This window comes from Azospirillum largimobile (genome assembly GCF_977007025.2).
The window spans coordinates 118,704-174,887 of sequence record NZ_CDRMUA020000003.1 but is presented as its reverse complement, the minus strand read 5'-3'; the positions used below and the strand labels follow the sequence as shown (position 1 = coordinate 174,887).

Below are 56,184 nucleotides of genomic sequence, written 5' to 3'. Positions count from 1 at the left end.
CATTGCGGGCAGCGCCTCGAGGATCTGGGTCTCGGAACTGTATGCGTCCTGAAGCTCCTCGATGAGGAGATCCTTCAATGCTTCCTTGGACATGCTGGTGCTCCTGACTGCTGATTCCGGTGAGTGCGGTTGGCAAGGGCGCCATAGCCTCAACAGGGGTGCGGCACATTCAATGCGGCCCCCCCTCGAATTGGCTGTCGGCAGGGCTAGGTTGCGGCACGCCCGCTCGCCCCACCGCCCTCAATCCGGCGGGTCCAGCCGTCGTAACGCAGGGTCTCACCCGGCAGTTTTCCGCAATTTACCGCCAAGGCCGGCGGATTGCCGGATACCGCCCGTCGCTCAGCCGGTACAGGCTGATGGACGGACTGTGGGTGAAACGCACGGAAGGGAAAGACGCAGGCATGTACCATGACCATGTGCGCCGGGACAGATTGACGAACAAGGCGTGGTTCCTGGGCGTGCTGGCGCTCGCCATCACAGCGGCCGGCATCCTTGGCGGTATCGGGCACACCGGCCTTGCCGCCGCCTTCGCGCCGGTCACCGCGGCCCTGCCGGGCGGCGAAGCGCTGGTGACCGTCTGGGCCGCTCTCGGCCTTGCGCTGATCCTCACGCTGAACGTCCATCTTCTCGGCCGGCTCAGCCTTCGGCTGCAGGTCGCCGCCGTCTGGCTGGAAGTGCTCAGCCTGTTCCTGGTCTTCTTCTACAGTTTCGACCTGTCCTACAGCTTCATCCTGGGCAAGCTGTCGTTCCTGATCACCCAGGGCGTCGCCACGACGCTGTACATCTCGGCGATTTCCATCGCCATCGCCTTCGTCCTGGCCATGATCGGCGCCATCGCGAGGCTGTCGAACAATGGCTTCGCCATCGCCATCTCGTCCTTCTACACGTCCTTCTTCCGCGGCGTGCCGCTGCTGATCCAGATCTACCTGATCTATCTCGGCATTCCGCAGCTGGGCTACGTCATCGGGGCTATTCCGGCCGGCGTGGCGGCGCTGTCGCTGTGCTACGGCGCCTATATGACGGAGATCTTCCGCGCCGGAATCATGAGCATCCCCAAAGGCCAGTGGGAGGCCGCGCGCGCGCTGGGCTTCGGGCCGATGCACACGCTGGTGCTGATCATCCTGCCGCAATCCCTGCGCCTGATCATCCCGCCGACCGGCAACCAGTTCATCGCCATGCTGAAGGACAGCTCGCTCGTCTCGGTGATCGGCGTGTGGGAATTGATGTTCCTCGCCCGCACCCAGGGCCGCGACGAGTTCCGCCACCTGGAAATGCTGATCACCGCCGCCGCCCTCTATTGGCTGATCTCCATCGTCCTGGAGCAGTTGCAGGCCCGGCTGGAGCGCCGACTGGCGCGCGGCCACCGCCACTGAGCCGGTCCGCTCTTGTCCCGAGAATTCAAATCGTCCGAACGCCAAGGCTTCCCCTCACGTCAGGAGACCGTCCATGAGCCTGCTCAAATCCCTGTGCCTCGGCGCTGCCGCCATCGGTGCGCTCGCGATTTCCACCGGTGCCGCCAATGCGGGCGCCACGCTGGACCGCATCACGCAGAAAAAGGAAATGGTTGTGGCGACCGCCGCCAACTGGCCGCCGCAATCCTTCATGAACAAGGACAACCAGCTTGACGGTTTCGACGTCGAGGTGGCCAAGGAGATCGCTAGGCGGCTGGGCGCGACGGCCCGCTTCATCACGCCGGAATGGGGCATCATCACCGCCGGCAACTGGAACGGCCGCTGGGACGTCTCCGTCGGCTCGATGACGCCGACGACCGGGCGGACCCGTGTTCTCGACTTTCCGGCGATCTATTACTACACGCCCTATGTCTTCGCCGTTCACAAGACATCGAAGCTGGACAGCCGCGCGGCGCTGAACGGCAAGACCGTCGGGGTCGAAGGCGGCACGACCTCCGAGGATTACATCGGCGGGAAGCTGAAGATCGACGCCGTCGGCGTCCCCGACTTCACGGCCGACGTGAAGCCCGGCACCGTCAAGACCTACGGCGACAGCGTCGGCCCGCTGGACGACCTGCGGCTCGGCGACGGCGTGCGGGTGGACGCCATCGTCTCCGCCCTGCCGACCATCGAGGCGGCGGTGAAGCGCGGCTACCCGATCCGCGCCATCAACGACAAGCCGGCCTATCACGAGCCGCTGGCTATTGCCATCGACAAGGGCGATGCCGAGTTGAACGCCAAGCTGACGGAGATCGTGGCCGCCCTGAAAGCGGACGGCACGCTGAAGTCGCTGTCGGAGAAGTGGTACGGCATGGACTACACCGTCGCCAAATGAGGCAGCCGGAGGTCGGCCGCACCGCTCCCCCGGCGGCCGGCCTCCGCCCGCTTCCCGAAAACTGACACCAATCCGGCAAACGGAACCCAACCGGCATGCGTGACTACCCGAACACCTATTACAGCGCCACCCGCCGACCGGCGAGCGACCACGCCCCTCTGCGCGGTACGGTGACGGCCGACGTCTGCGTGATCGGCGGCGGCTTGGCCGGCCTGTCCACGGCCTGGGAACTGATCCGGCGCGGCCGTTCGGTCGCGCTGCTGGAGGCGCAGCGGATCGGTTGGGGAGCATCCGGCCGCAACGGCGGCTTCGTCCTGCAGGGCTGGTCGGAGGGGCTGCGGACCATCGAGGCCCGCTGCGGCCGGGATCATGCCCGCGCGCTGTTCGGCCTTTCGGTGGAGGGCGTCGAGATCGTCCGCGACACCATCGCCGGCTATTCCTTGCCCGGCTGCAATCCGACCACGGGGAAGCTCGGCGTCACCCGCTATGAGGCGGCGGACCAGTTGCAGCGCCACCGCGACCACATGGCGCGGACCTACGGCTATGAGTTCGCCTACATCGACCGCCCGACGCTGCGCGGCCTGCTGAAAAGCGACATCTATTTCCAGGCCCTGCGCGACCCGGTCGGCTTCCATTTCCACCCGCTGAACTACTGCCTCGGCCTTGCCGACCTGATCGCCGGCGCCGGCGGGCGGCTGTTCGAGGGCACCGCCATGATCGGCATGAGCCGCACCGACACGCCCGGCCCCGGCGGCCGCTGGCGGGTGGATACGGTGGACGGTTCGGTCATGTGCCACGACGTGGTGATGTGCGGCGGCGGCTACGGCGGTCCGGAGTTCGGTCCCTTGCGCCGGGCCTTCCTGCCGATCGCCACCTATGTCGTGCTGACCGAGCGGCTGGGCGACCGACTGGCGGATTTCGTCGCGACCACCGACGCTGTCGGTGATGACCGTCGTTCCTCCGACTATTACCGCATCGTCGACGGCGACCGCCTGCTGTGGGGCGGACGGATCACCACCCGCTATGAACAGGACGAAAAGCGCCTCGCCGCCCTGCTGCGCCGGGATATCAGCGGGGTCTTCCCCGGGCTTGCCGATGTGCGGATCGAAAAGGCATGGTCGGGCTTGATGGGATACGCGCGCCACAAAATGCCGCATATCGCCAAAGTTGAAGAAGGGTTGTGGAGCTGTTCGTCCTTCGGCGGGCATGGCATGAACACGGCGCCGATCGGCGGGCGCGTCGTTGCCGAGGCGATCACCGGCGAAAGCGACCGGATTCGGTTTTTCGCCCCTTACGGTTTGACCTGGAATGGCGGTATCTTCGGCCCCCCTGCCGCGGAAATGGTCTATGCGGGACTGCGCCTGATGGACTTCTGGCAGGAGTCGCGATCCCGGCGCCAGGGTTCTTAAGGGATCGGCCACCGATGCGAGGGGATGAGGGTATGTCTGGGCCGGGCAACGAACAGGGTTTCCGCCTGACGGACAAGGACAAGCAACTCCTCGCCCTGTTGCAGAAGAACGCGCGGGAACCGACCTCCGCGCTCGCCCGCAAGATCGGCGTGTCGCGGACGGCCCTGCAGGAGCGTATCCAGCGGCTGGAAAGCGCCGGCGTGATCGAGGGCTATTCGGTCCGCATCAACCACAGCAAGCTGATCTACACGGTGAACTGCTTCACCATGGCGGTCTGCAACAACAAGACCTATTCCGACGTCATCGCCCAGATGCGGACGATGGAGGCGGTGCAGGCGGTGTACGCCATTTCCGGTGACTGGGATTTCGTCATCCATGTCGCCACGGAAACACTGGAGAAGCTGAACACCGAACTGACGCGGATCAACATGATCAAGGGCGTCGTCCGCACCACGTCGTGCATCGTCATGGAGACGAAATTCGACCGCCGGCTCGCCTTCATGGGCAGGATGGGAGCCAATCTGCTCGAGAATGCCGGCGATCTGCCGGCATCGGGACATGACGCCGACGCGGTGGGTGCATCGCCGGGCGGAAGCGGGGATGACCGGGCCGCGGATTGACGCGCCGTTTCGATGCCTGCGCTGTTCACACAGCAGACGCGTCGGAGGTTTCTCTTGTCCACCAAGCCCAGCCCGCTCACCACCCCCGACGGCCGCTACATCGTGGTGCGCGGACGTCTGTGGCGTGCGGCCAACCCGGCCTTGTCCGATGAGGCTCGCGCCGGCCTGATCGCCGATCTGATGCGGGCCCGCCGGGCCGTGGCGGCCGCACGGCGTTCTGCCGACCGCAGCGCGGAAGCGGCGGCCCACGCCGCCGTCGATCAGGCCAAACAGGCTCTCGGCGAGCGGGGACCTGTCTGGTGGTCCGATGGTGCGCCGGATCTGAACCGGCACATGATCCGGACCACACCCTATGCCGCCTGGTTCCGTATCGTCAGCGCAGGCGACCTCTGAATCCCGGCTGCGCGGCGTCGCCAACCGTATTGCTCCCAAAGAGCATATCCAGGGCTTGAGAAACGTCTGCCTCGGCCGTATCGTCAGTGTGCCGCAGATAGACTGCGGCGTTCTTTCAGCAAGGAGCTTGCTGAGCATGCCACCCATCACCATCACCGGACGCGAGTCCGGAGCCCTGAAGTTTGATTTCCTGGTCTTCGTCGGCCGCTTCCGTCCCTTCCATCTCGGCCATCTCGCCGTCATGCAGCAGGCCCTGTCGCTGGGGCGGCATCTGATCGTGCTGGTCGGATCCTCGCGTCAGGCGCGCAGCCACCGCAATCCCTTCCGCTTCGAAGAGGTTCGCTCCTGCATAGCGGGAGCCTTCACACCGGAAGAGTGCGAGCGCATCACGGTGCTTCCCCTGATCGACCGCTACAACGACCTGGAATGGATCCGCGATGTTCAGGCCGCGGTGCACGGCGTCGTCGTGCAGCACCACCGGCCTGCCGACGGCTCGGCCCCCGGGGTCGGCCTGATCGGCCATTCGAAGGACCACAGCAGCTACTATCTGCGCATGTTCCCGCAATGGGGCGCCGTGGAATGCATGAACTGCCGGGGGATTTCGGCCACACCCATCCGCGATGCCTATTTCATCGACGCGCCGGCGGCGCTGGAGACGTGGAAGGAGGCGCTGCCCGCGAATGTCGCCGCCTTCATGGCGGAGTTCGCGCACACCGACGAGTACAAGCGGCTGGCAGAGGAAAGCGCCTACATCGCCAAATACAAGTCCGGGTGGGCCAACGCTCCCTACCCTCCGACCTTTCTGACCGCCGATGCCGTGGTGGTCCTGTCCGGGCATGTCCTGCTGGTCGAACGCCGGGGCCTGCCCGGACGCGGCCTGCTGGCCCTCCCCGGCGGCTTCGTCGGTCAGCATGAGCGGATCAAGGACGCCATGATCCGGGAGTTGCGGGAAGAGACGAAGCTCAAGATTCCGGCGGGCTTCCTGGAGGGCGGCATCCGCGCCAGCCAGATCTTCGATCACCCCTACCGCTCGTCGCGCGGGCGCACGGTGACCCAGGCCTTCCTCATCCAACTCAAGGCCACCGACGAAGGCTTCCCCAAGGTGCGTGGTGGTGACGACGCCAAATCGGCGCGCTGGATGCCGATCGCGGAAATCGATCCCGAACGGATGTTCGAAGATCACTTCCACATCATTCAAACCTTGATCGCCTCGTCCAACGCCTGAACGCGCTGTCCGTCAGCCGCCGGGCGTCGTCATCGCCGCGCGGACCCACGGGCCGGGCCGGCGCCCGCCGGCCACCAAACAGTACGGGCTGTGCCCCGGTCAGCCGAGAACAGGAGGTTTCAGCCATGCTCGTCAATTTCAGCAGCCGCGCCCACAACCACAATTTCGCCACCGACTTCATCGTCCGCTCGCTGCTCGACACCGACTGGTACAAGCTGGCGATGCTGCAGTTCATCTGGCGGCATTTCCGCGACGTGAAGGTCCGCTTCAGCCTGATCAACCGCACCCGGTCGGTGAAGCTCGCCCGGATCATCGACGAGGCCGAGCTGCGCCGCCAGCTCGACAATGTGCGCTCGCTGCGCCTGAAGCGGTCCGAAGCGGTCTGGCTCCAGGGCAACACCTTCTACGGCCAGCGCGGGATCTTCCGGCCCGAGTTCGTAGCCTGGCTCGCCGATGGATTCGCCCTGCCCGACTACCGGCTGTCGGAGGAGGACGGCCAATGGCGCCTGGATTTCGAGGGGTCGTGGGCAATGACGACGATGTGGGAAATCTACGCGCTCAGCATCATCAACGAACTGAAGACGCGCGCCGCGCTGGCGAGCATGACGGAAACCGAACTCGACATCCTCTACGCCCGCGCCAAGGTCCGCCTCTGGGACAAGATCGAACGGTTGCGCCCGCTCGAACACCTCAGCCTCTCGGATTTCGGCACGCGGCGGCGGCACAGCTTCCTCTGGCAGGAATATGTCGTGGAGACGATGGCGGCCGAACTCGGCCCGCGCTTCATCGGCACCTCCAACACCCACCTCGCCATGAAGCACGATCTGGAGGCCATCGGCACCAACGCGCACGAGCTGCCGACGACGGTCGCAGCGCTGGCGCGGACCGAAGACGACCTGCGCGCCGCACAGTACGAAGTCCTGCGGCTGTGGCAGGAGACCTATGGCGGCGCGATGCTGGTGTTCCTGCCCGACACCTTCGGATCGACCCAGTTCCTGAGGAACGCGCCGGACCTGGTGGCGGACTGGACCGGCATGCGGGTGGACAGCAAGGAACCGGTGGCCGCGGGCGAGGAATACATCGCCTGGCTGGAGCGGCATGGCCGCGATCCGCGGGAGAAGCGCGTTCTGTTCAGCGACGGGCTGGACGTCGAGGACATCCTGCGGCTCCACCGGACCTTCGGCGGCCGCATCCGCGACGGCTACGGCTGGGGCACCCTGCTGACCTCGGACTTCCGGGGCTGCCATCCGCGCAACGGCCAAGGGCTCGATCCGCTGAGCCTCGTCTGCAAGGTGACGGCGGTCGAGGTGGACGGCGCCTGGAAGGGAGCGGTCAAGCTCAGCGACAATTACGAGAAGGCCACCGGGCCGGCCTCCGAGGTCGCCCGCTACCGCGCCATCTTCGGCACCGAGGGCGTCGCGAACGTGCCCGTACTGGTCTGAACCTGAGGAGACGCATCATGACCGAACCGATCATCAGCCCGGCCGCCGCGCTGGAGGCCGTCGCGGCCACACTGCCGGTGCGCAGGACCACCGTGGCCCTGGCCGGAAAGCGGGTTGGAAAGCTCGACGTCGATCCGGTGAAGGGCTTCGCCGCCATCGGCGGCGGCAATCTGGCGCCGCCATCGGCCAACGCCCAGGTCACCCGCATGATCGCCGAGATCGACCGCACCAACCGGCTGTTCATCGAGGCCGGCCACCCCATCGCGGTGTTCCTGGACACCCATGAACCGGGCAAGCCCGAGCATCCCTACCCGCCCCACTGCGAAGCCGGCACCGGCGAAGAGGATCTGGTCGAGGAATTGTCGTGGCTGGACGGCGCCCCCGGCGTCACGCTGATGCGCAAGGACTGCATCAACGGCGTGGTCGGGACGACCGACCTCGCGACCGGCCGGAACCGGCTGTTCGACTGGATCGCGGGAAACGGCATCGAAACGCTGGTGGTGGACGGCATCTGCACCGACATCTGCGTGCTCCAGGCGGTGCAGGCCCTGCTGTCGGCGCGCAACCACGGCATGACCGGGCCGCTGCGCGAGATCGTCGTGTATGAGCCGGGATGCGCCACCTACGACCTGCCGCTCGCCACGGCCCGCGTCCTCGGCCTGCCCGACACCGCGGCCCACCCGCAGATGGTCGCCCACCACATCGGGCTTTATCTGATGCAGGCGAGCGGCGCGGTCATCGCCGACGAGCTTCTCCTTAAAACCCCGTAAGACGGACGAGCCGGCTCTTTCCGCATATTGGCCTTCTTCAAGGCCTGAGGATGCACCGCTCAGGGCTTGGTCAGGCTGGTGCATGCCGCCTCCAGGATCTCGTCCGACAGGTTGGGGTCATCGACGGCACGGGCGAGGATCAGGGCGCCGACCATGCCGGACAGGGTGGCGAGCGCCGCCTTGCGCTTCGCCTCCTCCGAGCTGCCCGGCACCAGCCGCTGCAGCAGGTCGATGAAGGGGCGCAATCCCCGTGTGAAGGCGCTGCGCGCGACGCCTCCCTGTCTGGCCACATCGACGCCCAGCGCCGCGATGGGGCAGCCGGCAGCACTGTGATCGCGGTGCAGCGGGGACAGATAGCTTTCAAGCATCGCCGTCAGGGCATCTTCGCCCTTCGTCTCCGACGTCCTGGTCCAGCGCCGTGCCGTGACCTCCATCGCGCTGGCGCAGGCCTCCGCAGCCAAATCCTCCTTGGACGCGAACTGCCCATAGAAACCGCCATGGGTCAGTCCAGCCTCCTTCATCAGGTCGGCGACGCCGATGCCGTTGAAGCCGCGTTCGCGGAACAGGGCGCTTGCCACCTCCACGACCCGGCGCCGGTTTTCCGCCGCCTGTTCCTTGCTCACCCGCATGATGCACCTTCCGTAGCCGGAGCCCGACCGGCGTCTCTCGCCGAAAACTCCGCGGGAACCATTGACAAATTATATGACGGCCATCATCAATTATGCAAACATGACGATTATCATTTAACCGTTTCCCCACGGGACATGACCAATCCGGAGACCGCGACCATGCAGAACGACCTCAGCCGAGCCCCATCCAGCCAGGACCCCGTCGTCATCGTGTCCGCCGTTCGTACGCCGCTCGGGCGTTTCCAGGGGGACTTGGCGGCGCTGCCGGCAACAGAACTCGGCGCCCGCGCCATTGCCGCGGCGGTGCAGCGCGCAGGGCTACCGTCCGCCGGCATCGACGAGGTGCTGATGGGCTGCGTGCTGCCCGCCGGACAGGGGCAGGCGCCGGCCCGGCAAGCGGCCCATGGAGCCAGATTGCCCGATGCGACGGGCGCCACGACGATCAACAAGGTCTGCGGGTCCGGCATGAAGGCCACCATGCTGGCCCATGACCTGATCCGTGCCGGATCGGCCGACATCGTGGTGGCCGGCGGCATGGAGTCGATGTCCAACGCCCCCTATCTGCTGGCGAAGGCGCGCGGCGGCTACCGCATCGGTCACGACCGGCTGCTGGACCACATGATGCTGGACGGGCTGGAGGACGCCTATGAGGGCGGCCGCGCCATGGGTGATTTCGGCGAGGCGACGGCCGATGCCTACGGATTCACCCGCGCCGAACAGGACGCCTATGCGGCCGAGACGCTGACCCGCGCCCGCAAAGCAGTGGAGAGCGGAGCCTTCGCTGCCGAGATCGTGCCGGTCGCCGTCCCGGCCAAGGGCGGGGAGCGGTTGGTCGGGCAGGACGAGAACCCGCTGAAGGTCTCGCCCGACAAGATCCCGGCGCTGAAGCCGGCCTTCCGCCGCGATGGAACGATCACCGCCGCCAGTTCGTCCGCCAATGCCGACGGCGCCGCCGCGCTGGTGCTGACCCGGCAATCGGTCGCCGAGGCGGCCGGACTGCCGATCCTGGCGGAAATCCGCGGCCATGCCACCCACAGCCAGGATCCGGCCTGGTTCACCACCGCCCCGATCCCGGCGATCCGCAAATTGCTGGACAAGGTCGGCTGGTCGGTGGGCGATGTCGACCTGTTCGAGATCAACGAAGCCTTCGCCGTTGTCGCCATGGCGGCCCGGCGTGACCTGGGCATCGCGCCCGACCGCCTGAACGTCAATGGTGGCGCATGTGCGCTCGGCCATCCGATCGGTGCCACCGGGGCACGGCTGGTCGTGACTCTGCTGCACGCGCTGGCAGCGCGCGGGTTGACCCGGGGTGTCGCGTCGCTGTGCATCGGCGGCGGAGAAGCCACGGCCATCGCCATCGAAAGGGTCGGATGAGGCGCCCGGAACAGCGTCCAGATGGCGGGCGCATCCTTCCATATCGCGCCTGCCATATCCCGGGAATTGATCGCGCTGGCGGTCGCCGTCAGCATCCGCTGCGACGGCTGTATCGCCGTTCATACCGAAGCGGCGATCAAGTACGGCGCCCCCCGGGAGGAGATATCAGCACTCCGGCAGATTCACCGCAAGCCCGCCCAGACTGGTCTCTTTGAACTTGGTGCTCATTTCCTCGCCGGTCTGCCGCATCGCCTGAATGCAGTTGTCGAGCGGCATGAAGTGCTGACCATCTCCGCGCAATGCCAGGGAAGCGGCGGCCACGGCCTTGGTCGCGCCGATGGCGTTGCGTTCGATGCAAGGCACCTGGACCAGACCGGCGACGGGATCGCAGGTCATGCCGAGGTGGTGCTCCAGTGCGATTTCCGCCGCATTCTCCACCTGTTCCGGCGTTCCGCCCAGCACGGCGCACAGGCCCGCCGCGGCCATGGCCGCGGCCGACCCGACCTCGCCCTGGCAACCAGCCTCCGCCCCGGAAATCGACGCGTTGTGCTTGATCAGGCCACCGATCGCCGCGGCGGTCAGCAGGAAATCGGCAACCTTCGCCGGTTCCGCTCCGGAACAATGATCGAGATAATAGCGGATCACCGCCGGCACCACACCCGCCGCTCCGTTGGTGGGCGCGGTCACCACCTTGCCACCGGCCGCATTCTCCTCGTTGACCGCCATCGCATAGACGGCGAGCCAGTCCGACGCGACATGCGGCTGGCTGGAATTCGCCCCGCGTTCGCGTAAAAGCTGCTGGTGGATGGCCTTGGCCCGCCGTTTCACCTTCAGGCTGCCGGGCAGCTGGCCGTCCAGGCTGAGGCCACGCTCGATGCAGCCGTTCATCGCCGCCCAGATGTCGCCAAGCTTCTCCTCCACCTCGGCGGCGGAGCGGACGACGACCTCATTGGCGCGCTTCATCTCGGCGATCGACGCACCGCTTTCCCGCGACATCCGCAGCATCGCTGCGGCGTTGTGGAAGGGATAGGGCCAGCCTGCGGACTCGTTTTCGAACGCCGCCGGCGGGGACTCCCGCTCCACCGCCGTGACGACGAAGCCACCGCCGATGGAATAGAAGATTTCCGACAGCACCACCCTGCCGGCCCGGTCCAGCGCCTGGAAGACCAATCCGTTGGCATGGCCCGGCAACGGCGGCCCGAAGTCGAAGATCAGGTCGGCTTCCGGATCGAAGCCCAGCTCCGGCAGGCCGCCGGGGTGGACCCTCCGCGTCCGCCAAAGCTCGGCAATGCGTTCTTCGGCTTCGTCAACGTCGAGGTTGTCCGGCCGGTAATCGAGAAGTCCCAGCAGCACGGCACGGTCCGTCGCATGCCCCTTGCCGGTGAAGGCAAGCGAGCCGTGGAGCCGCACCCGGATCGCCGCCGGGATCGCCGCCGGGATCGCCGCGGGCACCGCATCCGCCTGCGCCCGCAACATGTCGAGGAACCGCACCGCCGCGGTCATCGGGCCCATCGTGTGCGACGACGACGGGCCAATGCCGATCTTGAACACATCGAAAACGCTGAGAAACATCGCGCGCCTCGTCAGGTCAAGTCCGTTGGCACAAGCAGGGTTGCCCAACAGGAGAAGGACGGGTCAGCCGTAGATCGGGAAACGTTCGCACAATTCGCGAACCTCGCCATGCACGCGCTTCTCGACCTCGGCATTGCCGTCCGGTCCGGCGGTGGCGAGGGCGTCGACGACGGTCAGGATCAGCTCACCGATGCGCGTGAACTCCGCCTCGCCGAAGCCGCGGGTGGTGCCCGCCGCGGTGCCCAGCCGGATGCCGGAGGTAACCGCCGGCTTTTCCGGATCGAAGGGGATCGCGTTCTTGTTGCAGGTCAGGCCGGCCCGCTCCAGCGCGCGTTCCGCATCGCGGCCCTTGACGCCCTTCGGCCGCAGGTCGACCAGCACCATATGGCAGTCGGTGCCGCCGGACACGATGTCCAGCCCGCCCTTCACCAGCGCGTCGGACAGCACCCTGGCGTTGGCGACCACCTGGGCGGCATAGGCCTTGAACTCCGGGGTCAGCGCTTCGCCGAAGGCGACCGCCTTTGCGGCGATCACATGCATCAGCGGGCCGCCCTGGTTGCCCGGGAACACCGCCGAATTGAACTTCTTGGCCAGCGCCTCGTCATTGGTCAGGATCATGCCGCCGCGAGGGCCCCGCAGGGTCTTGTGCGTGGTGGTGGTGACCACATGGGCATGCGGCATCGGGTCCGGATATTGGCCGGTGGCGACCAGCCCGGCGTAATGGGCCATGTCCACCATCAGATAGGCGCCGACCTCGTCGGCGATGCGGCGGAACTCGGCAAAATCGATCACCCGCGGATAGGCCGACGCACCGGCGACGATCAGTTTCGGCCTGGTTTCCAGCGCCTTGGCGCGCAGAGCGTCATAATCGATCAGTTGGTCGCTTTCGCGCACCTCGTAGCTGACGATGTCGAACCACTTGCCCGACATCGTCACCGGCGAGCCATGGGTCAGATGGCCGCCATGGGCCAGCGACATGCCCATCACGCGGTCGCCCGGCTGCAGCAGGGCCAGGAACACCGCCTGGTTGGCCTGGGCGCCCGAATGGGGCTGGACGTTGACGAAGCCGGCGCCGAACAGCTGCTTGGCGCGGTCGATGGCGATGGTCTCCACCTCGTCAACGAACTGGCAGCCGCCGTAATAGCGGCGGCCCGGATAGCCTTCGGCATACTTGTTGGTGAGGACCGAGCCCTGGGCGGCCAGCACGTCCGCCGAGACGATGTTTTCCGAGGCGATCAGCTCGATCTCGTATTTCTGGCGGTTCAGTTCGCGGTCGATCGCCGCGGCGATGGCAGTGTCGGCGAGGTCGGGCTTCGGCAAAGACTGATGACGGTTCATGTGCAATCCTCTCGATCGGATGCCGAGCGCGATTTCGCGGCTGACGGCGTGCAGGAGTTCCCATTGGAGCGGATGATGGTGGTGTTGCGGCCGGTGTTGCCGCCGCCGAGCCAGCCCTTCTCCACCACCGCGACGTTGGTGATGCCGTGTTCCTTGGCGAGATGATAGGCGGCACCCAGGCCATGCCCGCGCGCACCGACGATCACGGCGTCATATTCGGATTTCGGTTCCGCGTCGGGTCATTGCGGCTGCCGGTTCCTGTTGCCGGTCAGCGCGTTGGTCACAGCGAGGAAAACGGGAAGCGGGTCATGGCAGCCCCGCGAAGTTCGATGTGCTGACAGTATCGCGACGCGTCCCTTTGTTGGACAGAATGGATGCGTCAGTTTGATGTCACCGGTGCGACGGTGCGTCCGCCGGGGGGTATCATTCAACGCCGGTGACGCACCCGTACAATCGGCGGGTGGATCCTTCCGCCATGCTGCGGTCAACGAAACGGTCAGGAACGCGGCTCCCGGCGCAACGCCGCCGCCAATGGCGCTCTTGAGATGGCGCTCGTGAGCCCAGAGCCTCCACCGTGACCGCGACCCGCCCTTCGGCAATCCCCTTCCGCGGCTTGCCGGACAGACAAGGATGGCAAAAATGCTCGACGACAACGACACCATGCAGCTGCACTGGCGTGAAGCCGGCATTCCCGAGGAACTGTGCCGGGAACTCGCCCTCGCGTCGACGCCGATGCGGCTGCATGCCCATCCCCCGGTGCGCACCGTCGCCGACGCCGAGGAACACTGGCGCAGCGTTCCCGGCGTGCACACCAAGAACCTGCTCTTGAAGGATGCCAAGGGCGTTCTGTGGCTGGTCGTGCTGCCGCACGATCAGTCGGTGAACATGAAGGAGCTGGCGCCGGTCATCGGCTCGGCCAAGCTGTCCTTCGCTTCGCCGGTCACGCTGGAGCAGGTCCTGTCGATCGAGCCGGGCGGGGTGAGCCCGCTGGCCCTGGTGGCGGACACGGAACGCCGCGTCCGTCTGGTGCTGGAGCGCCGCGTTCTCGCCGGCGAAGTCGTCAATTTCCACCCGATGACGAACCGCGCGACGCTATCGATGCATCCCCACGAATTGTCGGCGTTCCTGCGCCGGCTGGGGTATGAGCCGACGATCGTCGATCTCGCCTGACCTTCATCCCCGGCCATCTCCTTCGGCGCGAGACCTGCGATGCGTTCCAATCAAAACCACTTCTACATGACCGTCAGTTGCCTGAGCCGGCCTGGGATCATCTCCGCCATTTCGACCTGCCTGTCGGACCGCAACTGCGACATCATCGAAAGTGCGCAGTTCGTCGATCACGACGGGGAGCATTTCTTCCTGCGGATGGCCTTCGACGCGCCGGAAACGATCCGGAGCGAAGCCGTTCTTCTTGAAGACCTGCAGCCGATCGTGAACCGCTTCGCCATGAACCTGACGGTGCGGGATGCCCGGCGGCGGCCGAAGATCCTCATCATGGTGTCGAAGTTCGGCCATTGCCTGAACGACCTTCTGTACCGGCACAGCATCGGAGCGCTGCCCATCGACATCGTCGGCGTCGTTTCCAACCACGACGCCTTCCGGTCCCAGGTCGAATCGCACGGCATTCCCTACCACCACCTTCCTGTCTCGCCCGGCAACAAGCTGGAGCAGGAAATCCGCCTGATGGAGATCGTGGAAACGCTGGGCGTCGAACTGATCGTGCTCGCCCGCTACATGCAGGTCCTCTCGCAGGATCTCTGCACGCGGATGGCAGGGCGGGTCATCAACATCCATCACAGCTTCCTGCCCAGCTTCAAAGGCGCAAAACCCTATCATCAGGCCTACAAGCGTGGCGTGAAGCTGATCGGCGCCACCGCCCATTACGTCACCGACGATCTCGACGAAGGACCGATCATCGAGCAGGAGGTGGCGCGCGTCGATCACTCCATGTCGCCCGACGATCTGGTCGCCATCGGCCGCGACGTCGAAAGCGTCGTCCTGGCCCGCGCCATCCGGCTGCACATCGAGGCGCGCGTCATGCTCCACGACCATCGGGCAATCGTCCTGCGGTAACCCCATGGCCCGCTCGCAGCGTCGCGCGGGGGCACGCGACCGGGCCGGGCCTCTTGCCAAGGAGTCCACCGATCTTGCAGCTCATCGACGATAAAGCCACCCAGGCGGTCCGCCGCGCCTTCGCGTCGGGCGGCCTCGCCGCGGCTGTGCAGGAATTGCGCCGCCATGTCGTCATCGAGGATGACCGCATGGCGCTCGCCACCGTCGAAGCCTTCCTCGCCAGCACCCGCAACGGCGACGACCGCCGATAAGGACGCCGTTCCCGCCCGATCGGGAATGCCGGCCCCGACATGTGGTCAACTCCCTCCCCCGGGCGCCGATCCCGGGGCCTTTGGACGGCGTGCCGGCCAGTGGGAAGACGCTCGGGAGCGAAATCGGCAAGAGCGACATGGGCGAAGCAGCGCCTGAAATCAGCCCTTCGAGATCTTGAGAACCTGTCGGCACGGCACTGACGACAGAAAAGAGCCCGCACTCCTTCTTGGAGGCGGGCTCTTCTTCGTTCGGTTGCGGAAGGATAGGATGTGCTCCGAACAACAAGCGTTCGCTGCGTTGCGCCGATGAGTCACTCCTGCGGATCGAGCATGAAGTGCCGGACCTTGTGCCGGTTCTCGATCAACTCATCGAGGGTGGGTTCGTTGCGCATCGCCCGGCCGATGGCGATCTTGGTCGCCTCGTAGTTGGTGCGATAGAGATCGGCGCGATCGAGGTTCGGATCGGTGGGGCAGCGGGGATCGATCCAGACCATCACCAGAATGCAGAGGTCATTGATCCCGTCGCGTGGCAGAACGCCTTCGATGACGCAGTCCAGCACCGCGTCGGCGGTGGCGGCCTGGACGACGCCGCCGAACAAATCGACATAGGCGCTGGACTTCATCGTCACCTTGGACACCATCATGGTGGCCGGACGAACCATCTGGTTGCAGTCCCGCACCGCGAACATGCGGGTATGGCCGGCGGTTTGCCCCATCATGGTGGCGAATGCGTGCCCGGCCGGCCCATCGACCGTCCCGATCACGATCTCGGGCATCGCGTCGGTGAACTGGCCTTCCTTGGCGAATACGGTTGCCTCGCCGACACGGAACAGCGGATTGCTCATGGCTTCATCGCTCTCTTGCAAATTGGTTGGGTCGCCGGTCAACGCGGTGCCCTGCCTATGAGCTGACGAGTTCATCGACGATCCCGATCATGGCCCGATCACGGAAGGACCGAAAGCGGGAATGACTGGAGACGGCCGTCCGTCACGCGACTGCGCTTGAAACGGACCGCCTCCATGGACAGGTGCGGGAAAGGGTGCGCGGCCACCGCTCTTGCGGCGGTGGCGCGGCTGCAGGTCAGAGCTTGCCGGTGACCCAGTAATCGATCCGGGTCCTGTTGTTCTTGATGTAGTTGTCCACCGCCTGCTCATAGCTGGTCTGGCGGGCTTCCTGCATCATCGCCTCAAGGTCGCCGATCGGCAGGACCATCCGGTTCAGGAACTCGTAAATCTCCGGATGATCCTGGTAGAAGCCCTTGCGGACGATGGCGTTCACGCTCTCCAACCCACCCAGCGCACCCTTCGGATCCTCCAAATAGCGCAGCTTCCAGTTGGCGAACATCCAGTGCGGGCTCCAGCTCGTCACGGCGACCCACTCGTTGCGCTTCATGGCGCGTTCCAGGGCGGCGAGCATCGCGGCGTCGCTGGCCGACACCAGCTGCATTCCCTTCAGGTCATAGGTCTTCAGCGCCTTTTCCGACGCCTGCATCAACCCCGACCCCGGATCGATGCCCTGGATCTTGCCGCCCAGCTGCTTCTGCACCTCCGGCTTCTTCAGGTCTTCGATGGATTTGACCTGGTCGACGGGGATGTAGTCCGGCACCACCCAGCCCAGACGGGCACGGGTGTAGAGCGGGCCGAGATCGACCAGATCCTTGCCGACTTTGTCGAGATAGGGCTTGTGGGTCAGCGGCTGCCACGACATCAGCATGGCGTCCAACTTGCCGCTGGCGATGCCCTGATACTGGATGCCGATGTCGGCCATGGTCAGTTCGACCTTGTAGCCGAACCGCTCTTCGATCACGGCTTTGGCGAGTTTCGTCACCGCCTCTGCATCCGACCAGGCGGTCCAGCCGATGTTGACCGATTTCTCGGCGGCCAGCGCCGGGGTGGCGATCACACCGGCCCCCAGACCGACCGTCATGGCCGCCGACAGCAGCATGCCCAAGGCTTTACCGAAGATTTTCATCAAGAAGCCTCCTCTTATCGTTTGTTTGTTTGGACTTGTCTGTATGGGCGCTCCGCCGTGCCGGGACTTGGAACGGACGCGTGCATGCGGCCCGGTGGATCACCTCCGTGTTACCGGTGAAGGCGATCGCGCGATGGATCCACATCCGCTGCTCGGATGATCGACCCCCCTTCAGGGAAAGGCGGGAAACTGGTTCCAACCGATGCGAACCGTTGCTGGCATCAGTGTTGATTGAGGAAGAATGCGGGCCCTGAAAGCAAAAAACTTTCATCAGAGCGGCACTTCGTATCGCATTTGCGACAGCGCTGCGTGAACCCCATCCCGGCGGCGAATGCGGTCCGTTTTACAGGTGGATATTTGAAATCTGCCAGGGAAATAGAGAAACGGCGCCGCAGATCTGCCGCCCTTGAGCTTGAACGGAGCGGCCGTCGTTCTTGAATGATCGCGGCATGTCGCAAACCGACTATTGGCGACGTCCGCCTTGCGCAAAAAGACAGGAGTGACTGTCGGCCTTTTTAAAGTTGATGTCGCAATCCAGAACGCGAGGAGCCGCGGCGGGCGGCAGGCTGTGTGTCGTGGAATCGCGAAAAGCACAGCCCGGTCAAGGTTGAAGCGGTTCCGCGAATACAGTGCCCAATTCCCGCTGGCCCCACTCCCGCAAGAGGTCAACCGCCATGTCGTCCGAGATTTCCATAGAAACCCTGCTGACGCGCCGCAAGAAAGGGTACAGCCTGGAAGCCCCGTTCTACACCAGCGAAGAGATCTTCAAGCTGGACATGGAGATCATCTTCGGCCGCCACTGGCTGCATGTGGGTGTGGAACCGGACGTGCCTGAACCGGGCGACGTGATGGTGGTGGATATCGGAAAGACGTCCGTCATCGTCATGCGCGACGACGACATGGAACTGCGCGCCTTTCACAATGTCTGCCGCCATCGCGGTGCGCGCATCATCCTCCAGGAGAAGACCTCGGTCGGAAATCTGGTGTGCAGCTATCACCAGTGGACCTATGGCCAGGACGGCGAGCTTCTGTTCGCCGAACACATGGGCAAGGACTTCGACCGCAAGTGCCGAAACCTGAAGAAGGTCCATATCCGCTCGGTCGGCGGCCTGATCTTCATCTGCCTGGCGGAGGAGGCCCCGGACGACATCGACCGCATGGCGGCGATGATCGAGCCCTACATCCTCCCGCACGACATCAGGAACTGCAAGGTCGCCAAGACCGTGGACCTGATCGAAAAGGGCAACTGGAAACTCACGATGGAGAACAATCGTGAATGCTACCACTGCGTCGGCAACCATCCGGAACTGACCGTTCCGCTGTTCGAATACGGCTTCGGCTTCGCTCCCGACGGCACCAACCCGAAGCGGATGGAGCATGTCGCCAAATACGAGGCGCTGCTGCAAAGCTGCCACGTCGGCTGGGAAGCGGCGGGATTCCCCAGCCGCGAGATCGAGCATCTGACCGACACCACAGGCTTCCGCGCCGAGCGCCTGCCGCTCGACGGCGCCGGCGAGGCCCACACCAAGGACACCCGCTGCGCCTCCAACAAGCTTCTGGGCTCGATCACCGAGCGCAAGCTGGGCGCCCTGTCCTTCTGGACCCAGCCGAATTCCTGGAACCACTTCATGAGTGACCACATCGTCACCTTCTCGGTGTTCCCGCTCGGACCCGACCGCAACCTGCTACGCACCCGCTGGCTGGTCCATAAGGACGCGGTGGAAGGCGTCGATTACGACCTGGACCGCCTGACGGAGGTGTGGGAGGCGACCAACCAGCAGGATGCCGATCTGGTCGAGATTTCGCACAACGGCGCCCTCAGCCCCGCCTACGAGCCGGGTCCCTATTCGCCCTACACCGAGCCGCTCGTCGAGAAGTTCGCGGAATGGTACGTCGGCCGCATGGCCGAGCATCTGCTGGGCAAGCAGGCCGCAGTGGGGGTCGCCGCCGAATGACGCGGCGCCAGGGCATCCTGGCCGGAAGCGAACCGGGACCACCCCCCGGTCACGGCCATGGGTTCACCGCGCAGGGAGAGAGATGACGATGCAGCAGGATGCGGCTCCGCCTTCGGTCAGAAATTGGGATCCGGAAATCGACGACACGCTGGTATGCCGGGCGGTTCGGGATGAAACGCACGACGTGAAGACCTTCATCTTCGCGCCAAGGCACCCTTGCCTGTTCCGGTTCAAGCCGGGTCAGTTCATCACGCTGGAACTGCCCATCGGCGGCGAAACAATTCACCGCAGCTACACCGTCTCCTCTTCCGCCGCGCGGCCGCACCGCCTCTCGATCACCGTCAAGCGCGTGCCCGGCGGCCCAGTGTCGAACTGGCTGCACGACACTCTGAAGCCGGGCGACACCATCCGCGCGGTCGGCCCGCTCGGCGAGTTCACCCCCGGGGATTGCCCTGGGGAGTCCGGGGCTCCGCGCAAGTTCCTGTTCCTGTCCGGCGGCAGCGGCGTCACGCCGCTGATGTCGATGACCCGGACCTTCGACGATCTGGGCGAGGATCACGACATCGTCTTCGTGCATGCCGCCCGGACCCCGGCCGACATCGTCTTCCGTCGCGAACTGGACGCGCTGACCGGCCCCGGCCGCCGCCTGCGCGTCGCCCATGTCTGCGAGGGCATCGGCACCGAGGCCCATTGGGCAGGCTTTACCGGCCGGCTGTCGCTGCCGATGCTGGGGCTGATCGCGCCGGACTTCATGGAGCGGGAGGTCTATGTCTGCGGCCCCGGCCCCTTCATGAAAGCGGTGCGTGCCTTCCTGGAGGAGGGCGGCTTCGACATGAGCCGCTACCATCAGGAAAGCTTCAACTTCGAGGAACTGTCGGCCGAGCTTGCCACCGGAGAACCGACGGCCCAGGCCGCACCGCCCCCGGAGGCGCCTCCTTCGGATGGATTCCGCGTCGAGTTCGCCAAGACCGGCAAAGTCTTCGCATGCCCGCCGGACATGGCACTGGCGGATGCGGCGGCGTCGGCCGACATCCGGGTTCCGACCTCCTGCTCGCGCGGGCTGTGCGGAACCTGCAAGACGAAGTTGATCTCCGGCACTGTGGAAATGAACCATACGGGCGGCATCCGCAAACGGGAAATCGATCAAGGGTTGATTCTGCTCTGTTGCAGCCGCCCGACCAGCGATCTGGTAATAGAGCGTTAGAAGCATCGCCGATTATTTGTCTTCCGGGGGCAAGCCGCTGACGCTAGCATTCCGAAGGACGGAACAGGGCCGTCAGGATCATATCCGTCAGACTGGGAGGATGTCCTGGTGGGGAAGACAGTGGAATATCGCCGTTTCGGCGGTAGCGGTCCCGCACCCCGGCAGGAGGAACGCGCGCTCTTGTCGGTCGGGTTCATCCTGACCAACAATTTCACCCTGACGGCACTCGCCCCTTTCATCGACGCCCTGCGGCTGGCGGCCGACGAGGGCGACCGGTCACGCCAGATCCGCTGCCGCTGGACCATCCTGGGGTCGCGGGCGGAGCCGGTGATGTCCAGCTGCGGCATCGGTGTCGCCCGTTGGGAACCGCTGACCGATCCCCGCCGCTTCGACTATGTGGTCGTGGTGGGCGGGCTGCTGCATGGCGGCCCTCAGTTGGACGACGAAACGTTGGCGTATCTGCGCGCCGCGGCATCTTATGGCGTGACCCTGGTCGGCGTGTGCACCGGCAGCTTCGTGCTGAGCCGCATCGGCCTGATGAAGAACCGGCGCTGCTGCGTCAGCTGGTACCATCACCGCGATTTCCTGGACGAATTCCCCGATCTGGTGCCGGTGTCCGACCAGCTGTATGTGGTGGACCGCGACCGCATCACCTGCTCGGGCGGCGCCGGGGTGGCGGATTTGGCCGCCTTCCTGATCGAACGCCATCTGGGCCGCGCCACCGCCCAGAAAACCATGCACATCCTGCTGATCGACAAGGCCCGTCCCGCCAGCCAGTCGCAGCCGCAGCCGCCCACGGTCTTGGAGATCACCAACGATCGCGTCCGCCGCGCCCTGCTGCTGATGGAGCAGCACATCAGCGACCCGCTGTCGGTGGAGGAGATCGTCCACCGGCTGAACGTCAGCACCCGGCAGTTCGAGCGGCTGTTCCGGCTGGCCGTGGGCACCAGCCCGGCCACCTACTACCGCGGCTTGCGCCTGCGCTATGGCCATTGGCTGCTGCGCAACACCAAGCGTTCGGTCACCGCCATCGCAAACGAAGCCGGCTTCGCCGACTGCGCCCACTTCTCCCGCCAGTTCCGGGAACTGTTCGGCGTCTCGCCGTCGGAGGTGCGCCGCACCGCCGGACCTGATGTGGAGGCCGATCCGCATTTATCGCCCCTCGACGCTTTCCGGCGAACGAACGGGGATTCCCTGCTGCCCGACCGGCGCCTGTTCGAGGAACCAGCGCCGACGGTTCAAGACGCGGAGCGGGTCGACTGAAGGGCCACCGCTCCCCGGATTTATCCAAAATAGTCGAGCATTCGACAGGCCGACACCGCGCTGTTCCATCGCTGTCGCAAAAAGGTAATTCCCGGTCGCGGGGGGCAACGCGACAATGACGACGATGGTGAATTCTTGGCAGGCTCAATACTGGGGATCGTTCCTGCCATGTCTTCACCCGCCGAAGCCCTTCTGAAGCCTCTGCAGATCAAGCATTTGACGATCCGTAACCGCGTGATGAGCACGAGCCACGCGCCGGGCTACGGGTCCGACGGCAAGCCGAAGGAGCGCTACCAACTCTACCACGAGGAAAAGGCCAAGGGCGGCATCGGCCTGACGATGTTCGGCGGCTCCTCCTCCGTTGCGGTGGACAGCCCGGCGGCGCCGTGGAACCAGATTTCCGTCGCCGACGACAGCGTCATTCCCTTCTTCCGCGAATTCTCCGACCGGGTGCATCGCCATGGCGCGGCGCTGATGATCCAGCTGACCCACATGGGCCGGCGCACCCGCTGGGACACCGAGAACTGGCTTCCCACCGTCTCCGCCTCGGCAGCCCGCGAACCGGCGCACCGCAACACGCCGAAGGAGATGGAGGATTTCGACTTCAAGCGAATCATCGCCGGCTATGCCGCCGCCGCCCGCCGCTGCAAGGAAGGCGGCCTCGACGGCTTCGAGTTGTCGGCCGCCCACGGGCACCTGATCGACCAGTTCTGGAGCCCCTCGGTCAACCGGCGCACCGACAAGTACGGCGGCAGCTTGGAAAACCGCATGCGCTTCGGCATCGAGGTGTTCGAGGCGATCCGCGCCGAGGTCGGCGGCGACTACGTCGTCGGCATGCGCATGTCGGGTGACGAACTGATCGACGACGGCCTCAGCCACGAGGATTGCATCGCCATCGCACGGACCTATGCCGAACGCGGGCTGATCGATTTCGTGAATGTGCTGGGCGGACAGGCGCGCGATCATCTGGCGCACGCCATCTCGCTGCCCAACATGTCCTTTCCGGTCGCCCCCTTCCTGCATCTGGCCAGCGGCATCAAGCGCGAGGCCGGCATTCCGGTCTTCCATGCCCAGCGCGTGACCGACCTCGCCACCGCCGCCCGCGCGGTGGAGGAAGGCCATGTCGACATGGTCGCGATGACCCGTGCCCACATCGCCGACCCGCATCTGGTGCGCAAGCTGATGGAGGGGCGGCTGGACGATGTGCGGCAGTGCGTCGGCGCCGGCTATTGCATCGACCGCATCTATGTCGGCGGCGACGCGCTGTGCATCCAGAACGCCGCGACGGGCCGCGAGCGCACGATGCCGCATGTGATCCCGAAGGCGGAGCGCAAGCGCCGCGTCGTCGTGGTCGGCGGCGGCCCCGGCGGCCTGGAGGCTGCCCGCGTCTGCGCGGAGCGCGGGCATTCGGTCGTCCTGCTCGAACGCAACGCCGCTCCCGGCGGCCAGATCGCCATCGCCGCCAAGGCGACCTGGCGCGAGGCGATGAGCGGCATCACCCGCTGGCTGTCGCAGCAGACCACCAAGCTGGGCGTCGACATGCGCTTCGGCGTGGAGGCCGACCGCGCCGCAGTGGAGGCCGAGGCTCCCGACGTGGTGATCCTCGCCACCGGCGGCCGTCCCAACCGCGGCGACCTCAAGGGCGCCGATCTGGCGGTGTCGACCTGGGATGTCCTGACGGGAGCCGTCGAGCCGACCGGGACGGTCCTGATGTATGACGGCACCGGGCAGCATCACGGCGCGTCCTGCGCGGAATTCATGGCCAAGCGCGGTGCGCTGGTGGAGATCGCCACCCCCGACCGCATGGTCGCGGAAGAGGTTGGCACCACCAACCAGCCGATCCACCTGCGCGAACTGTACAAGCTGAACGTGGTGATGACCACCAACCACCAACTCGTGGAAATCTACCAGGAAGGCAACCGCCGCGTCGCCGTGCTGCGCAACGAATACACCCACGAGGAGGAGGAGCGGCTGGTCGATCAGATCGTGGTGGAATTGGGCACCCTGCCCAATGATGGCCTCTATTTCGATCTGAAGGACCACTCGCTGAACCGCGGCGAAACCGATCTGGACAGCCTGATCGCCGGCCGGCCGCAACCGGTGCAGGCCAACGGCCATGGCGGCTACACGCTGCATCGCATCGGCGACGCGGTGGCCGGCCGCAACATCCACGCCGCCATCTACGACGCCGCGCGTCTTTGCAAGGACATCTGACACCTCTGCCCCCGCCACGCGACAGGAGCCGTCCGACGTGATCGCCACCGCTCTTACCACCGTCGTCCTTGCCGTCCTCGCCATCGGCGCGGCATTGGCCGCCTGGCAGTCGCGGCGTTGGCTGGCCGGCAGGCCGGCGACGGTCGGTGTGGTCGCCGGGCTGCGCGCCCTGCCCGGCCGCTATCTGGTGGATGTCCACCATGTGGTGGGGCGGACTCCGTTCAACGCCCGCTTCCATGCCTTGGCGGCCGGCGGGTTCCTTGCGACGGTCGGGCTGCTGGTGGCGATGGGCGTCGGCCTCGCCGGATCGCGCATCGTCTGGCTGCTGCTGGCCGTGGTGTTGGCGGCGATGCTGGCGGGCTCGCTGATGGTCTGGCATCGCCGGCGAGTGCTCCGCCCGCGCGAGCTGTCGCAGGGCCGTTTCGCCCGTCTACCGGTCTCGCTTCTGGCATTCTCCGGTTGCCTGCTGGCAGTGGCGCTCGACCAGTCGCTGGGCGGCGTGATGCCGGAGGCGCTGGCCCTGCTCCTGGTCGCGATTGCCGGTCTGGCGATGGCCGATCTGGTTTGGGGCGTGTGGAAGGGGCCGCTGAAGCACGCGGTGCATGGGGCACTGCATCTGGCCTTCCACCCGCGTCCTGCCCGCTTCCATGACGGCAAGGGACGCGACACCGGGCTGAGGCCGCTGCCGCTCGCCCCGGTGGCGGATGCCGGTCTTGCCGAGCCGGGCGTGCTGCCGGGCGCATTGGGCGTGGAGCGTCCCGTCGACTTCGCCTGGAATCGGCTGCTCGGCTTCGACGCCTGCGTCCAGTGCGGGCGGTGCGAGACGGCCTGCCCCGCCTATGCCGCCGGCCTGCCGCTGAACCCGAAGAAGCTGGTGCAGGATCTGGTCGCCGCCATGGACGAACAGGCCAGCGACGCCGCCTATGCCGGCAATCCCCATCCCGGCCGGGGCGTCGGCAAGGCGCATGGCGGCGCGGCGCTGCCGCTGATCGGGCCGGATGCGATGATCCATCCCGACACGCTGTGGTCCTGCACCACCTGCCGCGCTTGCGTGCAGGAATGCCCGATGATGATCGAGCATGTCGACGCCGTCGTCGACCTCCGCCGCTTCCAGACGCTGGAGCTGGGCGCCACCCCCGGCAAAGCCGCCATCATGCTGGAGGAGCTGCGCGCCACCGACAATCCCGGTGGCCGCGCGCTCTCCCGGCGCTGGGACTGGGCGGCCGACCTGTCGCTGCCCCGGCTGCCGGCGGGCGGGTCCTGCGACACGCTGCTGTGGGTCGGCGACGGCGCATTCGACCTGCGGGTCCAGCGCTCGCTGCGGGCACTCGTCCTGCTGCTGCGCCGCGCCGGGGTTGACTTCGCCGTTCTGGGCGACGAGGAGCTGGATTGCGGCGATGTCGCCCGCCGGCTGGGCGACGAGGCGACCTTCCAGTCGCTGGCCACCCGCAACGTGGCGACGTTGAACGCGCGGCGCTTCGCCCGCATCGTCACCGCCGATCCGCACGCGCTGCACACGCTGCGCAATGAATATCCGGTCTTCGGCGGCAGCTGGACCGTGGTCCATCACACCGCCCTGCTGCTGGAACTGATCACCAATGGTTCGCTGACGGTGACGAAGCCGGTCGGGCGCAGCGTCACCTTCCACGACCCCTGCTATCTCGGCCGTTACAATGGCGAGATCGAGGCACCGCGCGCCCTGCTGGACGCCATCGGCGTGGAGCGCCGCGAAATGCTGCGCTCCGGCCTGCGGTCGAGCTGCTGTGGCGGGGGCGGCGGGGCTCCGCTGACCGACGTGTCGGGCGAACGCCGTATTCCCGACGTCCGCATGGAGCATGTCCGTGAGACCGGCGCCTCGATGGTCGCCGTCGCCTGCCCCAACTGCGCCCTGATGCTGGAAGGCGTCGTCGGTCCCCGGCCGGAGGTGGCGGAGATCGCCGAACTGGTGCTCGCCGCGACGGAGACCGCCCGATGAGCCAGCCCTCCACCATCCGCCGCCGTGTCGATCCCCGTGCCGAGCGCGCCGCCCGCACCATCCTGACCGGCCCGCGTCCGCGCCTGCTGCGGCAGCCGGTCGTCGCCGCCGCGATGAACGAGCGTCGCCGCGACCCCCGCGCCATCCGCGACGCGGCCCTGGTCCAGCGCCTTCCGCGCCCGCGCTACGACTGGACGCGCGACGCTGCCTCGGCCGGCATCGCCGCGGCGGTCGGTGTCGCCGTCGCTACACCTACGATCCCGCTCCAGGTGATCGCCGAGCCGGCCTATCTGGTCCTCGCCATGCTCGACCGGCCCGGTGGCGAGGTCAGCGAGCATGACCGGCAGGTCGTCGCCGCCGCCCGACTGCTGGCCGATGCCGGCGGCGGCGCGGTGGTGACCGTCTCCACCGGATCGGGCGAAGCCCTGGCCGAAGCCGGGTCCGACCGCCATGTCGCCCTGCCCGACGGCTGGGCGGACGATTACGTGCCGGAACGGCGCGCCGCCGCCGCTTCGGCGCTGATGGAAACGCTGTCTCCCCGCCACATCCTGTTCCCGGACAGCCCGGACGGCGCCGATGTCGCGCGCCGGGTCGCGGCGGCGGGAGAGCGGCTGTTCGCCGGCGTGCAGAGCCTCGGCCCCGACCGGGCGACCCGCCAGTCCGCCGGCGGGTCACTGGAGACCGGGCACCGTCCTACCCGGCTGATGACGGTCGCGGCGGATGCCTTCGCCCCACTCGACGGCGTGCGGCACGAAGCCCGGCCGCTCGACCTTGCCGCTCCGGTGATCGCCGGGGAGGAGGTACTGCCCCGCCTGGGCGGCGCCCGCCGGCTGGCCGTCGATCCCGACGCGCTCGCCCTGTCGGAAACCGACTTCATCCTCAGCGCCGGCAACGGCGTGACCGACTGGCGGAGCTTCGCGGAACTGGGCGCGGCGCTGGGCGCCACCCGCGCCGGCAGCCGCGTGGTCTGCGACGCCGGCCATCTGCCGCGCGAACGGCAGGTCGGCGCCTCCGGCACGGTGGTCGGCGCGCGCTGCTACCTTGCCTTCGGCATCGCCGGTGCGCCGCAGCATCTCCAGGGCATCACCGGCGTCCGCCACGTGATCGCCGTCAACACCGACCTCCACGCCGAGATGATCAAGCGTGCCGACCTGTCCATCGTCGCCGATGCGCAGGACGTCATGCCCGCCCTGATCCGGCTCATCCGGGAGCGCCGCCATGCCTGATCCTGACACGAGTGACGTCGCCGTCCTGCTGTCCATTGGACGCCATCCGGTCTCCGGCCGCGCCCGCCGCGCCGCAACCGATGCCCAGGCGCTGGAGATGGCGCTGGCGCTGCGCCCGCGGCGGCTGACCGCGATCCATGCCGGACCGGCCGTCGACGGCGAGGCGTTGCGCGACTATCTCGGCATGGGGCTGGAGCGGTTGACCCTGCTGGTCCTGCCGGAAGGAAGCGATCCGGTCGAATCGCTGATCGCCCACCTGCGCCGCCTCGCCCCTTCGCTGGTCCTGACCGGACGGCAGGCGGAAGACGGCGAGGGCAGCGGCATGCTTCCCTATCTGATCGCCCGTGGCCTCGATGCCGCGGTCGTCCCCGATGTGGTTCGGATCGGCCCGTCCGATGCGCCCAGTTCAACGCCGGGCACGGCGGATCTCGTCCAGGCGCTGCCGCGCGGACAGCGCCGGGCGCTGACCGTCACCGGCCGCCTCGTCGCGACCATCCATCCGTCCGCCCCACCTGCGCGCCCGTCCGCCTACGGCCCCTCCCGGCGGGGCGTCATCGAACCGGTGGCGGTCCAGGCGACCGCCGACCTCTTCCTGTCGGATTGCGAGCATCGTCCATGGCGGCCTAAGCCCAAGCTGATGCGCGTGAAGCGCGGCGGTTCGGCGCTGGACCGGCTGAAGGCGGCGACCGAGAGCAAGAGCGGAAAAGGCCAACTGCTGGTCAACCCGTCAGCCGAAGCGGGAGCGCTGGCCATCTACGACAGCCTAGTCGAACAGGGAATGCTTCCATGAACATGCACAACGATGCTCTCAGGCCCACGGGTCACGCTGTCGCGCAATCGGGGGGGACCTGTCGATGAACACGATGATGCGAAGCGCGGTTTCGGTCGGCGCCCCGGCCAGCCTGGGCTTTCCCCGCGGAGCCGCCAGGACGAGCATCGGCGACGACGCGGCGGTCCGCCTGGAGGTGCGGAACGTCTACAAGATCTTCTCCGCCAATCCGAATCCCGCGCTGTCGATGCTGCGCCAGGGCGCCAGCAAGGCGGAGGTTCTGGAAAAGCTGAACGTCAATGTCGGCGTGCTGGATGCCAGCTTTCAGGTCCGAACCGGCGAGATCTTCGTCATCATGGGACTGTCGGGGTCCGGCAAGTCCACCATGATCCGCTTGCTGAACCGGCTGATCGAACCCAGCAGCGGCGAAATCCTGCTCGACGGCAAGGATCTGGTCAGCATGTCCAAGGCCGAGCTGATCCAGGCCCGCCGCCGCAACATGGGCATGGTCTTCCAGTCCTTCGCCCTGATGCCGCACCTGAGCGCGCTGGACAACGCCGCCTTCGGCCTGGAAATCTCCGGCGCATCCAAGGCGGAGCGCCACAAGGCCGCGCAGCAGGCGCTGGAGCAGGTGGGCTTGGGCACCTACGCGCACCGCTACCCGCGCGAGATGTCGGGCGGCATGCAGCAGCGCGTCGGCCTCGCCCGCGCGCTGGCCAACGACCCCACCATCCTGCTGATGGACGAGGCCTTCTCCGCCCTCGACCCGCTGATCCGTACCGAGATGCAGGACGAGCTGCTGCGCCTGCAGCGCGAGCAGCAGCGCACCATCGTCTTCATCTCCCACGACCTGGACGAGGCGATGCGCATCGGCGACCGCATCGCCATCATGGAAGGCGGACGCATCGTGCAGGTCGGCACGCCCTACGAGATCCTCAGCCGCCCGGCCGACGATTATGTCCGCTCCTTCTTCCGCAACGTCGACGCCTCGAAGGTTCTGCGGGCCGGCGACGTGGCACGCTACGAGGCGACCAACACGGTCATCCGCCTGCCCGGCGAACTGGCCCCCGCCCTGCAGCAACTGCGCGAGAACCACCACAACTTCGGCTATGTGCGTACCCAGGACGGCCGCTTCGAAGGCGTCGTCTCGCAGGCGACGCTGGAACGCGAACTGAACGGTCCGCAACCGCGCTTCATCAACGCCTTCCTTCCCGACGTCCGCACGGTCAACGCCGCGACGCCCATTCACGCCCTGCTCGCACTGGTCGCCGACACAGAATGGCCGGTGCCCGTCGTCGATGACGACGGCAACTTCCTTGGCGCCATCTCGCGCGCCCTCATGCTCCACACCCTGGTTCGGGGGGATTGACCGATGGAATTCGAAATCAGAATCGGCAAGTGGGTCGAGGAACTGGTCGGCTTCATGCTCGACCATTTCCAACCGGCGCTGGATACGATCGCGACGGTGGTGAACGGCTTCGGCGGCGCCATCGACTTCGTGCTGGTCGGGGCGCCGGCCTGGCTGCTGATCGGGCTGATCGTCGCGACGTCCCTTTGGCGCGTCGGCACCGGCTTCGCCGTCTTCACGGTCGCGGCCCTTCTGCTGATCGACGGCATGGGGCTGTGGACGGAGACCGCCTCCACCCTGGGTCTGGTCCTGACCTCCACCCTGCTCAGCCTGCTGGTCGGCGTGCCGCTGGGCGTCTGGATGGCGCGCAACCGTGTGGTCGAAAGCGTCGTCCGCACCACGCTGGACTTCATGCAGACGATGCCGGCCTTCGTCTATCTGATCCCGGCGGTGATGTTCTTCGGGTTGGGACGGGTGCCGGGCATCCTCGCCACGGTGATTTTCGCCATGCCGCCGGCCGTGCGCCTGACGGCACTGGGCATCCAGCAGGTGCCGGCCGAGATCGTCGAGGCCGGCAAGGCCTTCGGCTGCCATGACCGCCAGCTTCTGTTCAAGGTGCAGTTGCCGAACGCCATGCCGTCGATCATGGCCGGGGTCAACCAGACCATGATGATGGCACTGTCGATGATCGTCATCGCCTCGATGATCGGCGCCGGCGGCCTCGGCAACGTGGTGCTGCAGGGCATCCAGCGCCTGGACATCGCGCTCGGCTTCGAAAGCGGTCTCAGCGTCGTGCTGCTGGCGATCATCCTCGACCGCATCACCCAGAGTTTCGGCCAGACAGCCGCTGCTCCACGCCCGGCACGCTTCGCGTTCCTGCGGCGGTTCCTGCCGGTGCCGGCTCGGTGAGCGCAGGGGCTCTTCCGGTAGGGGGCTTCGCCGCCGCTCTTCCGGCGCGACCCCTGCCACATCACGGGCCACGGTTGTTAGGCGACATACGGGTGGAACGGCTGACCGGTGCCGTCCTAGCCGACCGGCTGAAGGAATTGGCGGTCCTGCGGCTTGCTGTGCTGGGCGAGTTTCCGTTTCTCTATTCCGGGTCGGCCGCGTACGAGGAACGCTATCTCTCCAGTCTAGGCGGCCTGTCGGGCGGGCTCATCCAGGCCGCCTTCGACGGCAACTGCATGGTCGCGGCCGTCACCGGCGCACCGCTCGCGCAGGAATTGGACGCCTTGCGCGATCCCTTCGCGCATGCAGGCCACGCCCCGCGCTCGATCTTCTATTTCGGCGAGGTAGTGGTCCTGCCCTCCCATCGCGGGCGGGGTATCGGAACAGCCCTGCTGGAAATCGGCGAAGCCCATATACGCGAAGCTGGCCGGTTCGCGTCCGCCGCCTTCGGCGAGATCGTGCGGTCCGCCGACCACCCCCTCCGCCCCAAGACATACCGGACGCCAGATGCCGCGTGGCGGCGGCTGGGCTACCGGCTGGAGCCGGATATCGGCGGCACTCTGTCCTGGTGCGACGTCGGCGACCGGGAGGAGACCGCCAAGCCCCTTCGCTTCTGGGTGAAGTCCCTCATCCCCGGCCTCGGAGCATGACGCATGCCGCACGACGGTGTGGTCTTCGATCTTCCGGCCGGGGACAGCGCGGGCGGCGATTGCCCGCTGCTGATCCACAAGATTCCCTACCGCGATCCGGTCACCGCCTTTGCGCCTTGGTCCGGCCAGCCTTTCGCCGCCCACGCGGCCTTCAGATGGGCGCCGCCGATATCCCAGCCGATCACCGCTGACCCACGGGTGTCAGGCATGCGCGTCCTCCCGGCCGGCGTCGGCCGATGTGGTGTGGAATAGGTCCAGGATTTCACCAGCCGGGTTCCAGCCCAGCACCCGCGACAGCCCGGAATAGCCGACGGACAGGCGTGGATTCACCTCCACCACCACGGGACCATCGGGTTTGTCGATGAGATCGACGGCGATATAGCCGCGCAGGCCCGGGATCGCAGCGGCGATGGCACGGGCCAACGGCTCCCAGGCGGCACGGCGGTGCTCCATCGCCCCAACCTCCACGCCATGGAAGGAGAAGCACCCATCCCCACGCTCCATCGTCTGGCGGTTGCAGCCGAGCAACCGCACCCCGCCGGCATTGTCGACCAGCATGGACAGGCTGCAGGCTTCGCCCTCGACCAACGGCTGGACGATCCAGCGGCCGGCATGCGGCGGTGTCCAGGCGGCGATGTCGTCAACGATGAAGGTGTCCAGGCAGCCGGCGCCGTCGTCCGGTTTCACCACATGACGGGCGGCGGGCGGCGGCGGAGCGCCGAGCGGAACGGTGGGAATGGCCGCGATGCCGTGCGCTGCCAGCCGCGCCGCCGTCGCCGTCTTCGACGACGCGAGAGCGATGGCGTCGGGGGCACAGGCGACCACCGGCCGGCCGGTGCCCCGGAACAGATCAGCGACGTGCCCCAGCAACCCGTCGCTTTCCGGCGCGATCGGCCAGACCACGTCGCACAGGGCGGCGGCATCGCGCCAGCGCGATTCCGGATCGTTGCCCGGCGCCACCGGGAACAGGGCGACCCGGTCGGCCGGGAAGGACGGCGGGGCAAGGCGGCTGTCCCAGCACAGCGTGACGTGTATTCCATCCAGCGCGATCAGGTCGCCGACCAGCGCCGCGACCATGGCATTGGCGTCTGCCATCAGGTCGGTCGGAAGCGGCCCGTTGCACAGCGCGCCGCCGGTGACATACTCGCAGACCAGAACCGGACGAAAGCTGTTCTCCATGGACATCGTTCCCGTCATCGACCTGCTGGGCGAGCAGGTGGTTCATGCCAAGCGGGAGGAGCGCGACCGCTACCGCCCCATTGAAAGCGTGCTGACCGCCGGACCGGCACCCCAGGATATCGTGGCCGCGCTGCCGGCGCTGCAACCCTTCCGCGCCTGCTATGTCGCCGGTCTCGACACGATCCGCGGACATGGCGACTGTCGTCCCAGCGCCGCTACGCCGCAGGCCCACTGGTCCTGGCAGGTGATCGTCATGTCATTGGACCGGGTGGATTCGGGCGGGGATTCAGACCCTCGCCCGCTTCGCCTCCGGTCATCTGTGGCCGGTCAGTTGGCGGAAGGGATGAACGGCAGCGGCCACGCCGTCCAGCATCTCCTGGGCGGTCGGCTGGCCGGCCGCTCAGGTTCATCGCCCGCCGAATCGCCTCCGATCAGCGTCAGCTCCGTCACCAGCCCATCGAGCGCGAGTTGCTGGCCTGCCTTTGAAAGGTCCCGGGCCAAATCTCATTAGAGGAATTCGGGCTACTCCATAGGTGGAGCGCAGCCACCCCACCGGATGATGTTACTGTTTGGGATGTCTTGATGATTGGCGTGAAAAACAATCCCGACCCGATCAACGTCGCACCCCTTCAAGAATTATGTCCGCTTTGTTCAATGTGACCGGCCGAATCCTGCGTAGGCTGCTTGTCATAAAAACTTGATGGAGCGGAAAGGGATCGAACCCCCGCCCATCCGAACGTGGCCGCCGGAACAATCAAGGCCGCGGGAAAACAGCGTGTTCGCCGACCATTCGCGACCCACGACGATACGAACAGGAAAGCGGAAGAGGGGCACGGGACAATGCAGCGCAATCAACAGCAATCCGGCGTTTCCACAGTCGACACAGTCGGTTTCCTCCTGGTTCCCGATTTCTCCATGATCGCGTTCACCGCGGCGGTGGAGCCTCTGCGCCTCGCCAACCACATCAGCGGAAAGGAACTGTATCGCTGGGTTCTGCTCTCCCCGAACGGGGGTGTCCAGCGGGCCAGCAACGGCATCGGGATCTGCGTCGACCACTCCATCGCCGACGCTCCGCCGCTGTCCACCGTGATGGTGTGCAGCGGCGTCGGCGGCCACTGGTACGAGGATCGGGCGATGTTCTCGTGGATGCGGCGTTCGGCCGCCCAGGGGATCGCCTTCGGCGCCCTGTGCACGGCCAGCCACATCCTCGCCCGCGCCGGCCTGTTGAACGGCTACCGCTGCACCATCCACTGGGAGAACATGGCCGGCTTCGCCGAGACCTTCCCGGAAATCGAAGCGACGGGCGAACTGTTCACGATCGACCGCAACCGCTTCACATGCGCGGGCGGCACCGCCGCCACCGACATGATGCTGCACCTGATCGCCGCCCGCCATGGCGCGAAGCTGGCGATGGACATCGCCGAACAGCTTCTGCACACCAAAATCCGCGCCGGCAGCATCCGCCAGCAGGAGGAACTGCAAGCCAATCCGGTGCTGGACCATGAGGATCTCAACGCCGCCGTGGCGGTAATGCAGGCAAACATAGAGGAACCGCTTGATCTGCTGACGCTTGCTGCGGAACTGGGCCAGTCGCGCCGGAATCTGGAGCGGCTGTTCCGCAAATACATGAACTGCTCGCCGGCCAAATACTATCTCGGCCTGCGGATGAAGCGGGCGCGACAGCTGCTGTGCCAGACCCGCATGTCGGTGATGGAGGTGTCGATCAGCTGCGGCTTCATTTCCGCCACACATTTCAGCAAATGCTACCGCGATCATTTCGGCGTCGCACCGCGCAGCGACCGCCAGAACCAGCGGCACAGCCCGCTTGCCGCCGCGCACGAGTTCGCCGGCGTGACCTGATGCGGCACCTGATGCGGCGGAAATCGCCAAATCCGTGTCGCATCCAAACAGGTGCCGCCCCCTGGATGTCCTTAAGGTACAAAACGGCCTGCCTGACACCAAATCCGCGTCCGGCCCTGCCGGACCACAGCCAGGAGGACGGCACCGATGCTCGAAACGATCCTTTCCGCCCAATGCGCACGCGGTGTGTCCGCCGCCGATTCCCTGGTGGCTGCCATCCCGGCCGGCCTCTACGAGCTGTTTCTGGAGAATGTCGTCCTGCCCTGCCGGATCGGCGTGTTCGACTACGAGCGCGACGCGCCTCAGCGGGTCCGCATCGACCTGCTGCTGCAGGTGCGCCAGGACAGCGCCCAGTTCTCCGACGATATCGGAGACGTGCTGTCCTACGACGATCTCTTGTCCGGGCTGAAGCGGATCCTGATGGACGAGCACACCAACCTGGTCGAGATGCTGGCGGAGAAGATCGCCCGCATGTGCCTGGCTCATGAACAGGTGCAGTCGGCCCGCGTGTCGGTGGCGAAGCTGGACATTTATGACGGAGTCGCGGTTCCGGGCATCCGGCTGGAGCGGACGCGCGACCAGATGCCGGCGTCGCGCCGCCTGATGGCCATCGCCGACCGGCGGATTTGACCCGATGACGGCCAACGCATCTCCCGAAGGCGGATCGCCGGCCCCCAGTTCGCTGGCCCCAAGACAGCCGGCCCCAAGACCGCCGGACGCCGGGATACGGCCCTGGGTGATAAAGATTGGCGGCAGCCTGTCGGACTGGCACCGGCTGGGAACCTGGCTGGACCTGATTGCCCGCCCCGGCCATCTCCACCCCCTGGTGATCGTGCCGGGCGGCGGCCCCTTCGCCGATGCCGTGCGCGACGCCCAGGACAATTGGCGCTTCGACGACCGCCTCGCCCACCGCATGGCCCTGCTGGCGATGGAGCAGTTCGGGCTGATGCTGCACGGCATCTGTCCGGCCCTGCAAACGGCGGCGACGCGCGAACGGCTGCGGTCGCTGATCCGGGCGCGGATGCCGGCGGTGTGGCTGCCGTCCGCCATGGCGCTCGACCAGCCCGAGATCGCCGAGAGCTGGGATGTCACCTCCGACAGTCTGGCGGCGTGGTTGGCGGTGGAACTGGACGCGACGGCGCTGGTGCTGGTCAAGTCAGGGCCCTGCCCTTGCCCTGCGACCGATGCGGCGTCGCTGGCCCGCGACGGGCTGGTCGATGCGGCCTTTCCGCACTGGCGCGGGCGTTTCAGTGGCGAGAGTTGGTGCATCCATCGCGACAACCACGCCCTGATGGAAGAGGCGCTGGCGGGCCGCGCCAGTCCTGGTTGCCCCCTGCTGCGCAGCCCGGAGGTGGAGCCTCTGCCCCGCGTGCGGGCATGAACGAAATTTCTCGTCTTCCCGCACCGTCGCGATTGGCCTGGGCGCTGACCGGGTCCGGCCACTGCATCGAGGAAACGCTCGACCTGTTGGCGCGGATGGCGCCGCCACCCTGGTCGGCGTCATCCTGGTCGACATGGTGTGCCCCACCCCCGATCTGGGCCGCGCCATGGCCGATGCCGGCTTCATCGGCGTGATGCTGGACACCGGGCTGAAGGATGGCCGCAGCTTACGCGATCATTTGTCGTCCGACGCGCTGGCTGCCCTCATCGGGCAAACGTGCGATGCCGGATCGTGGGCAGGGTTGGCGGGGGCCCATTCGGCGCCGGTTGGGCTCCACCTTGTTGGCAGAACACTCGCATCTACAGCGGTTTACACTGCGCATGCAGGGGAGCCCGCTTCCGAGCCGGTTAACAATTTTGAGGCAGCGCTGTCCTGCTGGGCCGTCCGATGATGCTGCGACCATCGGCCATCCCCATCGCCCGCGCGGTGAGCGAGCGGTTTGCCGGACTGGAGGGCTTCAGGTTGTTGCGCTCTGCCGTCAGTGCTTGGGCGAGCGGCGCGTCGCCGCCGCGGATCGCCGCCTCGACCAAAGTCAGGTCGAGGATGTCGCGCTGCGCGTGGCTGCCGCCGAAACGGTGGGCGCGGGTGCGCACTGCGTAGAGCAGCTTGGCCGCCGTCCGGTACTCGCCCCGGCCGAACGCCTGCAGCGCCCGGCACACCGGCAAACCGACATCACGCGCCATCATGGCGCCGGTGCCCTGGCCGCGCCGTGCGGCTTGCTCCTGGGCGGCGAGGGTGCGGTCAGCCGCGTCATCGCGGCCATCGGCGACGAACGCCATCATGGCATGAGCGTCGTTGAAGGCGTAGAAGCCGTCGGCGGCGGCCCGTTCCCAACAATCGGCCACGTCACGCCAGCGGTCGCCCACATCGATACCGCGCAAGTGCAGGCGCCAGAGCATGGCCGAACCATCCACCAGTTCCAATGCCGTCGACGCGGGGTTAGATCGGATGTGCAGATCGTAGAGCGACAGAACCCGCTCCGTTTCGCCCTGCTCCAGGTGGTACAGGGCCAGATGCCACCAGTTGTGGTACGAGAAGGCATTGTTGTCGGCCCATTGCGCCCGCCTGGTCTCCATCCACTCCACACCCTCACCGATCCGACCCTGCATTTCCATCACGTGCGCCACGGCGTGGATCGCCCACGGGTCGCGGTTGTTGAGGGTGAGCGCCCGCCGACCGGCCTCCTCGGCACGGCCGTAAAGGTTGGTCTGTTCCAGCCCGAAAGCGTGCATGCCCAGCACATAGCCGAAGCCTGGCACGCTCTCGTCCCAGTGCGGCAGCACCTGCGCCACGCGGTCGCGCAGCATGCGGGATTCGCCCAGGAAGAAATCGGCCACATGGGCGATCTGCAGAGCCAGGATGTCGTGCGGGTGCTCCTGCACGATCCGGCCGTAGAGGGCGGCGGCACGCTCCAGATCGCCTTCCAGCCACGTTCGTGCCGCGGCGATATGGGCACGCTCGCGGTCGGTGGCGCCGGCCGACAGCGCCTCCGCCGCCTCGACGCTGCGGCGCAGTTCGACTTGGGCGGCAGCCTCATTGCAGGTGGCGTAGACTCCGGCCTTGAAGCAATGGCCCATCACGAAACCGGGGTCCTCCTCCAGCGCCTCGTCGGCAACGGCAAGGAAGTCTAGATAATAGCCGTTCAGCAGCTCGACAGCGGCGTCAAAGCGGTCCAAGGCGGTCTGGTTGGCGGTGGACACAGTCAGCCCTCGCACGTCTCGCAGTGTCATGATCGTCTCTCCGTGACAAGAATGATGGTTTCCCTTTTCCTCCGGTGGCGTGATGTCGGCGTGAAACTGCGAGGGTGCGCAGCGTGAAAAGGAGCGTTCCCGGTCGCCACAGGCTTTTTCACGCCCGGCTCACGACCGGCGCCACGCCGGCTTCACGAACGCGCGGACAGTATGGGGGCCTCGCAACCGTTGAGCGGAGGTCCATCATGCCGGTAGGAAGTGCCCCCATCGCCCGCCCGCCCCAGCCCATCGTCCTGCGCCCCGCCCTCTGCAACGACAGCCGCCGCATCGCCGAGTTGGTCCGCATCGCCGCCGATGGTGTGGCCGACTACATCTGGGGCCAGCTCGCCGCCCCCGGCGAAGACCTGCTCGCAATCGGCGAGCGGCGCTACGCGGGCGACGGCGTCGGCTTCAGCCACCGCAATGCCGTGCTGGCCCAACAAGGGGATACGGTGGTCGGGATGATGCTTGCCTTCGCCATGCCGCCGCGCGCCGACGGGCCGCCGGAACGCGAGGTCGATCCCGTTTTGCGCCCCTATGCAGAGTTGGAGGTGCCTGGAAGCCTCTACATCGCCTCCATTGCCGTGGAGGAGGGGCACCGCCGCGCCGGCATCGCTACCCGGCTGCTGGCCTCCGCCCGCCGGCGGGCGCGGGCGGAGGCGCTCTATGGAATGAGCGCCATCATCTTCGCCGCGAACACGCCGTCACGGCGCCTGTTCCAGCGGCACGGCTTTGCGGTGGTCGACCGCCGGCCTGTGGTTCCGCACCCGCTGATCCGTCACACAGGGGAGGCACTGCTCTATCACGCCCATCCCTGACGCAGCCTCTAACCATGCAACGCCGCCTCCAGCAAGGCTGCCGGCTGCCTGTAGCCGACGCGCCGGCACTCGTCCAGAATGCACTGAAGCGCTTGGCGCGCCTCGGGGTCGCGCCGGCCACGGCCCCAGGCGGCAAGAGCCCGGCCGCGCGCGGCGAACAGGGTGCACCAGGGAAGCGGTTCCTCAGCGGCATAATCCTCCAGCGCCCGGGCGTAGCGTTCGGCCAACGCCCAGTCGGCCAACTCCAGTGCCGTCTCGATGGCTACGCGGTAAAATTGCAGATGGTTGTGTCCGACGCTGCCGCCGGCCAGCAGTGCCTCGCCCTCGTCGAGTGTCGCGCGCCGGACAGCGGGGGTGCGCTCGCACAAGGCCAGTTCTGCCAGGATTGACGGCCCGATGTAGCCTGGACCCGTTTCGTACGCGATCTCCATTGCCCGGGACAGGAGGGCACAGGCCTGCTGCAGGTTGCCCGCCTTGTGTTCCAGCCGCGCCTCGAACACCATATGCTCAGCCTCGAACCGCCGCGCACCCAGTTGCCGGGTCAGCGCCTGTGCCCGCGCCAGATGGTCGCGGCCGGCGACCTCGTCATCCAGTTCGAACAGGATCTCGTATGCCACGATGTGGGACAGCAACTCGGCCCGGCAATGGCCGATGCTCTGCGCCGCCTGTGCGCCCGCGCGTGCATCCTCCACGGCGCCATGCAGGTCGTTCATATAGAAGCGGGTGATGGCAACCATATAGCGGTTGGACACTTCGACCCGCCGCAAGCCCTGTTGTTGTGCCAGGGTCACGCAACGGACAAAATGGTCGTGCGCGGTCACCATGCGGCCATGCGCGTAATAGCCGTCGCCAAGCCCTCCCAGCGCTGCCGTCTCCAGATCGACCGCGCCGGCCCGCCGAGCCCATTCCAACGCGGCCTGATGTTCGCGCAGGCAGCCCGCCAGATCGCCGCGGGGAAAGCACAGGTTGCCACGCATATGATGAATGCGCGCCCGGTAGGCCGGTCGATCGGCACGCACCGCGGCGACTTCCGCTTCCGTCAGGGCCGCCAGGGCGCCGTCCAGGTCGTCGGTCACCCGCTTGGCCGATGCCAGACCCAGACAGGCGCGGGACCGCTCCGCGTCGCCGGTCGCCAGGGTTCGGGCTTCGGCGAAGGCCGCCAATGCCTGCTGCAACTCGCCCGCAGCTTCCAGAAGCTCTGCCCGCAGGCAGGACAGGGCGAACTGGTCCTCAGGCGCGGTGGCCAACGCCAGACCGCGTTCCGTCAGTTGGATGGCCCGCTCCAGCCGGAAGTCGGCGGCGCAGGTTTCGGCCGCCCGCAAGTAGGCGGTGATGGCGGCCGGGTCATCGGCCCGGTCCAAATGTTCGGCATGTCGTACGGGATCGCCCTCGGCATACCAATCCGCCGCCCGCCGGTGCAGCTGGGAGCGCTGGGAGCGGAGCAGCGCTCCATACACCGCCTCCTGCACCAGGGCATGCGCAAACAGGAAGCCATCGGCATCCTGGCGGACCAACGCCTGTTCGACCAATGGCCCACACAGATATCCCGGATCGTCGATCATATGCCGCAAGCCGTTCAACGCAAAGCGTGACCCAAGGACGGACGCCGCCTGGAGAGCCCGCCGGTCGCGCGGAGCGAGGATGTCGGTGCGGGCCAGCACGATGGCGTGGATGGTGCCCGGCACCGCAGCCACCTCTCCGCGGCTGCGCAGCAGTTGCTCCAGGAACAGCGGATTGCCGCCGGCCCGCGCGACGCAGCGTTCGGCATGCCGTTCGTCGATACCTGGGAAAAGCCCGGCCAACGCCAGCGCGTCGGCACGCCGCAAGGGTGCGAGGTCGAGCGTCAGCACCGGCCCTCCAGCCAGTTGGGCGCGCCAGTCCGCCCCCAAAGGATCGCCCTGGAGGCGGGTGGACAGGATCAGGACTGCCGGACAGTCTGCGACGACCCCGGCCAGCATCGCCAGATAGGACAGCGTCTGCCCGTCCGCCCAATGGATGTCCTCCATCACCAGCAGGACGGGCTGTTCGGCGCTGCGCGCGCGCAGCAGGTCGGCGATGGCACCGCGCCGGCCGCGCTCGCGCTCGGAATGGTCAAGCGCCTCATGGGACGGGCGCAACTCCGGCGGCAGCGGCCGGTCGATCAGCGGATCCAAATGCAGCCGCGCCCCCGCCGGCAGCCGCCCATCGGCGAACAGCCGGTCGAGATCGTCGATCGGGCCGGCAAGTTCCTGGACGAGCGCGCGCAAAGCATCCTGGCCGCGCCCGACGCCGTTGCCGACCACCATGCCGGTGGCGCACCACATGGAGTTAGGCTCTAAGCCAAAATAAGTGCGTTTATCTCTGCTCGGGGAGCGATGTTGTAGTTCCACTCGGGATGGAAGGCGTTTCGGGTGATGGCGAGAGCGTCCATCTCGGCGTCTGCTACCTTGATACCCTTGGCGTAGTCTGCGGTGTCGAGTTCGCAGGCAACCGTCAGGCCCGTTTTGGTGGTGGTGGCGGCGATCAGTTCGACGATGGCGAGCCGGCTGGTCAGTGGGCGAGCGCGCCAATTCTGCGAGATGTGACAGAAGAGGCGATGCTCGATCTTGTTCCACTTCGAGGTGCCCGGCGGGTAATGGCAGACGCTGATGGTCAGGCCGGTTTCGTCAGCCAGCTTCTGCAATTCCACCTTCCACAGCCGGACCCGGCTGCCGTTGGAGCCGCCACCGTCTGCGGTGATCATCAGGGTGCGGGCCTGCAGGTAGCGGGCCTGTCCCATCGTCTGCCACCAGCGACGGATGGACTGGACAGCAAACTGGGCGGTGTCGTGGGTCACCCCGACACTCACCCACCCGGCGTTCTCGGCGACGTCGTAGACGCCGTACGGAATGGCCTTGCCGCGCTCCTTGTCTTCGAAGTCGTGCACGTTCACTCGGCGCGGCTTCCCCTCGGGGCACCAGTCGGTTCCAGCATTCTTGTAGGGGCCGATCAACTCCTTCTTCTTGGTGTCCACCGAGATGACCGGAGCGCCGGCGGCCTGGAAAGTCAGCACCTGGGCATTGATGTGCTCGAACTGTGCGTCGCGGTCGGGATGGCCGCGCCCCTCGTTGGCCTTGCGGTTGCCCTGACGGGAAAAGCCGAGCCGACGCAGCAGGCGGCGCACCGAGTTGGCCGACACCCGATGACCTCTGTCCCGCAAGGCCGCCGCCAGCTTCTCCAGGCTCTTGGACACCCATAGCAACGGCCGCTCCGGACAGCCCAGCGTCATCGGCCCGACCAACTCCAGCAGGGCGCGCTCCAGCAGCGGATCCCTGTCAGTCAACCGCTTGCGCCCACCGCCCGGCTGCCGTAACCGTGGCCCAGACGGCGCTACGCCAGCGGCGATCTCCTTCAAACCGCGCCCAATGGTGCTCGGTGCGATCCCGGTGGCCCGTGCCACCGCGGCGATCCCGCCACGGCCGAGCGCCTGCGCTTGGGTGGCGGCGAACAGACGGCGGCCCCGCTCGTCCAGGCTCGGACGCAAAAGGGCATATTGGCGGCGCAGCACGGCTTCATCAATCATGCCGACGAGTCTACCGACCCCGACGCCCCCTGAGAATCCCCGACCGCACAGCAAGCCCGGTCGATTCATCTATTTTGGCTCAGCTCCTTAGCAGCGGCAAGGCGCTTGAACTCCTCGATCAGCCGGCTTTTGCCGATGCCGGGGTCGCCGCGGATCTGGATCGTGGTGCCGCCGCCACCTTCCCGACAGGCGGCAAGCGCGGCAGCGAACTGGCGAAGCTCCGCCTTCCGTCCTATGAGCGGGCTTTGTGGGAGAACCGTGTCCACCAGATGCAGTCCGGTCACACGCCAAGCCTTGCGCCCATCCTCCGCCGGTGTGGCCGGCTGTACTGCGGCGCGCTTGCCCAGCGCACCGTGGACCCCGTCGCAGACCAGCGTCTCGCCGCCGGCCGCACGCATTGCGAGGCCGGGCGCTTCGTGCATGGCCGGGCCGGTGACCAGCCGCCCCTCGCCCCCCTCCCTCGGTGCGCCGTCGACCACCGCCATGCTGCACGCGATCCCCACCCTGGCAGCCAACGGTGCGGGTCCGGCAGAGGTGTTGAGCGCCTCATGGATCTCCGCCGCCACCCGCACCGCGCGCCAGGGTTCGTCGCCGAATGCCCGCCGCGCGCCGAAGGCCGCCAGCACCGTGTCACCAGCATGGCGCAGGGTCTCTCCGCCATAACCGGCGACGATGTCGTCGATCAGGCCGAACAGCCCGGTGGCGACGGCATGAGCCTCCTCGGGATCGAGTGAGGCGCCGTTGCGCTCCAGCCCGACCAGCAGCACGCAGAGGACGGTCACATGGCGCATCTCCGGACCGCCGCCGTTCAGACTGCCCGCGTCGTCGGAAGGCGGCACCTCCGCGACGGGTTCCTCCGTCGTCCGTTCCTTCGTCGTCCGTTCCTTGTTCATCTCTGCCGGTGCTGCGGCGGGTGGTGTCCCGTCCTCCTGCCGGCCGCGGGCATGGCGGCGCTCGCGGATGGTCTTGTACAGCTGCTCGGTCTCCGGCTCGGGTGCGACGCCCAGCTCCTGTTCCAGCATGGATCGGCAGATCTGGTACTGCTTAAGGGCGACCGTGTGCCGCCCCTGCCGGGCATAGAGCTGCATCAGCGCGCGATGGGCTTCTTCCTGAAGAGGGTCGAGAGCCAGCAGGCGCAATCCAGTCTGCAGGCCGGCCTCCAGCATGCCATCTGCCAGGGCCTGATCGAGCCGTTGTGCCAAGGTGCCGAGTGCCAGCCCGCGATAGCGCTGGCGCTCGATCCTCACCCACTCGTCGAAGCCTTCGGCGTTCAGCGACAACCCTTCGAACAGCTCACCACGATAAAGAGTTGCCGCCCGGTCCAGGGCTTCGGGCGTCCCTGCCGTGAGAGCCTCCTCGAAAGCCGCCACATCGGTGTCGACGGCGTTGCGGGGCAGGGACACCCACTCCCCATCCACGGCGAGAAGCGGGATGCCAGCGCTGTCATGCGCCCGGCGCAGAGTGGCAATCACCTGACGCAGGCTGCTCCGCGCCTGGGTGTCGGCGCTGTCGCCCCACAGCAGGCCAGCAAGCTTCTCACGCGATTGTCCCTGATCCGGACGAAGAGCCAAGTATGTCAGCAGGCCCATCGCCTTGCGGACCGTCAGGGGAAACAGAGAGCCCGCAGGCGTCCGCAGCTCGAACCCACCGAACAGGGTTAGCGTCCAGACCCCCATGGCTGCCCCCATGCTCGGTGCCGGAAGCATGGCCGGCCAGAGTTTGCCCGCGGCCAACGATGCAATGAGCCAAATGTGCCACCCGGGCGTCCACCGCCCAAGCGGGGTTGAGGTGCTATACCGACCGCGCCACCCAAAGGGAGAGGTTGCGGTCCCATCCTATGCAGACTGATGGTGAAGTGTGGAATGCCATCACCTTATTCCTCGCGGAACGCACGCCTGAAGCTGTCCGTCAGCGGCTGAACCAGATAATCGAACAGGGTGCGCTCCTGTCCGGTCACCAACACCTCGGCCGGCATGCCGGGATGAAGGTCGTCCAGCCCGGCCTGTTCGATCTGCGCGCGCGGAACGTCGACACGGGCGAGAAAATAGGGTGCGCCGGTCCGTTCGTCCGACAACGTGTCGGCGGACACATGCGTGACCCGTCCGTCCAGGCGCGGTGCCGTCCGGGCGGGGTAGGCGGTCAGCACGACCAGCGCCGGGCGGCCGACACGCGTTGAATCGATGTCCGCCGGCCGGATGCGCACAGCGATCACCAGCCGGTCATCGCGCGGAACGATGTCGAGGATGGCGCCCCCGGGCGGGATTACTCCCCCTGCGGTGTGGGTGCGGAGATTCAGCACCGTCCCAGCTTCCGGCGCCACCACGGATGAGCGGGCCAGGCGCGCCGCCACGGCCATGCGCTTTTCGGCCAGCTCGATGCGCCGCATCTGCACCTCGCGCAGTCCCAAGGCGGCTTCGGCATGGCGTGTCCTTCGGAGGTCTGCCTGCTGCAACTCGGCTTCGGCAATGACCTCGAGCGACTGGGCGATGCGCCCGGCATGTTCGGCCTGAGCGCCGGCGAGTTGGGCCGCCGTACGCTGCAGGGCAAGCAGCCTTGGGCGCCGCTCGACCCCCTTCTCGACCATCGCCAACACCGTTGTCTCTTCCTGCTCCAGAAGTGCTCGCTGCCGCTCGCCCGCGGCGATCTGCACCTCCAGCGCGGCGATCAGTGCCTGGTTCTGCGCGATGCGCTGGCGCAGGATCTCCATCTGCCCCTTGGTCCGGCTGTTGCGGCTGGAGAACAGACCATCCTGAGTGGACAGGATCTCGGCAACGTCGGAACGATGGCGTTGTACGGTCAACTCCTCTGGGAAGTGGAGTTCCGGCCGATCATCCCGTTCCGCCCGAAGCCGCACCTCCTCGGCAAGAAGAGCCCAATGCTGGCGCTCCAGCATGTCGGATCGGGCACGGTTCTCGACCTCGTCCATGCGCGCCAATGGCTGGCCGGCATCGACACGGTCTCCGTCACGGACCAGCAGGTCACGAACGATGCCGCCGTCGAGATGCTGGATGGTCTTGCGGTTGCTGTCGGCCTGGACCGTGCCGGTCACCACCACGGCGCTCGCCAGCGGAACGCTCATGCTCCACCCGAGAAAGCCGCCGAAACCGAGCAGGGCCGCCGCGGCCCCGGCAAACAAGGTCCCGCGCACAGGCGCCTTTCCCAGAGGGAGGGCTGGCAGAGCTGAGGCGATGGCATGCGTCATGCTGATTCTCCTTCCGCATCCCATGGACCGGTGGACCGGATGCCGGCCGTCGCGACGGGTGGGCGCGGACGGAGGGCTGTGACGTTGTGTGCAGCAAGGCGGTCGAGCACGGCTTGGCGCGGGCCTAGCAATTCGACAAAGCCGTTTCTCAGGACCATCACCCGGTCGGTCTGCTCCAGAATCCTCGGACGGTGGCCGATGATGATGACGGCCGCTCCGTCTTTCTTGGCGCCGGCGATCGCATGGGCCAGGGCCGCCTCGCCCTCCGCATCCAGGTATGCGTCTGGTTCGTCGAGAACGATGAGCCGCGGATTGCCATAGAATGCCCTGGCAAGCCCGACACGCTGACGCAGCCCAATCGAGAGCAAGGCGCCGGACTCCCCGATGGCGGTGTCGTACCCATTCGGCATGCGTAGAATGATCTCGTGAAGCCCAGCCCGGCGTGCGGCATTGACAGGCAGTGTCGGATCGGGCTCGGCCATCCGCGCGATGTTCTCGCCGACCGTCCCGGAAAACAGCCCGACCTCCTGGGGCAGATAACCGAGATACTCACCCCGGACGATGGGGGACCAGTCTTGGATGTCCGCACCGTCTATGCGCACTCTGCCACCTGTGCCGGCCGCCGGATTGCGATGCCCGGAGACCAGCAGGCGCGCCAGCGTCGATTTACCGGCCGCCGGCGGGCCGACCACGGCCAAAGCCTCGCCGGGCGCCAGAGAGAAGGATACACCTCGCAAGATGGTCGTGCCCCCCACCGCGCAGGTGAGGTTTTCGACCGTAAGCCGACCCTGCATCATGGGCAGCCGCGAGCGGCCGAACCGCTTTGCAGGGCGAGCGAAGAGGGAGTTCAGGCGTCGATAGGCTGCATGGCCCTGGGTCACCTGCCGCCATGAGGCGATCGCCTGCTCGACAGGGGCAAGCGCCCGTCCCATGACCAGCGAGGACGCCATCATGGTGCCGCCGCTCACCTCGTGCCGCACCACCAGCCAAGCGCCGGCGGCGAGCAGGGCAACCTGCACACCCTGCCGGACGCAGCGCGACAACGCGCAAAGCAGGGCCGCCCGATCACTGGCTATCGTCTGATGGGCCATGCGTTCGTCCCGGCCTGCGAGAGAGCGTGCGACCAAGGCAGGCAGCATGCCCATTGCGTCCACGACGCAAGCGTTGCGCACTCCGTTCTCGATCTGCCGCAGGCCGTCCGTCACCATAGCGGTGGCGCACTGACTGAAGCTCCTGGTCGCACGATCGCTGAGCGCCGCCGCAGCGACCAGCAGCAGCACCCCTGCCAATGCCGTGTGACCCAGCACCGGGTGCAGCACATAGATGAGCGCCAGATAAACCGGCACCCACGGCGCATCCATCAGCGCAAGCGTCACGGCGCCACCCAGTGCCGTCCGTAGCGCCGCAAGGTCGCGCGGCGCCTGAGAATCATTGCCATCGCCGGACAGCGCCGCCTCCAGCGCACGGGCAAGGGCATGGGGAGACAGGGCGTGTTCGAGCCACAGCCCGACCCGGCCGAGCGCACGCCCGCGCACCGCGTCGAGAATCGAAAGGAGACCAAGCGCCGCCACGGCCACGAGGGTGAGGTGGAGGAGCGTATCCAGACTGCCGCTCGACAGTACCCGGTCATAGACCTGCATCATGTAAAGCGGGACCGTCAGGGTCAGCAGGTTGATCAGCAGGCTGAGACCGCCCGCCGCCAGATAGGAGCTTCGGCATCCGCGTAGGGCCGCTGACAGCAAATTCGTGCAGGGAGTGCCGCATGAAACCTTCATCCTCGTCCTCCCATCAGAGGGCTGGTCGCGAAGGAACCAAGCCGGAGCTTTCCGGCTGGGTCCAGGCACGATCAGAGCAGGAAGTCGGACGCGGAGAGGCTGCCGAAGGCTCCTTCAAGGAAGATCTCCCCATCGGCACCATCGCCGTTGAGGGTGTTGAACTGAACGACCGTTCCGGTGCTGACGCTGAAGTAGCGCACCTGCCCTTCGGCGGTAAAGTTGGCCTGCCCAACCAGGGTGAAGGGCTGGTTTCCAGCCAGCGACTGGGCCGCATCGAGGGCCGAGACGTCGATCCTGTCCGCCCCCCGGGTGAAATCCCGAATCTCGTCGCGGCTGAGGCCGGTGCCCATGTCGGACGGTGCAGTGTACCCGAACCGGTCGTTGCCGCTGTCGCCTTCCATGATGTCGCGGCCTGCCCCGCCGAACAGGGTGTCGTTCCCGCTGCCGCCGCCGAGAAAGTCGTTTCCGGTGCCGCCGGTCAGGACATCCTGTCCACCACCGCCAAGCAGCGTGTCGTTGCCCTGATTGCCGGCCAGGCTGTTGTTCAACCCGTTTCCCGCCAATGTGTCGGCGAAGGCGGAGCCCCCCAGATTTTCAATGGAAGTGAACAGATCGTTTTCGCTGCCGGACTTACCAACTCCGGTTTGGAGATTGGCGTTGACGCCGATCCCTGCCGTGCTGTAGTCGGCCATGTCGGTGCCGATCCCCCCATTCAGGGTATCGTTGCCGCCGCCGCCGCGCAGGGTGTCGTTGCCGTCATTGGCAAAGATCTGATCGGCGAATGCCGTGCCGCTGACGATGCTGCTGCCACGAAAATCACGGATGATGGCCATGAGGATGTCTCCTTCGATAAACTTCGGCTATTGCTGATCCACCTGCCTCCCGACGGAGGACTGTGCGGTGTCAAAGCCAATCTGCCGGGGCATCGTGAGACGGCGGTCAAATGGACCGTAAAACTTGCGTGAAAATCACAATCGCTTCCACTGACAACCTTTCGGCCTGATCTCCAGTGATAACAATCACTTCATTCCTGATGACCTTTATCGAGGAGATTGAAGATCAACAGGTTTCAGCATTCCCTTGGTGGTTTCTGTCAGCCTTTGCCCAGCTTGCTTGGGGGCGCGGAGCTGACGTAGAGGATCGCCTCCACTGTGGGGGAGAGGAATGCCCTACCGGTGTTGGCTCAGCTCTGGGGATTTGCGGACCATGGCGCGGATGCAGGCGAAACGCAGGATGTTGATGATGGCGCCGCCGGCGATTTCATGCTCGCGGGCAAGGCGGGCAAGGTCCACGTCCGGGGCGAGACCAAAGGGCTTGCGCAGGAAATTGCGCTCCCACAGTGCCAGACGCTGCTCCACGCCCGGGCGAGTCCAGACCGTGTGCCCGGCCGAATAGACCCCGGGGCAGGCGGCCTACCCACCTGCCCCAGCGCCGGCAAGTCCCTGAAGGAAAGCCGGCGCGCTACCGGACGGAGGCGAATGGTCAGGGAAGCGATCCGGCCGCCTTGGAGATCGGGCAGCCGAACAGGTCGCTCAACCAGCCGGCCACCTCCTCCAGCTTGTAGCCCAACGCGACCATCGCCTGCTGAACATAGGCCGCCGCCGCGCCCAGCCCCTGAAGGAGCTGCGCCAAGTCCTTGCCCAGCTGCTTGAACTGGTTCTGCAGGATCTGGCCGACCAGTTTCAGGCCGTCGACGAGGTTCTTCCACTGGCTCTTGGCCCAGGCGAGGAAGGCATTCAGGTCGGCAAGTGCTGCCTGCATCAGGGCCGAAGCTTCCTGCTTGACGGTGTCGAGGACGTGGCCGGCCACGTCCTTCAGGCTGTCGATGATCCCTTGCACGTTGACGTTCACCAGGGACACGGGGGACGCCTGGCTGCCCAGGGCCAAGGAGAGGCCCAGCAGCTCGAAGTCGAAGTACCCGTTCACCACGAGGCTCTGCTTCGACGCCTGGAAGGCCAACCCGGCCGCGACGCTGAAGTTCGGCAGCGCCACCTTGGGCACCAGGGTGACACCCCACAGGGTGATGCCGTCCCAGGTCAGGTTCTGCCAACCGAAGTTGAAGCCGAAGGAAGCGCCGAGCTGGTACTGGCTGGGGTTGAGCAGGAAGGTGATGCTGTCCCCGCTCCAGGTGCCGCAACCGGCGGCGGGCGTGCCCTCCTGCACCGCGTAGTCCAGTTGGAACTGGTTGTCGGTGGTGGCAAGGGCGTAGAGGTGGTCCTCAACCACGTCCAGGAACTTCAGGTACATGGACGAGTAGAAGCGGACCGGCTGGCTGTTGTTGACGCCCGGCACCACGATACCCGCCGGCGTGGCCGCGATGGCCAGTTCCGGCCCTTGGCTGGTCGGCTTCTGGGCCGTCGGATCCCAGCCCGACAGCATGAACACCGACCCCCAGGAGACCGGCTGCTGCAGGATGACGTAGCCGGAGAACCCGGCCTTGGGGTTGGCCTGCTCGGCCAGGGTCGCCGAGACCAGGACGTTCTCCTGCCCGAGGAGCGTGAACTGGGCCTGAAGGCCGAAGCCCGCCGGGAAGGGGCCACGGTCGCCGATCTTCTTGAGCTGGGCGCCCTCGACGAACCAGAAGGTGAACTGGGTGATGCTGATCACCTCGTCCAGGAAGGCCACCACGTCGGCCACTTCCGGTTCGCCCTGGGCCTGCAGGGTGGCGGGGGAGAAGTCCAGCGCAAAGGCAGCCTCGAGGACATTGGACAGGGTCATCGGGGCCTGGTCCGCCTTGGTCCAGACCGCGATCCCATTCGGGACCTCGAAATCGACCACCTCGACCTCGAAGCCGACCTCGAACTCGTACTGCGGCGCGTTCGGGTTCTGCAGCTTCAGGTCGCCATCCGCGGACAGGGTGACGCCGGCGGCCTCTGCGCCGATGGTGACGCCGCCGTCCAGTTCCACGATGGTCAGCGTCTCCAGGCCGAAGGGCTTGGCCCAGTTCGTCAGGCTGACGGTCAGGTTCAAATCGCCCTCGGCCGGTATGATGCTGCCGGTCAGGGAAAGGTCGATGGCCGTGCCCGCGTCGGGGTGGAACGTGCCGGCGGCGGTGGCGCTGATGCTGCTGTTGCCCTGGGCCGGGTCGCTCCATTCCAGGGTGAAGCCATCGAACTGGAAGATGCCATTGTTCATGGCGCTGAAGCTGTCGTTCAGCACCGCCTTCACCGTCGTCGCCCCGGTCCCCTGGGCGTAGGCGGCGAACAGGTCGAGCTGCGACACGTTGCCCATGAAGCCGGCGATGGCCGCGAGGCTGTCGGTCAGCTTCAGCGAGGTGAAGAACAGGAATCCGGGGGCGATGTCGAAATCCGCCCCCAAGGCCGGAACGGACTTCACGTCCAGCAGGCCCAGCGACGACAGGCTGGTGGATTTGCCTGCCACGGTGGACACGACCAACCCGCTGTTGCTGAAGGTCAAAGCGGAGAGGGCCGGCCAGAGGGAGCCGGGGGACCATTGCGGGACGACCACGCCCACCAGCACGCCGGTCTGGCCGCCCTCGTACTGCACGCGCAGCTCGGCGTCGGCGAAGGTCTGGCTTCCATAGGCCAGCGAGCCCTGGCCGACGAAGTCCAGGTTTCCGCTGCCGTAGGTCAGGTGGAGTTGGCCGTTCGCCAGGGCCGCCTGGTTCGCCGGCGTCCAGTCCAGAAGCTGCGGCCATGCCGCCTGCAACGGCCATTGCAGGCTGTTCCCCATGGTGGCGTCGAGGGTCAGCGCCACACCCCCGTCCACGTCGCTGAAGGTCAGCACCACCTGGGCGCCGCTGTACTTCGTGCTGGCCAGGGTCAGGGTGGCTCCGCTGGCCGTGGCCTGCAGGTCGATGCTGGCGGTCCCGACCAGTGCCTGCAGTTCGAGCTGCCGGGTGGACGGGTCCACCTTCAGGGTTGCCTCGCTGCCCAGTTGCAGCGTGATGCCGTTCAGGTAGTCGCTGATCGCGGTCTGGACCGGGCCGGGGAACTGGTCATGGGCAAGTTGGAGGGCCTGGGTGCCGGCGCTGGTTTGAAGCAGGCCTTGCAGGGTCGCATAGATGTTCGAGGCCATGGTCTCACTTCCCCAGGTTGTTCAGCGCGTTCTGCGCGAACTGCGTCGCGGCCTGACTGATCTGGCCCAGGTTCTGGCCGATGTAGTCGTTGATGGCGCCGATGATGGCCTGGATCAGCGCGTCCTGCCCCAGGAAGGCGTTGATGAAGATTTGGAACTGCTGGTCTTCCGGAGGCAGCGTTATGGCCAGGGTCACGTCGCCGGAGCCGGCCACCAGGGTGACCTGCGTATAGGTCAGCGCCAGTTGTTGGGGGGTGTCGCCGTCGGAGTAGAGCGAGGTCGTCACGCCGAAGGTGCCGCTGTTGTTGACCAGACTGATGTTCAGCGTGCCGCTGATCGGGATCGGCTGGTTCTGGTTCACCTGGATGTCGAGGCTGAACGGCGTCGAGGCCGTGACCGGCGGCGACGGCACGGTAACCTTCTGGTCGTTCACGTTCACCTGGGTCCCCGCCGGGACCTCGCCCAGCAGCAGGGTCGCCGTGGCCTGCTGGTTGACGCCGAAGATGGTGCTGTTCGGCGGGGCGATCACGTTGGACAGGCCGTTGATCACCAAATTGGCCAAGGAAATGTTGCTGAGTTGGACCGACTGGCCCAGGACGGACGTGCTGAACGGGCCGCCGATGGACAGGTTCGTCGCCGTGAAGGGATCCAGCTGCGGCGACTTGGAGCCCAGGATCACGGTGGGGACATAGACATAGCCGCTGGGGTCGTTCAGCGCGCCCCGGGCCCGGTCGAAGATGTACTTGTCGACGTCGTTGGCGTCCGTGTCCACCGTGCTGTCGGCGACCTGGGTACTGCCGAAGATGGTGTCGAGGGCGCTGGAGATCTGGCTGGTGAGCAGGTTCGCGACCTGCGCCATGTTGTCCGGGGACATCAGCGCGCCGTTGATCTGGTTCGTCAGCATCTGCGCCGCGTCGTTCGTGGCGATCAATTGCTTGAAGAACCCGGTCCAGAGCGGATAGAAGGCCGCCGCGGAGATCGCCTGCGGGAAGGGGACGGGCGTCAGGCTCTGGTAGTCCAGGTTCTGCAGGGTGAAGGTCGGGACCGCCCCCTGCACCGCCGCCAGGTCGAGGGAGTTGAGCGAGAATTGCAGCGCCGGCGGGGACGCGACGGTGACCGTGCCGTTGGCCAGCACCTGGGCGTTCGTCAGCGTCAGCAGCGCGGTGCCGGTGGCGCTGCAATCGAAGCCGTTCGGGTTCGCCGCGGACGGGGTCAGTCCCAGGCTGGGCGGGGGCGCCACCACGGTGCCGGACTTGTCGACGAAGCAGAGCGTCTGGGTCAGGACGAAGCCCAACCCCTGGAAGGCCGTCCCGTTGTTTGTGTCGGTGCCCTGCTCTGACCCGGACAGGGCCAGGGGCTGCGACCAACTGGCGCCGTTGTCGGGGTAGGCGTTCAGGTTGAGGGCGATCTGTGCCTGGTAGCCCTGGTTGTTCGAGGTGACCAGCGGCGGCTGGCCGCTGATCTTGATGTTCGCCAGCCCTTGGATGTCGATGTTCGTGGCGACCAGATTCACGCCCGCACCGGGCAGCGCCACGACGCGCAGCTGTTTTCCCATGATGTATGTGACAGCCGCGCCCGCGTCGTCGATCATCTGCTGCGTGATGGCGCCGGAGGGCGTCTTCATGCTCAAGCCCCGCAAGGCCAGGAAGAACGCGTTGAACCAGCTGGTGGCGAGGTCGTTGGAAATGGCGGCCGAGCCGCCGATGTTGTTCAGCGTCCAGAGGCTCTCCTGCAAGGGCAGGTAAGGCTGCTGGTTGTTGTCCGTCATGCCTGCGAGGGCTTTGGGCAGGAACAGGCCATTCCCCGGCGAGCCGTCGTTCGCCTTCTGCATCAGCGTGTTGTAGACGAAATTGAACAAATACAGGCCCATGACGTACTCCCGGGACGAAGGTCAGTAGGGTCGGTTGACCGCGTGCATGGTGATGTCGCGCAGCGCCTTCAGGTGCGGCCCTGGCGGCAGGCCGTCCAGGAACTGCACGGCCTGGAGGGCGGTGTCGCGCGCTTGGGCATAGGCAAGGGTGAAAGCGTCCGAGCGGCGGATCTCGTCCACCCAGGCGTTGATCTGCTCGGTGGGCGGCGTTTCCTGGCTGCGCAGGTAGCGCACCATGGGATGCATGTCGCCGAACAGCCGCATGGCGTGGATGATGGGCAGGGTGATGCGACGCTGGTGCAGGTCGATGCCCTTGCGCTTGCCGGCCTCCTCGTCGGAATGGGCGAGGTCGAAGATGTCGTCCATCATCTGGAACGCCCGCCCCATGTACCGCCCGAACGATCCGAGGCGGCGCAGCTCGGACGTGCGCGCCCGCATCAGGGCCGCGCCGGACTCGCAGGCCAGTCCGAACAGCACCGCCGTCTTGCGGTCGATGGTCGTCAGGTAGCGGCTGAGCAGGGAGTCCGGATGCCAGAAGGGCTGCGTGGTCATCTCGTCGATCTCGCCGCGGCAGATGTCGAAGGCGGAATCGAGCACCCATTTGACCAGTTGCATGTCCTCCTGGTCCTCGATGGCGTCGACGAAGCAGCGCACCGCCTGCAGGAACTGCATGTCACCGATCAGGATGGCCATCTCGGTGCCGCGGGCGGCATTGACGCTGTGCTGGCCCCGCCGCAACGAGGCGTGGTCGACGATGTCGTCGTGGATCAGGGTCGCGACATGCAGCATCTCCAGCGAGGCGGAGGCGCGCAGCACCTTCACCGGCAACGGCCCCTCCGCCTGGAACAGCCGCGCCGTGAGCAGCAGCATCAGCGGGCGCAGCTTCTTTCCGCCCTGGTACAGCGCCATCTCGGCATCGGACAGGTAGCCCTCCTGGGGTTCGAGCGCGGCGGACAACTCGCGCTCGAACCCCGCCATGTCGGCGGCCATCAGGTCCTGCAGGATGGTGCCGACCGGGTCGCGGGCCCCCGAGGCGATCCTCACGACCCGCTGCCCAGCACGGCCTTGGCGATCGGCTGCACGAGGGCGCGCTCCAGGGTGTCGGCGATGCGGTCGTGCAGCAGGCTCTTGACGAAGCGCGCCTCGCCAAGCGCCTCGCGGGCGTCCTGCGCCAGGCCGGCGCCCAACGCAGCGTCCCAGCCGCCGTCGTCGATGTCCAGGTCAAAGCCGTCCAGCTCCACCCGCCCGTCCAGCAGGCAGGGCTCGCCGTCCTCCCGCGTGCCGAACTGCAGGTAGACATAGCAGGCCAGCTCGGCCTCCAGCTGCCCGGAAACCAGGTCGACGGGCTTCTGGGCGGCAAGGCGGGCGATGTGCTCGGCGATGTCCGCCTGCATCCGGCGGACGAAGGCCCGCTCGTCCTCGCCCAGGCACATGGTCCAGCTTTTGCCCTCGGAGTCGCGCCCGCCGATCGGATTGCCGTTGAGCAGGGCGTGCACGTCGTCCACCGAATGCGGCTGGGCCGGCGTGCCGGTCTGCACCAGGTTGTAGACGCCCTGCTTGTCCATGGACGGCACGTCGGCGATCTTCTGCGTCTGGGTGTTGCCCAGGATGCTGCTGGAGAACGTCAGCGTCGCCGCGGCCGCCTGATTGTAGGGGTTGGTGGGGTCCGTAGGGTTGTTCGGGTTGGCGAAGCTGGCCATGGCGGCCAGCGTGGTCATCAGGGCCAACTGCTGGTTCTGCGCGTTGCCGTTGTAGGTGGTCGTCCCATAGATCTTGTTGGGGTCGTTCACCACGGGACCGCTGGCCGAGCCGCCTGTCGAGCCGCCGGCGGGGACGGTGGCGGTCAGGGCGGTGTTGGTGTCGTTGGCCATGTCCGAGATCTCCGGCGTGCCCCAGCCGATCTGGAAGGCATAGCCGTTCGGATCCGTGAACACGTCGTTGAAGGCGGCCCGGTGGTTGGAATAGGTGGACAGCAGGGCGGCGCCGTTGCCGCCCGGCACGTTCTGCAGGGCCGCACGCTGCTCGTTGGCGGTGGTGATCCAGGTGGGGTGCGCGTCCTGGTCGGCACCGCCGCGCCGCCGCGTGTTCAGCGGCAGGCCGGTGCCGGCGCCATCCAGCCCGGACTCCCAGATCCGGGTGCCCTGCAGGGTCTGCCGGCCGCGCAGGCGGATGTCCTGGATGCGGACCTCCAGCACGTCACGCCCCAGGGCATCCTGGCTGCGCTGGGCCGACACGGCGCTGTCCGCCAGTTCCAGCCGCAATCCGGCCAGTTCCACCCCCAGCGAGCCGCGGGCGAAGCCGGCATGGGCCGGCATGTCCGCCGCGCGCGCCAGCGGCAGCGCCGGTATGTCGTCAAGGGTGATCCCGTCAGGCAGCGCGGCACGCAGGGGGGCGCCGCCCGGCCGATTCCAGCCGGCGTCGAGGGCACGCATGTCAGCGTTCATGAACGTCTCTCCGATTCGGATTGCTTGATGCGGTCTGGCGCCGCGCGGTCAGCTGATGTTGACGGTTGCCGTGACCAGGACGTGGTCGGCGTCCGCGGTCGATATGTTGAGGCTCGATGGCGCCAGCTGCAGGTTGATCCCATCGAAGCTGATCGGGATGGTCGGCACGGTGAAGGAAGCGTTCTCGTTCAGCTGTTTCTGCGCCGCCGTCTGGACGGCGGACGAAATGAAGGGGTTGAGCACGGCGATGATCGTGGTCGCCGCGTTCTCCAGCACCGAGGCATTGAACTTCTGCCAGCCGCTGCCCGACGGCGCGTAGTTGATCTGAAAGCTGGGCAACGGCTGCAGCTGGAGCTGCACCGTGTTCGAGCCCGACACGGTGGGCGCCACTGTGATGGTCAGCGGGGTCGGGGTGGTCGAGAATGTGGCTTGCGCGAAATCAACCATGGAGGCATTCCCGTCGTCAGAGGAGGTTGGAGGCGGCTTCCAGGGCGCAGGCGCCCGGCACCAGCCACCAGGACACGCCGACGTCGGCCGTGGCGGAGAAGGTCGCCGTCACGTTCACGTTGGGCAGGGTGGAGGCGACGGCGACGCTGGCGTTGGTGATGCCGCCGGACAACGAGTAGCTGCCCGTCCAGTTGCTGTTGCTGACGTTGACCGTGGCCTTGCTCAGCTCCTGCTGGATCGCGCTGTTGTATTGGGCGAGCAGCGCCGTCAGCAGATTGCGGCCGACCAGCACGCCCAGCGGCTGCTGCGGCCACTGGACGCCCGCGATGTCCGGCGTGCCGTTGGCGACCAGGTTGCTGGCCAGGACCAGATATCCGTTCGTCACCGTCATCACGGGCGGGGTGAAGTCCTGCCCCTCCACCGGGATGCTCGACGGGATCTGGTAGCCCTGCAGCAGGGTCTGCACCTTGCTGTAGACGATGCCCGCGGCCAGTTCGAGGAAAAGCTGCTGCACGGCTGTGGGGTTGGTGGGAAGCACGGCTACGTTGCTGAGCTGCACCTGGCCATTGGCGATGCCCACCTGGGCGAACACCGTCATGTTGAAGGTCAGCGGGACGGGCGAGCCCTGTTGCATGTTGATGGTGGTGGAGACCGACGACAGCGTCACCTGGAACATCTGGTCAGTCGGATTGGCCGGCTTCTGCCCCGATGGGGTGAAGGTGTACTGGTCGTTCCATTGGTTCGCCGTCGGCGGTGACAGGACGAACTGCGGCGCGGAGCCGATTTGCCAGTCGATGCTGGTGACGCCCTGCTGGCCGACCGGATCGGTCCCTTGGAACAGGGTTTTCTGGGCGCTGCTGTTCGCATACAGCTGTGACATTCCCGTATTCAGGGTGCCAGCGTCCAACACCAGCGCGATGTCGTAGCTACTCAT

At 66.8% G+C, this 56,184-nt stretch carries 51 protein-coding genes and 2 pseudogenes (2 of these 53 running past the window's edge); 29 read left to right on the top strand and 24 right to left on the bottom strand.

Annotation, left to right across the window (positions count from 1 at the left end; genetic code table 11):
• Nucleotides 1-93: the 5' portion of a YciE/YciF ferroxidase family protein gene (locus ACWPKK_RS18460; protein WP_149226886.1), read on the bottom strand. 405 nt of this gene lie to the left of the window's left edge; the window shows 93 of its 498 coding nt (coding positions 1-93); the start codon lies at nt 91-93; its stop codon lies off the left edge, out of view.
• 308 nt (nt 94-401) lie between these two features.
• On the opposite strand from ACWPKK_RS18460, the gene ACWPKK_RS18455 reads away from it, so the two are divergent.
• The 8 genes from ACWPKK_RS18455 (at nt 402) to ACWPKK_RS18420 (ending at nt 8,145) form a co-directional block, all read left to right on the top strand.
• The gene (locus ACWPKK_RS18455) at nt 402-1,373 is read left to right on the top strand and encodes an amino acid ABC transporter permease (RefSeq protein WP_452007040.1); all 972 of its coding nucleotides are present in this window, start codon (nt 402-404) and stop codon (nt 1,371-1,373) included.
• 73 nt (nt 1,374-1,446) lie between these two features.
• On the top strand, nt 1,447-2,286 hold the full coding sequence (locus tag ACWPKK_RS18450) for a transporter substrate-binding domain-containing protein (protein WP_452007038.1): 840 nt from the start codon (nt 1,447-1,449) through the stop codon (nt 2,284-2,286).
• 95 nt (nt 2,287-2,381) lie between these two features.
• Nucleotides 2,382-3,695 carry an NAD(P)/FAD-dependent oxidoreductase gene (locus ACWPKK_RS18445; RefSeq protein WP_452007036.1) on the top strand — a complete coding sequence of 438 codons (1,314 nt, stop codon included), beginning with the start codon at nt 2,382-2,384 and terminating at the stop codon, nt 3,693-3,695.
• A 32-nt stretch (nt 3,696-3,727) separates the two neighbouring features.
• Entirely contained in the window at nt 3,728-4,315 is a 588-nt protein-coding gene (locus tag ACWPKK_RS18440; protein ID WP_452007034.1) for an Lrp/AsnC family transcriptional regulator, read from the top strand.
• A 54-nt stretch (nt 4,316-4,369) separates the two neighbouring features.
• A complete protein-coding gene (locus ACWPKK_RS18435) occupies nt 4,370-4,708 on the top strand; it encodes a hypothetical protein (protein ID WP_324868148.1) in 339 nt (112 codons plus the stop codon).
• Nucleotides 4,668-5,933, top strand: coding sequence for a bifunctional nicotinamide-nucleotide adenylyltransferase/Nudix hydroxylase (locus ACWPKK_RS18430; RefSeq protein ID WP_452007032.1), 1,266 nt, complete (start codon nt 4,668-4,670; stop codon nt 5,931-5,933). Before ACWPKK_RS18435 ends, ACWPKK_RS18430 begins: the two co-directional genes overlap by 41 nt.
• Nucleotides 5,934-6,058: 125 nt before the next feature.
• Nucleotides 6,059-7,375, top strand: coding sequence for a nicotinate phosphoribosyltransferase (locus ACWPKK_RS18425; RefSeq protein ID WP_324868152.1), 1,317 nt, complete (start codon nt 6,059-6,061; stop codon nt 7,373-7,375).
• 17 nt (nt 7,376-7,392) lie between these two features.
• On the top strand, nt 7,393-8,145 hold the full coding sequence (locus ACWPKK_RS18420; protein ID WP_452007029.1) for an isochorismatase family protein: 753 nt from the start codon (nt 7,393-7,395) through the stop codon (nt 8,143-8,145).
• Nucleotides 8,146-8,204: 59 nt separating this feature from the next.
• Here the strand turns inward: ACWPKK_RS18420 and ACWPKK_RS18415 are convergent, their stop codons facing one another.
• Nucleotides 8,205-8,774, bottom strand: coding sequence for a TetR/AcrR family transcriptional regulator (locus ACWPKK_RS18415; RefSeq protein ID WP_452007027.1), 570 nt, complete (start codon nt 8,772-8,774; stop codon nt 8,205-8,207).
• 159 nt (nt 8,775-8,933) lie between these two features.
• On the opposite strand from ACWPKK_RS18415, the gene ACWPKK_RS18410 reads away from it, so the two are divergent.
• Both ACWPKK_RS18410 and ACWPKK_RS18405 read left to right on the top strand, forming a co-directional pair.
• Nucleotides 8,934-10,148 (top strand): acetyl-CoA C-acyltransferase, encoded by a 1,215-nt coding sequence (locus ACWPKK_RS18410; protein ID WP_452007025.1) that lies wholly within the window; start codon nt 8,934-8,936, stop codon nt 10,146-10,148.
• 51 nt (nt 10,149-10,199) lie between these two features.
• Nucleotides 10,200-10,316: pseudogene (locus tag ACWPKK_RS18405) on the top strand (carboxymuconolactone decarboxylase family protein); the annotation flags it as partial.
• Here ACWPKK_RS18405 and ACWPKK_RS18400 read toward each other — a convergent pair.
• The 3 genes and pseudogenes from ACWPKK_RS18400 to ACWPKK_RS18390 form a co-directional block, all read right to left on the bottom strand.
• Nucleotides 10,314-11,720 (bottom strand): L-serine ammonia-lyase, encoded by a 1,407-nt coding sequence (locus ACWPKK_RS18400; RefSeq protein WP_452007023.1) that lies wholly within the window; start codon nt 11,718-11,720, stop codon nt 10,314-10,316. The pseudogene ACWPKK_RS18405 and the gene ACWPKK_RS18400 sit on opposite strands and share 3 nt — an antisense overlap.
• 63 nt (nt 11,721-11,783) lie before the next feature.
• On the bottom strand, nt 11,784-13,058 hold the full coding sequence (gene glyA / locus ACWPKK_RS18395) for a serine hydroxymethyltransferase (protein ID WP_452007021.1): 1,275 nt from the start codon (nt 13,056-13,058) through the stop codon (nt 11,784-11,786).
• Between the two features lie 62 nt (nt 13,059-13,120).
• Nucleotides 13,121-13,368, bottom strand: a pseudogene (locus ACWPKK_RS18390) (FAD-dependent oxidoreductase); the annotation flags it as partial.
• Between the two features lie 329 nt (nt 13,369-13,697).
• Between ACWPKK_RS18390 and ACWPKK_RS18385 the strand changes: the two are divergent.
• From ACWPKK_RS18385 to ACWPKK_RS18375, 3 genes are all read left to right on the top strand, one after another.
• Complete coding sequence (locus tag ACWPKK_RS18385; RefSeq protein ID WP_452007019.1) at nt 13,698-14,228, top strand: YbaK/EbsC family protein; 531 nt, start codon at nt 13,698-13,700, stop codon at nt 14,226-14,228.
• Between the two features lie 39 nt (nt 14,229-14,267).
• Nucleotides 14,268-15,131: a formyltetrahydrofolate deformylase gene (purU, locus tag ACWPKK_RS18380; protein ID WP_452007017.1), complete on the top strand. Its 864-nt coding sequence runs from the start codon at nt 14,268-14,270 to the stop codon at nt 15,129-15,131.
• Between the two features lie 74 nt (nt 15,132-15,205).
• On the top strand, nt 15,206-15,382 hold the full coding sequence (locus ACWPKK_RS18375) for a hypothetical protein (protein WP_452007014.1): 177 nt from the start codon (nt 15,206-15,208) through the stop codon (nt 15,380-15,382).
• Between the two features lie 311 nt (nt 15,383-15,693).
• Here ACWPKK_RS18375 and fae read toward each other — a convergent pair whose 3' ends face one another.
• Together fae and ACWPKK_RS18365 are read right to left on the bottom strand one after the other, a co-directional pair.
• Complete coding sequence (gene fae / locus ACWPKK_RS18370; protein WP_452007012.1) at nt 15,694-16,227, bottom strand: formaldehyde-activating enzyme; 534 nt, start codon at nt 16,225-16,227, stop codon at nt 15,694-15,696.
• Nucleotides 16,228-16,462: 235 nt separating this feature from the next.
• Nucleotides 16,463-17,353, bottom strand: a complete 891-nt coding sequence (locus ACWPKK_RS18365) for a glycine betaine ABC transporter substrate-binding protein (protein WP_452007010.1) — start codon at nt 17,351-17,353, stop codon at nt 16,463-16,465.
• Nucleotides 17,354-18,027: 674 nt separating this feature from the next.
• Between ACWPKK_RS18365 and ACWPKK_RS18360 the strand changes: the two genes are divergently transcribed.
• The 10 genes from ACWPKK_RS18360 to ACWPKK_RS18315 all read left to right on the top strand — a co-directional run bounded on the left by ACWPKK_RS18360 (nt 18,028) and on the right by ACWPKK_RS18315 (nt 30,905).
• A complete protein-coding gene (locus tag ACWPKK_RS18360; RefSeq protein ID WP_452007008.1) occupies nt 18,028-19,308 on the top strand; it encodes an aromatic ring-hydroxylating oxygenase subunit alpha in 1,281 nt (426 codons plus the stop codon).
• A gap of 88 nt (nt 19,309-19,396) precedes the next feature.
• Complete coding sequence (locus ACWPKK_RS18355) at nt 19,397-20,512, top strand: FAD-binding oxidoreductase (RefSeq protein WP_452008177.1); 1,116 nt, start codon at nt 19,397-19,399, stop codon at nt 20,510-20,512.
• 108 nt (nt 20,513-20,620) lie between these two features.
• Complete coding sequence (locus ACWPKK_RS18350) at nt 20,621-21,775, top strand: GlxA family transcriptional regulator (protein ID WP_452007006.1); 1,155 nt, start codon at nt 20,621-20,623, stop codon at nt 21,773-21,775.
• 168 nt (nt 21,776-21,943) lie between these two features.
• The gene (locus ACWPKK_RS18345; RefSeq protein ID WP_452007004.1) at nt 21,944-23,989 is read left to right on the top strand and encodes an oxidoreductase; all 2,046 of its coding nucleotides are present in this window, start codon (nt 21,944-21,946) and stop codon (nt 23,987-23,989) included.
• Nucleotides 23,990-24,026: 37 nt separating this feature from the next.
• Nucleotides 24,027-25,964, top strand: coding sequence for a (Fe-S)-binding protein (locus ACWPKK_RS18340; protein WP_452007002.1), 1,938 nt, complete (start codon nt 24,027-24,029; stop codon nt 25,962-25,964).
• Complete coding sequence (locus ACWPKK_RS18335; protein WP_452007000.1) at nt 25,961-27,190, top strand: electron transfer flavoprotein subunit alpha/FixB family protein; 1,230 nt, start codon at nt 25,961-25,963, stop codon at nt 27,188-27,190. The genes ACWPKK_RS18340 and ACWPKK_RS18335 overlap by 4 nt, the downstream gene beginning before the upstream one ends.
• Nucleotides 27,183-27,980: an electron transfer flavoprotein subunit beta gene (locus ACWPKK_RS18330; RefSeq protein WP_452006998.1), complete on the top strand. Its 798-nt coding sequence runs from the start codon at nt 27,183-27,185 to the stop codon at nt 27,978-27,980. Before ACWPKK_RS18335 ends, ACWPKK_RS18330 begins: the two co-directional genes overlap by 8 nt.
• 64 nt (nt 27,981-28,044) lie before the next feature.
• Complete coding sequence (proV, locus tag ACWPKK_RS18325) at nt 28,045-29,328, top strand: glycine betaine/L-proline ABC transporter ATP-binding protein ProV (RefSeq protein WP_452006996.1); 1,284 nt, start codon at nt 28,045-28,047, stop codon at nt 29,326-29,328.
• Nucleotides 29,329-29,331: 3 nt separating this feature from the next.
• Nucleotides 29,332-30,216, top strand: a complete 885-nt coding sequence (locus ACWPKK_RS18320) for an ABC transporter permease (protein ID WP_452006994.1) — start codon at nt 29,332-29,334, stop codon at nt 30,214-30,216.
• A gap of 92 nt (nt 30,217-30,308) precedes the next feature.
• A complete protein-coding gene (locus ACWPKK_RS18315) occupies nt 30,309-30,905 on the top strand; it encodes a GNAT family N-acetyltransferase (protein WP_452006992.1) in 597 nt (198 codons plus the stop codon).
• 86 nt (nt 30,906-30,991) lie between these two features.
• Here the strand turns inward: ACWPKK_RS18315 and ACWPKK_RS18310 are convergent, their stop codons facing one another.
• Both ACWPKK_RS18310 and ACWPKK_RS18305 read right to left on the bottom strand, forming a co-directional pair.
• Nucleotides 30,992-31,114 (bottom strand): hypothetical protein, encoded by a 123-nt coding sequence (locus ACWPKK_RS18310; RefSeq protein ID WP_452006990.1) that lies wholly within the window; start codon nt 31,112-31,114, stop codon nt 30,992-30,994.
• Nucleotides 31,107-32,084, bottom strand: a complete 978-nt coding sequence (locus tag ACWPKK_RS18305) for an ATP-grasp domain-containing protein (protein WP_452006988.1) — start codon at nt 32,082-32,084, stop codon at nt 31,107-31,109. Before ACWPKK_RS18305 ends, ACWPKK_RS18310 begins: the two co-directional genes overlap by 8 nt.
• Here ACWPKK_RS18305 and ACWPKK_RS18300 point away from each other — a divergent pair.
• From ACWPKK_RS18300 to ACWPKK_RS18280, 5 genes are all read left to right on the top strand, one after another.
• Complete coding sequence (locus ACWPKK_RS18300; RefSeq protein WP_452006986.1) at nt 32,083-32,595, top strand: hypothetical protein; 513 nt, start codon at nt 32,083-32,085, stop codon at nt 32,593-32,595. The genes ACWPKK_RS18305 and ACWPKK_RS18300 overlap by 2 nt on opposite strands.
• Before the next feature lie 404 nt (nt 32,596-32,999).
• Complete coding sequence (locus tag ACWPKK_RS18295) at nt 33,000-33,944, top strand: GlxA family transcriptional regulator (protein ID WP_452006984.1); 945 nt, start codon at nt 33,000-33,002, stop codon at nt 33,942-33,944.
• 147 nt (nt 33,945-34,091) lie between these two features.
• Nucleotides 34,092-34,574, top strand: a complete 483-nt coding sequence (locus ACWPKK_RS18290) for a dihydroneopterin aldolase (protein ID WP_452006982.1) — start codon at nt 34,092-34,094, stop codon at nt 34,572-34,574.
• Between the two features lie 106 nt (nt 34,575-34,680).
• Nucleotides 34,681-35,325, top strand: coding sequence for an amino acid kinase family protein (locus ACWPKK_RS18285; protein WP_452006980.1), 645 nt, complete (start codon nt 34,681-34,683; stop codon nt 35,323-35,325).
• A 133-nt stretch (nt 35,326-35,458) separates the two neighbouring features.
• Nucleotides 35,459-35,776, top strand: a complete 318-nt coding sequence (locus tag ACWPKK_RS18280) for a (5-formylfuran-3-yl)methyl phosphate synthase (protein WP_452006978.1) — start codon at nt 35,459-35,461, stop codon at nt 35,774-35,776.
• On the opposite strand, the gene ACWPKK_RS18275 is transcribed toward ACWPKK_RS18280, so the two are convergent.
• Entirely contained in the window at nt 35,733-37,115 is a 1,383-nt protein-coding gene (locus ACWPKK_RS18275) for a tetratricopeptide repeat protein (protein WP_452006976.1), read from the bottom strand. The genes ACWPKK_RS18280 and ACWPKK_RS18275 overlap by 44 nt on opposite strands.
• Nucleotides 37,116-37,321: 206 nt before the next feature.
• Here ACWPKK_RS18275 and ACWPKK_RS18270 point away from each other — a divergent pair, with 206 nt between their 5' ends.
• Nucleotides 37,322-37,933, top strand: a complete 612-nt coding sequence (locus tag ACWPKK_RS18270) for an N-acetyltransferase family protein (protein ID WP_452006974.1) — start codon at nt 37,322-37,324, stop codon at nt 37,931-37,933.
• A gap of 8 nt (nt 37,934-37,941) precedes the next feature.
• On the opposite strand, the gene ACWPKK_RS18265 is transcribed toward ACWPKK_RS18270, so the two are convergent.
• Nucleotides 37,942-40,236 carry an ATP-binding protein gene (locus ACWPKK_RS18265; protein ID WP_452006972.1) on the bottom strand — a complete coding sequence of 765 codons (2,295 nt, stop codon included), beginning with the start codon at nt 40,234-40,236 and terminating at the stop codon, nt 37,942-37,944.
• Between the two features lie 11 nt (nt 40,237-40,247).
• Nucleotides 40,248-41,474: an ISAzo13 family transposase gene (locus ACWPKK_RS18260; protein WP_452006970.1), complete on the bottom strand. Its 1,227-nt coding sequence runs from the start codon at nt 41,472-41,474 to the stop codon at nt 40,248-40,250.
• A gap of 65 nt (nt 41,475-41,539) precedes the next feature.
• Entirely contained in the window at nt 41,540-43,150 is a 1,611-nt protein-coding gene (locus tag ACWPKK_RS18255; RefSeq protein WP_452006968.1) for a BTAD domain-containing putative transcriptional regulator, read from the bottom strand.
• A gap of 197 nt (nt 43,151-43,347) precedes the next feature.
• Nucleotides 43,348-44,676 (bottom strand): HlyD family type I secretion periplasmic adaptor subunit, encoded by a 1,329-nt coding sequence (locus ACWPKK_RS18250; RefSeq protein WP_452006966.1) that lies wholly within the window; start codon nt 44,674-44,676, stop codon nt 43,348-43,350.
• Nucleotides 44,673-46,451 carry a type I secretion system permease/ATPase gene (locus tag ACWPKK_RS18245; RefSeq protein ID WP_452006964.1) on the bottom strand — a complete coding sequence of 593 codons (1,779 nt, stop codon included), beginning with the start codon at nt 46,449-46,451 and terminating at the stop codon, nt 44,673-44,675. Before ACWPKK_RS18245 ends, ACWPKK_RS18250 begins: the two co-directional genes overlap by 4 nt.
• Before the next feature lie 71 nt (nt 46,452-46,522).
• On the bottom strand, nt 46,523-47,284 hold the full coding sequence (locus ACWPKK_RS18240) for a calcium-binding protein (protein ID WP_452006962.1): 762 nt from the start codon (nt 47,282-47,284) through the stop codon (nt 46,523-46,525).
• Between the two features lie 336 nt (nt 47,285-47,620).
• Nucleotides 47,621-47,809, bottom strand: a complete 189-nt coding sequence (locus ACWPKK_RS18235; protein ID WP_452006960.1) for a hypothetical protein — start codon at nt 47,807-47,809, stop codon at nt 47,621-47,623.
• Nucleotides 47,810-47,933: 124 nt separating this feature from the next.
• Complete coding sequence (locus ACWPKK_RS18230) at nt 47,934-50,489, bottom strand: hypothetical protein (RefSeq protein ID WP_452006958.1); 2,556 nt, start codon at nt 50,487-50,489, stop codon at nt 47,934-47,936.
• A gap of 4 nt (nt 50,490-50,493) precedes the next feature.
• Complete coding sequence (locus ACWPKK_RS18225) at nt 50,494-52,359, bottom strand: hypothetical protein (protein ID WP_452006956.1); 1,866 nt, start codon at nt 52,357-52,359, stop codon at nt 50,494-50,496.
• 21 nt (nt 52,360-52,380) lie between these two features.
• The gene (locus tag ACWPKK_RS18220) at nt 52,381-53,403 is read right to left on the bottom strand and encodes a polyprenyl synthetase family protein (protein WP_324871233.1); all 1,023 of its coding nucleotides are present in this window, start codon (nt 53,401-53,403) and stop codon (nt 52,381-52,383) included.
• Complete coding sequence (locus ACWPKK_RS18215) at nt 53,400-54,803, bottom strand: hypothetical protein (protein ID WP_452006953.1); 1,404 nt, start codon at nt 54,801-54,803, stop codon at nt 53,400-53,402. The genes ACWPKK_RS18220 and ACWPKK_RS18215 overlap by 4 nt, the downstream gene beginning before the upstream one ends.
• 48 nt (nt 54,804-54,851) lie before the next feature.
• Complete coding sequence (locus tag ACWPKK_RS18210; RefSeq protein WP_324871231.1) at nt 54,852-55,250, bottom strand: hypothetical protein; 399 nt, start codon at nt 55,248-55,250, stop codon at nt 54,852-54,854.
• Nucleotides 55,251-55,266: 16 nt separating this feature from the next.
• Nucleotides 55,267-56,184, bottom strand: coding sequence for a hypothetical protein (locus ACWPKK_RS18205; RefSeq protein ID WP_452006951.1), 918 nt, complete (start codon nt 56,182-56,184; stop codon nt 55,267-55,269).
• Nucleotides 56,177-56,184, bottom strand: the 3' portion of a protein-coding gene (locus ACWPKK_RS18200) for a papain-like cysteine protease family protein (RefSeq protein WP_452006949.1). The gene runs 619 nt beyond the window's last position; only the last 8 of its 627 coding nucleotides appear in the window; the start codon falls outside the window, past its right edge; its stop codon occupies nt 56,177-56,179. Before ACWPKK_RS18200 ends, ACWPKK_RS18205 begins: the two co-directional genes overlap by 8 nt.

Coding starts and splice junctions, on each gene's coding strand:
- ACWPKK_RS18205 (WP_452006951.1), bottom strand. CDS start 56,184: ATGAGTAGCTACGACATCGCGCTGGTGTTGGACGCTGGCACCCTGAAT.
- ACWPKK_RS18250 (WP_452006966.1), bottom strand. CDS start 44,676: ATGACGCATGCCATCGCCTCAGCTCTGCCAGCCCTCCCTCTGGGAAAG.
- ACWPKK_RS18365 (WP_452007010.1), bottom strand. CDS start 17,353: ATGAAAATCTTCGGTAAAGCCTTGGGCATGCTGCTGTCGGCGGCCATG.
- ACWPKK_RS18230 (WP_452006958.1), bottom strand. CDS start 50,489: ATGGCCTCGAACATCTATGCGACCCTGCAAGGCCTGCTTCAAACCAGC.
- ACWPKK_RS18295 (WP_452006984.1), top strand. CDS start 33,000: ATGATCGCGTTCACCGCGGCGGTGGAGCCTCTGCGCCTCGCCAACCAC.
- ACWPKK_RS18320 (WP_452006994.1), top strand. CDS start 29,332: ATGGAATTCGAAATCAGAATCGGCAAGTGGGTCGAGGAACTGGTCGGC.
- ACWPKK_RS18255 (WP_452006968.1), bottom strand. CDS start 43,150: ATGGGGGTCTGGACGCTAACCCTGTTCGGTGGGTTCGAGCTGCGGACG.
- purU (WP_452007017.1), top strand. CDS start 14,268: ATGCGTTCCAATCAAAACCACTTCTACATGACCGTCAGTTGCCTGAGC.
- ACWPKK_RS18240 (WP_452006962.1), bottom strand. CDS start 47,284: ATGGCCATCATCCGTGATTTTCGTGGCAGCAGCATCGTCAGCGGCACG.
- ACWPKK_RS18335 (WP_452007000.1), top strand. CDS start 25,961: ATGAGCCAGCCCTCCACCATCCGCCGCCGTGTCGATCCCCGTGCCGAG.
- ACWPKK_RS18245 (WP_452006964.1), bottom strand. CDS start 46,451: ATGAAGGTTTCATGCGGCACTCCCTGCACGAATTTGCTGTCAGCGGCC.
- ACWPKK_RS18415 (WP_452007027.1), bottom strand. CDS start 8,774: ATGCGGGTGAGCAAGGAACAGGCGGCGGAAAACCGGCGCCGGGTCGTG.
- ACWPKK_RS18345 (WP_452007004.1), top strand. CDS start 21,944: ATGTCTTCACCCGCCGAAGCCCTTCTGAAGCCTCTGCAGATCAAGCAT.
- proV (WP_452006996.1), top strand. CDS start 28,045: ATGAACACGATGATGCGAAGCGCGGTTTCGGTCGGCGCCCCGGCCAGC.
- ACWPKK_RS18445 (WP_452007036.1), top strand. CDS start 2,382: ATGCGTGACTACCCGAACACCTATTACAGCGCCACCCGCCGACCGGCG.
- ACWPKK_RS18450 (WP_452007038.1), top strand. CDS start 1,447: ATGAGCCTGCTCAAATCCCTGTGCCTCGGCGCTGCCGCCATCGGTGCG.
- ACWPKK_RS18360 (WP_452007008.1), top strand. CDS start 18,028: ATGTCGTCCGAGATTTCCATAGAAACCCTGCTGACGCGCCGCAAGAAA.
- ACWPKK_RS18355 (WP_452008177.1), top strand. CDS start 19,397: ATGCAGCAGGATGCGGCTCCGCCTTCGGTCAGAAATTGGGATCCGGAA.
- ACWPKK_RS18440 (WP_452007034.1), top strand. CDS start 3,728: ATGTCTGGGCCGGGCAACGAACAGGGTTTCCGCCTGACGGACAAGGAC.
- ACWPKK_RS18425 (WP_324868152.1), top strand. CDS start 6,059: ATGCTCGTCAATTTCAGCAGCCGCGCCCACAACCACAATTTCGCCACC.
- ACWPKK_RS18300 (WP_452006986.1), top strand. CDS start 32,083: ATGGACATCGTTCCCGTCATCGACCTGCTGGGCGAGCAGGTGGTTCAT.
- ACWPKK_RS18400 (WP_452007023.1), bottom strand. CDS start 11,720: ATGTTTCTCAGCGTTTTCGATGTGTTCAAGATCGGCATTGGCCCGTCG.
- ACWPKK_RS18290 (WP_452006982.1), top strand. CDS start 34,092: ATGCTCGAAACGATCCTTTCCGCCCAATGCGCACGCGGTGTGTCCGCC.
- ACWPKK_RS18430 (WP_452007032.1), top strand. CDS start 4,668: ATGCCGCCTGGTTCCGTATCGTCAGCGCAGGCGACCTCTGAATCCCGG.
- ACWPKK_RS18455 (WP_452007040.1), top strand. CDS start 402: ATGTACCATGACCATGTGCGCCGGGACAGATTGACGAACAAGGCGTGG.
- ACWPKK_RS18265 (WP_452006972.1), bottom strand. CDS start 40,236: ATGTGGTGCGCCACCGGCATGGTGGTCGGCAACGGCGTCGGGCGCGGC.
- ACWPKK_RS18305 (WP_452006988.1), bottom strand. CDS start 32,084: ATGGAGAACAGCTTTCGTCCGGTTCTGGTCTGCGAGTATGTCACCGGC.
- ACWPKK_RS18215 (WP_452006953.1), bottom strand. CDS start 54,803: ATGAACGCTGACATGCGTGCCCTCGACGCCGGCTGGAATCGGCCGGGC.
- ACWPKK_RS18260 (WP_452006970.1), bottom strand. CDS start 41,474: ATGATTGATGAAGCCGTGCTGCGCCGCCAATATGCCCTTTTGCGTCCG.
- ACWPKK_RS18410 (WP_452007025.1), top strand. CDS start 8,934: ATGCAGAACGACCTCAGCCGAGCCCCATCCAGCCAGGACCCCGTCGTC.
- ACWPKK_RS18330 (WP_452006998.1), top strand. CDS start 27,183: ATGCCTGATCCTGACACGAGTGACGTCGCCGTCCTGCTGTCCATTGGA.
- ACWPKK_RS18385 (WP_452007019.1), top strand. CDS start 13,698: ATGCTCGACGACAACGACACCATGCAGCTGCACTGGCGTGAAGCCGGC.
- ACWPKK_RS18420 (WP_452007029.1), top strand. CDS start 7,393: ATGACCGAACCGATCATCAGCCCGGCCGCCGCGCTGGAGGCCGTCGCG.
- ACWPKK_RS18275 (WP_452006976.1), bottom strand. CDS start 37,115: ATGACACTGCGAGACGTGCGAGGGCTGACTGTGTCCACCGCCAACCAG.
- ACWPKK_RS18270 (WP_452006974.1), top strand. CDS start 37,322: ATGCCGGTAGGAAGTGCCCCCATCGCCCGCCCGCCCCAGCCCATCGTC.
- glyA (WP_452007021.1), bottom strand. CDS start 13,058: ATGAACCGTCATCAGTCTTTGCCGAAGCCCGACCTCGCCGACACTGCC.
- ACWPKK_RS18310 (WP_452006990.1), bottom strand. CDS start 31,114: ATGCCTGACACCCGTGGGTCAGCGGTGATCGGCTGGGATATCGGCGGC.
- ACWPKK_RS18210 (WP_324871231.1), bottom strand. CDS start 55,250: ATGGTTGATTTCGCGCAAGCCACATTCTCGACCACCCCGACCCCGCTG.
- ACWPKK_RS18225 (WP_452006956.1), bottom strand. CDS start 52,359: ATGGGCCTGTATTTGTTCAATTTCGTCTACAACACGCTGATGCAGAAG.
- ACWPKK_RS18280 (WP_452006978.1), top strand. CDS start 35,459: ATGGTGTGCCCCACCCCCGATCTGGGCCGCGCCATGGCCGATGCCGGC.
- fae (WP_452007012.1), bottom strand. CDS start 16,227: ATGAGCAATCCGCTGTTCCGTGTCGGCGAGGCAACCGTATTCGCCAAG.